Origin of the sequence: Halodurantibacterium daqingense, from assembly GCF_042666235.1 — a bacterium.
Classification (GTDB): Bacteria; Pseudomonadota; Alphaproteobacteria; order Rhodobacterales; family Rhodobacteraceae; genus Halodurantibacterium; species Halodurantibacterium daqingensis.
Genome location: NZ_JBHTFQ010000015.1, coordinates 1 through 49,612, shown reverse-complemented (window position 1 = coordinate 49,612; position 49,612 = coordinate 1). Strand labels below are relative to the sequence as shown.

Annotated in this window: 48 protein-coding genes, 1 tRNA gene, 11 pseudogenes and 1 other annotated feature; of the genes and pseudogenes, 26 read left to right on the top strand and 34 right to left on the bottom strand. The window is 63.8% G+C overall.

The genetic code is table 11. From position 1 onward, the window contains the following. Nucleotides 1-94: 94 nt before the first annotated feature. The 15 genes from ACFQXB_RS18860 to ACFQXB_RS18790 all read right to left on the bottom strand — a co-directional run bounded on the left by ACFQXB_RS18860 (nucleotide 95) and on the right by ACFQXB_RS18790 (nucleotide 12,647). The gene (locus tag ACFQXB_RS18860) at nucleotides 95-1,081 is read right to left on the bottom strand and encodes a hypothetical protein (RefSeq protein ID WP_377406772.1); all 987 of its coding nucleotides are present in this window, start codon (nucleotides 1,079-1,081) and stop codon (nucleotides 95-97) included. A 51-nt stretch (nucleotides 1,082-1,132) separates the two neighbouring features. After that, the gene (locus ACFQXB_RS18855) at nucleotides 1,133-2,449 is read right to left on the bottom strand and encodes a site-specific DNA-methyltransferase (protein ID WP_377406771.1); all 1,317 of its coding nucleotides are present in this window, start codon (nucleotides 2,447-2,449) and stop codon (nucleotides 1,133-1,135) included. Nucleotides 2,450-2,854: 405 nt separating this feature from the next. Beyond that, nucleotides 2,855-3,301: a DUF6362 family protein gene (locus tag ACFQXB_RS18850; RefSeq protein ID WP_023851473.1), complete on the bottom strand. Its 447-nt coding sequence runs from the start codon at nucleotides 3,299-3,301 to the stop codon at nucleotides 2,855-2,857. Continuing rightward, the gene (locus tag ACFQXB_RS18845; RefSeq protein WP_449301254.1) at nucleotides 3,294-3,497 is read right to left on the bottom strand and encodes a hypothetical protein; all 204 of its coding nucleotides are present in this window, start codon (nucleotides 3,495-3,497) and stop codon (nucleotides 3,294-3,296) included. The genes ACFQXB_RS18850 and ACFQXB_RS18845 overlap by 8 nt, the downstream gene beginning before the upstream one ends. Then, on the bottom strand, nucleotides 3,494-4,030 hold the full coding sequence (locus ACFQXB_RS18840) for a hypothetical protein (protein WP_449301253.1): 537 nt from the start codon (nucleotides 4,028-4,030) through the stop codon (nucleotides 3,494-3,496). The genes ACFQXB_RS18845 and ACFQXB_RS18840 overlap by 4 nt, the downstream gene beginning before the upstream one ends. Beyond that, nucleotides 4,023-4,403, bottom strand: a complete 381-nt coding sequence (locus tag ACFQXB_RS18835) for a hypothetical protein (protein ID WP_377406770.1) — start codon at nucleotides 4,401-4,403, stop codon at nucleotides 4,023-4,025. Before ACFQXB_RS18835 ends, ACFQXB_RS18840 begins: the two co-directional genes overlap by 8 nt. Further along, complete coding sequence (locus ACFQXB_RS18830) at nucleotides 4,396-6,762, bottom strand: AAA family ATPase (protein WP_377406769.1); 2,367 nt, start codon at nucleotides 6,760-6,762, stop codon at nucleotides 4,396-4,398. The genes ACFQXB_RS18835 and ACFQXB_RS18830 overlap by 8 nt, the downstream gene beginning before the upstream one ends. Then, nucleotides 6,759-7,526, bottom strand: coding sequence for a hypothetical protein (locus ACFQXB_RS18825; RefSeq protein WP_377406768.1), 768 nt, complete (start codon nucleotides 7,524-7,526; stop codon nucleotides 6,759-6,761). The genes ACFQXB_RS18830 and ACFQXB_RS18825 overlap by 4 nt, the downstream gene beginning before the upstream one ends. Next, nucleotides 7,526-7,726: a DUF6511 domain-containing protein gene (locus tag ACFQXB_RS18820; protein WP_377406767.1), complete on the bottom strand. Its 201-nt coding sequence runs from the start codon at nucleotides 7,724-7,726 to the stop codon at nucleotides 7,526-7,528. The genes ACFQXB_RS18825 and ACFQXB_RS18820 overlap by 1 nt, the downstream gene beginning before the upstream one ends. A gap of 221 nt (nucleotides 7,727-7,947) precedes the next feature. Further along, the gene (locus ACFQXB_RS18815) at nucleotides 7,948-9,612 is read right to left on the bottom strand and encodes a DEAD/DEAH box helicase (protein WP_377406766.1); all 1,665 of its coding nucleotides are present in this window, start codon (nucleotides 9,610-9,612) and stop codon (nucleotides 7,948-7,950) included. Nucleotides 9,613-9,626: 14 nt separating this feature from the next. Continuing rightward, the gene (locus tag ACFQXB_RS18810; RefSeq protein ID WP_377406765.1) at nucleotides 9,627-10,256 is read right to left on the bottom strand and encodes a hypothetical protein; all 630 of its coding nucleotides are present in this window, start codon (nucleotides 10,254-10,256) and stop codon (nucleotides 9,627-9,629) included. Nucleotides 10,257-10,275: 19 nt separating this feature from the next. After that, entirely contained in the window at nucleotides 10,276-11,148 is an 873-nt protein-coding gene (locus ACFQXB_RS18805; protein ID WP_377406764.1) for an ATP-binding protein, read from the bottom strand. Next, on the bottom strand, nucleotides 11,145-11,678 hold the full coding sequence (locus tag ACFQXB_RS18800) for a hypothetical protein (RefSeq protein ID WP_211657875.1): 534 nt from the start codon (nucleotides 11,676-11,678) through the stop codon (nucleotides 11,145-11,147). The genes ACFQXB_RS18805 and ACFQXB_RS18800 overlap by 4 nt, the downstream gene beginning before the upstream one ends. Continuing rightward, nucleotides 11,678-12,031: a hypothetical protein gene (locus tag ACFQXB_RS18795; protein ID WP_377406763.1), complete on the bottom strand. Its 354-nt coding sequence runs from the start codon at nucleotides 12,029-12,031 to the stop codon at nucleotides 11,678-11,680. Before ACFQXB_RS18795 ends, ACFQXB_RS18800 begins: the two co-directional genes overlap by 1 nt. 22 nt (nucleotides 12,032-12,053) lie before the next feature. Further along, the gene (locus tag ACFQXB_RS18790; protein WP_310459188.1) at nucleotides 12,054-12,647 is read right to left on the bottom strand and encodes a hypothetical protein; all 594 of its coding nucleotides are present in this window, start codon (nucleotides 12,645-12,647) and stop codon (nucleotides 12,054-12,056) included. A gap of 265 nt (nucleotides 12,648-12,912) precedes the next feature. Between ACFQXB_RS18790 and ACFQXB_RS18785 the strand changes: the two genes are divergently transcribed. Beyond that, nucleotides 12,913-14,514, top strand: coding sequence for a hypothetical protein (locus tag ACFQXB_RS18785; protein ID WP_377406762.1), 1,602 nt, complete (start codon nucleotides 12,913-12,915; stop codon nucleotides 14,512-14,514). A gap of 14 nt (nucleotides 14,515-14,528) precedes the next feature. Here ACFQXB_RS18785 and ACFQXB_RS18780 read toward each other — a convergent pair whose 3' ends face one another. Together ACFQXB_RS18780 and ACFQXB_RS18775 are read right to left on the bottom strand one after the other, a co-directional pair. Next, nucleotides 14,529-15,479 (bottom strand): hypothetical protein, encoded by a 951-nt coding sequence (locus tag ACFQXB_RS18780; RefSeq protein ID WP_377406761.1) that lies wholly within the window; start codon nucleotides 15,477-15,479, stop codon nucleotides 14,529-14,531. After that, nucleotides 15,439-16,680, bottom strand: a complete 1,242-nt coding sequence (locus ACFQXB_RS18775) for a hypothetical protein (protein WP_377406760.1) — start codon at nucleotides 16,678-16,680, stop codon at nucleotides 15,439-15,441. Before ACFQXB_RS18775 ends, ACFQXB_RS18780 begins: the two co-directional genes overlap by 41 nt. 337 nt (nucleotides 16,681-17,017) lie before the next feature. Here ACFQXB_RS18775 and ACFQXB_RS18770 point away from each other — a divergent pair, with 337 nt between their 5' ends. From ACFQXB_RS18770 to ACFQXB_RS18745, 6 genes are all read left to right on the top strand, one after another. Beyond that, complete coding sequence (locus tag ACFQXB_RS18770) at nucleotides 17,018-17,473, top strand: DUF2924 domain-containing protein (protein ID WP_377406759.1); 456 nt, start codon at nucleotides 17,018-17,020, stop codon at nucleotides 17,471-17,473. Then, complete coding sequence (locus ACFQXB_RS18765; protein ID WP_377406758.1) at nucleotides 17,470-18,795, top strand: recombinase family protein; 1,326 nt, start codon at nucleotides 17,470-17,472, stop codon at nucleotides 18,793-18,795. The genes ACFQXB_RS18770 and ACFQXB_RS18765 overlap by 4 nt, the downstream gene beginning before the upstream one ends. Further along, on the top strand, nucleotides 18,792-19,238 hold the full coding sequence (locus ACFQXB_RS18760) for a hypothetical protein (RefSeq protein ID WP_377406757.1): 447 nt from the start codon (nucleotides 18,792-18,794) through the stop codon (nucleotides 19,236-19,238). The genes ACFQXB_RS18765 and ACFQXB_RS18760 overlap by 4 nt, the downstream gene beginning before the upstream one ends. Before the next feature lie 91 nt (nucleotides 19,239-19,329). After that, nucleotides 19,330-20,958, top strand: a complete 1,629-nt coding sequence (locus ACFQXB_RS18755) for an N-6 DNA methylase (RefSeq protein WP_377406756.1) — start codon at nucleotides 19,330-19,332, stop codon at nucleotides 20,956-20,958. Between the two features lie 19 nt (nucleotides 20,959-20,977). After that, nucleotides 20,978-21,682, top strand: coding sequence for a hypothetical protein (locus ACFQXB_RS18750; RefSeq protein WP_377406755.1), 705 nt, complete (start codon nucleotides 20,978-20,980; stop codon nucleotides 21,680-21,682). A gap of 211 nt (nucleotides 21,683-21,893) precedes the next feature. Then, nucleotides 21,894-23,090, top strand: a complete 1,197-nt coding sequence (locus tag ACFQXB_RS18745) for an IS256 family transposase (RefSeq protein ID WP_377406754.1) — start codon at nucleotides 21,894-21,896, stop codon at nucleotides 23,088-23,090. 337 nt (nucleotides 23,091-23,427) lie between these two features. On the opposite strand, the gene ACFQXB_RS18740 is transcribed toward ACFQXB_RS18745, so the two are convergent. From ACFQXB_RS18740 to ACFQXB_RS18720, 5 genes and pseudogenes are all read right to left on the bottom strand, one after another. After that, nucleotides 23,428-23,517: transfer RNA gene (locus ACFQXB_RS18740), tRNA-Ser, on the bottom strand. Nucleotides 23,518-23,642: 125 nt separating this feature from the next. Continuing rightward, on the bottom strand, nucleotides 23,643-24,026 hold the full coding sequence (locus ACFQXB_RS18735; protein WP_377406753.1) for a serine hydrolase: 384 nt from the start codon (nucleotides 24,024-24,026) through the stop codon (nucleotides 23,643-23,645). Between the two features lie 309 nt (nucleotides 24,027-24,335). Further along, nucleotides 24,336-24,440, bottom strand: a complete 105-nt coding sequence (locus ACFQXB_RS18730) for a hypothetical protein (RefSeq protein WP_377406774.1) — start codon at nucleotides 24,438-24,440, stop codon at nucleotides 24,336-24,338. A 143-nt stretch (nucleotides 24,441-24,583) separates the two neighbouring features. After that, a pseudogene (locus ACFQXB_RS18725) lies at nucleotides 24,584-24,822 on the bottom strand (IS3 family transposase); the annotation flags it as partial. Nucleotides 24,823-25,016: 194 nt separating this feature from the next. Then, nucleotides 25,017-25,793: a SapC family protein gene (locus ACFQXB_RS18720; RefSeq protein ID WP_377406752.1), complete on the bottom strand. Its 777-nt coding sequence runs from the start codon at nucleotides 25,791-25,793 to the stop codon at nucleotides 25,017-25,019. Nucleotides 25,794-26,044: 251 nt separating this feature from the next. Here ACFQXB_RS18720 and tnpB point away from each other — a divergent pair, with 251 nt between their 5' ends. Beyond that, the gene (gene tnpB / locus ACFQXB_RS18715; RefSeq protein ID WP_377406773.1) at nucleotides 26,045-26,239 is read left to right on the top strand and encodes an IS66 family insertion sequence element accessory protein TnpB; all 195 of its coding nucleotides are present in this window, start codon (nucleotides 26,045-26,047) and stop codon (nucleotides 26,237-26,239) included. Nucleotides 26,240-26,297: 58 nt separating this feature from the next. Next, nucleotides 26,298-27,834 (top strand): annotated as a pseudogene (gene tnpC / locus ACFQXB_RS18710) (IS66 family transposase); the annotation flags it as partial. 207 nt (nucleotides 27,835-28,041) lie between these two features. Here tnpC and ACFQXB_RS18705 read toward each other — a convergent pair. Then, on the bottom strand, nucleotides 28,042-29,394 hold the full coding sequence (locus tag ACFQXB_RS18705) for a TolC family protein (protein ID WP_377406751.1): 1,353 nt from the start codon (nucleotides 29,392-29,394) through the stop codon (nucleotides 28,042-28,044). 680 nt (nucleotides 29,395-30,074) lie between these two features. Between ACFQXB_RS18705 and ACFQXB_RS18700 the strand changes: the two genes are divergently transcribed. After that, the gene (locus ACFQXB_RS18700) at nucleotides 30,075-30,284 is read left to right on the top strand and encodes a hypothetical protein (protein ID WP_377406750.1); all 210 of its coding nucleotides are present in this window, start codon (nucleotides 30,075-30,077) and stop codon (nucleotides 30,282-30,284) included. A 76-nt stretch (nucleotides 30,285-30,360) separates the two neighbouring features. Here ACFQXB_RS18700 and ACFQXB_RS18695 read toward each other — a convergent pair whose 3' ends face one another. The 7 genes and pseudogenes from ACFQXB_RS18695 to ACFQXB_RS18665 all read right to left on the bottom strand — a co-directional run bounded on the left by ACFQXB_RS18695 (nucleotide 30,361) and on the right by ACFQXB_RS18665 (nucleotide 33,902). Continuing rightward, complete coding sequence (locus tag ACFQXB_RS18695) at nucleotides 30,361-30,942, bottom strand: hypothetical protein (RefSeq protein WP_377406749.1); 582 nt, start codon at nucleotides 30,940-30,942, stop codon at nucleotides 30,361-30,363. 520 nt (nucleotides 30,943-31,462) lie between these two features. Further along, nucleotides 31,463-31,969: a ClbS/DfsB family four-helix bundle protein gene (locus ACFQXB_RS18690; protein ID WP_377406748.1), complete on the bottom strand. Its 507-nt coding sequence runs from the start codon at nucleotides 31,967-31,969 to the stop codon at nucleotides 31,463-31,465. Between the two features lie 110 nt (nucleotides 31,970-32,079). Continuing rightward, nucleotides 32,080-32,217, bottom strand: a pseudogene (locus ACFQXB_RS18685) (phage tail tape measure protein); the annotation flags it as partial. Next, nucleotides 32,166-32,571, bottom strand: a pseudogene (locus tag ACFQXB_RS18680) (phage tail tube protein); the annotation flags it as partial. The pseudogenes ACFQXB_RS18680 and ACFQXB_RS18685, both read right to left, overlap by 52 nt. Nucleotides 32,572-32,635: 64 nt before the next feature. Next, on the bottom strand, nucleotides 32,636-32,911 hold the full coding sequence (locus tag ACFQXB_RS18675) for a hypothetical protein (protein ID WP_377406747.1): 276 nt from the start codon (nucleotides 32,909-32,911) through the stop codon (nucleotides 32,636-32,638). A gap of 21 nt (nucleotides 32,912-32,932) precedes the next feature. Further along, complete coding sequence (locus tag ACFQXB_RS18670) at nucleotides 32,933-33,097, bottom strand: hypothetical protein (RefSeq protein WP_377406746.1); 165 nt, start codon at nucleotides 33,095-33,097, stop codon at nucleotides 32,933-32,935. Between the two features lie 61 nt (nucleotides 33,098-33,158). Continuing rightward, nucleotides 33,159-33,902, bottom strand: a complete 744-nt coding sequence (locus tag ACFQXB_RS18665; protein ID WP_377406745.1) for an SDR family NAD(P)-dependent oxidoreductase — start codon at nucleotides 33,900-33,902, stop codon at nucleotides 33,159-33,161. Between the two features lie 81 nt (nucleotides 33,903-33,983). On the opposite strand from ACFQXB_RS18665, the gene ACFQXB_RS18660 reads away from it, so the two are divergent. Both ACFQXB_RS18660 and ACFQXB_RS18655 read left to right on the top strand, forming a co-directional pair. Then, nucleotides 33,984-34,544, top strand: a complete 561-nt coding sequence (locus ACFQXB_RS18660) for a TetR/AcrR family transcriptional regulator (RefSeq protein WP_377406744.1) — start codon at nucleotides 33,984-33,986, stop codon at nucleotides 34,542-34,544. Between the two features lie 181 nt (nucleotides 34,545-34,725). Then, nucleotides 34,726-35,151 (top strand): annotated as a pseudogene (locus ACFQXB_RS18655) (IS21 family transposase); the annotation flags it as partial. Between the two features lies 1 nt (nucleotide 35,152). On the opposite strand, the pseudogene ACFQXB_RS18650 reads toward ACFQXB_RS18655, so the two are convergent. The 3 pseudogenes from ACFQXB_RS18650 to ACFQXB_RS18640 form a co-directional block, all read right to left on the bottom strand. Continuing rightward, a pseudogene (locus ACFQXB_RS18650) lies at nucleotides 35,153-35,326 on the bottom strand (IS3 family transposase); the annotation flags it as partial. Next, a pseudogene (locus ACFQXB_RS18645) lies at nucleotides 35,319-36,164 on the bottom strand (DEAD/DEAH box helicase family protein); the annotation flags it as partial. The pseudogenes ACFQXB_RS18650 and ACFQXB_RS18645, both read right to left, overlap by 8 nt. A 160-nt stretch (nucleotides 36,165-36,324) precedes the next feature. Beyond that, a pseudogene (locus tag ACFQXB_RS18640) lies at nucleotides 36,325-37,203 on the bottom strand (tyrosine-type recombinase/integrase); the annotation flags it as partial. Between ACFQXB_RS18640 and ACFQXB_RS18635 the strand changes: the two are divergent. Then, a pseudogene (locus tag ACFQXB_RS18635) lies at nucleotides 37,180-38,184 on the top strand (terminase gpA endonuclease subunit); the annotation flags it as partial. The pseudogenes ACFQXB_RS18640 and ACFQXB_RS18635 overlap by 24 nt on opposite strands. Nucleotides 38,185-38,247: 63 nt before the next feature. After that, nucleotides 38,248-38,643 (top strand): hypothetical protein, encoded by a 396-nt coding sequence (locus ACFQXB_RS18630; protein WP_377406743.1) that lies wholly within the window; start codon nucleotides 38,248-38,250, stop codon nucleotides 38,641-38,643. Nucleotides 38,644-38,662: 19 nt separating this feature from the next. Here the strand turns inward: ACFQXB_RS18630 and ACFQXB_RS18625 are convergent. Continuing rightward, nucleotides 38,663-39,421: pseudogene (locus ACFQXB_RS18625) on the bottom strand (IS5 family transposase). Nucleotides 39,422-39,778: 357 nt separating this feature from the next. On the opposite strand from ACFQXB_RS18625, the gene ACFQXB_RS18620 reads away from it, so the two are divergent. The 12 genes and pseudogenes from ACFQXB_RS18620 to ACFQXB_RS18565 all read left to right on the top strand — a co-directional run bounded on the left by ACFQXB_RS18620 (nucleotide 39,779) and on the right by ACFQXB_RS18565 (nucleotide 49,523). After that, nucleotides 39,779-40,813 carry a hypothetical protein gene (locus tag ACFQXB_RS18620; RefSeq protein ID WP_377406742.1) on the top strand — a complete coding sequence of 345 codons (1,035 nt, stop codon included), beginning with the start codon at nucleotides 39,779-39,781 and terminating at the stop codon, nucleotides 40,811-40,813. A 440-nt stretch (nucleotides 40,814-41,253) separates the two neighbouring features. Then, nucleotides 41,254-42,207, top strand: coding sequence for an ArdC family protein (locus tag ACFQXB_RS18615; RefSeq protein WP_377406741.1), 954 nt, complete (start codon nucleotides 41,254-41,256; stop codon nucleotides 42,205-42,207). Beyond that, nucleotides 42,207-43,154 (top strand): hypothetical protein, encoded by a 948-nt coding sequence (locus ACFQXB_RS18610; protein WP_377406740.1) that lies wholly within the window; start codon nucleotides 42,207-42,209, stop codon nucleotides 43,152-43,154. Before ACFQXB_RS18615 ends, ACFQXB_RS18610 begins: the two co-directional genes overlap by 1 nt. Before the next feature lie 172 nt (nucleotides 43,155-43,326). Next, entirely contained in the window at nucleotides 43,327-43,716 is a 390-nt protein-coding gene (locus ACFQXB_RS18605; RefSeq protein ID WP_377406739.1) for a hypothetical protein, read from the top strand. A gap of 144 nt (nucleotides 43,717-43,860) precedes the next feature. Further along, nucleotides 43,861-45,984 carry a ParB/RepB/Spo0J family partition protein gene (locus ACFQXB_RS18600; RefSeq protein ID WP_377406738.1) on the top strand — a complete coding sequence of 708 codons (2,124 nt, stop codon included), beginning with the start codon at nucleotides 43,861-43,863 and terminating at the stop codon, nucleotides 45,982-45,984. Between the two features lie 100 nt (nucleotides 45,985-46,084). Then, nucleotides 46,085-46,351 carry a DUF6117 family protein gene (locus tag ACFQXB_RS18595; protein WP_377406737.1) on the top strand — a complete coding sequence of 89 codons (267 nt, stop codon included), beginning with the start codon at nucleotides 46,085-46,087 and terminating at the stop codon, nucleotides 46,349-46,351. 116 nt (nucleotides 46,352-46,467) lie between these two features. Next, nucleotides 46,468-46,887 carry a hypothetical protein gene (locus tag ACFQXB_RS18590; protein WP_377406736.1) on the top strand — a complete coding sequence of 140 codons (420 nt, stop codon included), beginning with the start codon at nucleotides 46,468-46,470 and terminating at the stop codon, nucleotides 46,885-46,887. Continuing rightward, nucleotides 46,856-48,084 (top strand): IS3 family transposase gene (locus ACFQXB_RS18585; protein ID WP_377406735.1). Its coding sequence is split into 2 segments (ribosomal slippage): nucleotides 46,856-47,144 and nucleotides 47,144-48,084, totalling 1,230 coding nucleotides; the frame shifts between segments, so codons are not numbered across the junction. Before ACFQXB_RS18590 ends, ACFQXB_RS18585 begins: the two co-directional genes overlap by 32 nt. Then, nucleotides 47,137-47,253, top strand: a sequence feature (AL1L pseudoknot). It overlaps the preceding gene by 117 nt. Before the next feature lie 73 nt (nucleotides 48,085-48,157). Then, nucleotides 48,158-48,346 (top strand): annotated as a pseudogene (locus ACFQXB_RS18580) (hypothetical protein); the annotation flags it as partial. A 30-nt stretch (nucleotides 48,347-48,376) separates the two neighbouring features. After that, a complete protein-coding gene (locus tag ACFQXB_RS18575; protein WP_377406734.1) occupies nucleotides 48,377-48,556 on the top strand; it encodes a hypothetical protein in 180 nt (59 codons plus the stop codon). 117 nt (nucleotides 48,557-48,673) lie between these two features. Beyond that, a complete protein-coding gene (locus tag ACFQXB_RS18570; RefSeq protein WP_377406733.1) occupies nucleotides 48,674-49,165 on the top strand; it encodes a DUF6878 family protein in 492 nt (163 codons plus the stop codon). A gap of 10 nt (nucleotides 49,166-49,175) precedes the next feature. Further along, entirely contained in the window at nucleotides 49,176-49,523 is a 348-nt protein-coding gene (locus ACFQXB_RS18565) for a DUF6915 family protein (RefSeq protein ID WP_377406732.1), read from the top strand. The last annotated feature ends 89 nt before the right edge of the window (nucleotides 49,524-49,612 follow it).

The following is a 49,612-nucleotide window of genomic DNA, read 5'->3' as shown; positions in this document are numbered from 1 at the left end:
AGCCGAAGCCGAGGCAAACTTCTACGCCGCTCTGGAAACTGAAGCCATGGCCGCGTAACTAAAATCAACCAGCCTCCGGCAAACCCGGCGCGGTTCAAGCCTCATCCTCCCGACCGGTGTGTAGAAGACATCCACAGATCCAATGCCGCAGCTGTAGTCGCGCATAGCTCGTTGGAGAGAATTCGGAATCGCTCGACGCTTCCATTATGCGCTCCAACTCTTCGAAATGAAGAAGTGCGGACTTATAAAATCCTGAAATAAACAGTTCTGCACTATAGTTTTTCACCAAGTGAATTAGGAAGTTTTCGCCTTCTCCAAAATGTTGTTTAGCGATAAACACCGCTCGAGCAAGTAAACGGTGCGCAGCATGATTTTCGCCAGTTTGAGAAAAGAACTTTGCACGGTTGCTCAGTCTTGTAGCCAGCCTAGACGCACCCTCTTTGTCTAGACCGGCCGGGGCCAGTTCGAAACTTTTCCATTCTGGTGCCTCCGGATCATATGCTCCTTGCTCACGCGCATCTGCCGCTGCGCTTTCCTTTAAAAGATCGTGGAGGTATTGCGTGTCATCGCCACTTCGCAATGCCGTTGCAAGGTTGGCAAAATACTGTGCGCGCGGACCCGAGTCAGGGTCGAAAGCGGCTTCGGCATCATAGTAAATGGCCAGTTCAAAAGCTGCCGAGCGCAGATCTTCGCGGATTGCGTCGAAACCAAGCGCCATCGTCTTTAGCTGGCGTGAACGACCATCAACGTCATCGATCCCTGAGTCAAATTGCTGGCTCTCTCTCCATGCTATTGGAGATTCTTTGGAATGCCTTTCCTCAAGGCTCTCAGCGCGATTTCGGAAAGCAGCTCCATCAGCCTTTTCAACATCAAGCTTCTGCTTTAGCGCTGATAATTCCGCATCAAGAGCGTCAATGCGCGCTCTCGCCCGAGCCAGATCTCGAAGTGGAACCCGTTTTGCAAGCTTAGCAGTCAGCCCATTGAGAACACCCAAAACGCCAAGCAATGCTGCCACTGCTCCGAGTTGCTCAAGAAAACTTGCGCCTGAAAACTCTAGCCAGATTGCCTTTAACAATTCCATGGGGAAGGTCTGCCCGTAAAGAGTGCCTTCATTCCATTATACAGGCCAGTCCTACTCGAAGCCAGTTTTGTTGCCCAGCCGCTCGGCCTTCACCTCGGTGAAGGTGTGGCCATCGCCGTCGAGGATCGCATCCTTGCCGGTTTCGGCCTGCCAGCGTTCGACGGCGACATCGACATAGGCCGCGCTGATCTCCATCGCGAAGACGCGACGGCCGTTGGCCTCGCCCGCCATGATCTGCGAGCCCGAGCCGGAGAACGGCTCGTAGCAGAGCCCGCCGCGCGCCACGTGCTGGCGCATCGGGATCCCGAAGGCGTCGAGCGGTTTCGGCGTCGGGTGGTCGGGCCGGTCGTCCTTGGCGAAACTCGGCAGCGCCCATGTCGATGGCAGGGTCTGCTCGGCGACCTTCGGGGGGCGGTTCGGGCGGCGCCAGCCCATGAAGCAGGGCTCGTGCTTCCAGAGGTAGTGGGACCGGGTCAGGACGCCGCGGTCCTTCACCCAGATAATCTGCTGGTGCACGAAGGCGCCCGCCTTCTCCCAGCAGGCTTCGAGCATCGCCTGGCGGCGCGAGGCGTGCCAGCAGTACCAGGCGGCATCCTCGGCGATGGCTTCCGCCACGGCTGCAGCGATGAACCCGTCATAGAGTTCCGCGCCCTGCGAACTGTCGTCCCAGGTCGTGCCGTAGGACGCCGACCAGTCCTTGTTGCGGGTCGGATGGTTCGAGCCGTCGTAGTCGACGAGATACGGCGGATCGGTCGCGAACAGGATCGCCCGCTCGCCGTTCATCAGGCGGCGCACATCGGCAGCGCTGGTGCTGTCACCGCAGAGCAGCCGGTGATCGCCGAGGATCCACAGATCGCCCGTCTGCGATGCAGGGTTGCGCGGCGGTTCGGGGATGGTCACCGGCGGCACGGAGCCTCCGGCGCCACCTTCTTCACCTTCGTCTTCCGCGACGTAGGCCAGCAGCTTGTCCAACTCGCCGTCGGAGAAGCCGACCAGCGACAGGTCGAAGTCGTCCGCCAGCAGCTCCTGCAGCTCGGCTGACAGCAGCGCCTCGTCCCAGGCGCCGAGCTCCGTTAACTTGTTGTCCGCGATGCGGTAGGCCCGCCGCTGCGCCTCGGTCAGATGCCCCAGCACGATCACCGGCGCCTCGGTCAGCCCCAGCTGCGTCGCGGCCAGCACGCGCCCGTGCCCCGCGATCAGCTCGCCGTCCTCGGCCACGAGGCAGGGCACGGTCCAGCCGAACTCGGCCATGCTGGCGGCGATCTTGGCAACCTGGTCCGGCCCGTGCGCCTTCGCGTTCTTCGCGTAGGGCTGCAGGCGCGACAGCGGCCACGTCTCGATCGCGTCCGGTGCGAAGCTCAACGTCATGATGGGCACGGTTCCTCGGTCGGGTGGATACCGGTGGCTTCCGGACTCCGGATGCCGGGCCGGACTCCACACGGGGTCCAGCGGCCACCAGCGGTGTCCAGGCGGAAGGCCAGCGTTCATTGGTGTTTGCGCGGGGCGCGCGTGGCTCCGGCTTCCGGGTGGCTTCCCAAAAAACCAGCCCTGTCGCTGGCGATGTCCCGCGCTTCGCCCGCCAGCATACGAACATCGCCAGGAAGGAACCAAGAACTCAATGGGTTAGCCCATCGGACCCCGGCTGGACCCTTCGCTGGACCCCGGAAGCCAGCGGCGCGGCGTCTGCCTGCGCGCTCCTCTCCCGAGCATATTGGTTTTCTAACGGCCTCGACGAAATGTGTAAGGCCCTGCGATGTACACCCGAAAATTTCCTCAGAGGACGATTTTTCTTGACAGCCGATTGGCGTTTTCGATGACGAACTGCTGTGACCGCCGGGGCGACGGCACGCGACCGTTCAGCCGCCAGGTGATCACCGCCAGACCGTATTGCCAGCGCTTGGTCGCGGCCGTGCGCGACAGGCCGAACTGCCAGCAGATCGGCTTCCACGCCATGCCGTCGGCGCGAGCCCAGACCAGGCGCCCATCCTCGGGCTCGAGCCAGCGCAGCCAGAGCATCGCCTCCTCGGCCTGCGTGATCTGACGCGGGCTGGGCCTCGGGCGACGCATCTGCGGTTCCTGACCGACCTTGTCGGCGAAGCTGTGGAAATACTCCGGCCATGCGTTGAAGAAGCCCTGCGGCATCACGCCCGGCATCTGCCGCATCACGCCGGCCGCAAGTTCCAGCCGATCCTGCACCTGCGCTGTGGTCCACTCACCCATGACGCGCCTCCCTTTGCCGCTTGCCGTAGAGCCGCTCGCCGAGTTGGCGCACCAGCTCGCGCTCCGGCCAGGTCAGGCGGTCGTCGTCGACGGCGACAGCCAGCAGGCCCAGTTCCTTCCAGCCGTCGCGCTTGACCTCGTCGGGGTTGCGGCGGTGACCGCCATAGCCCTTTGGCGTGAACCGCATGCCGCTCATTGCACACCTCCCCGGGTCTCCAGCGCCCAGAGCAGGATCGCAATGGCGTCGGCCTCGTTGTCGTCGGCGGGCGAGAAACCCCGCGCACGGGCCGCCGCCATCATGGCGTCCTTGTTCGCGTTGCCCTTGCCGGTGGCGTGGCGTTTGATGGTGCCGACGGGAACGCCCTCGTAGGGCACGCCGCGCAGCTCCGACCATGCAGTCAGCGTGGCCATGAGCCCGCCATAGACGTGGGCGGCGTCGGTGCCGACATGACGGCGAACCTCCTCGAACCAGATCGCGGCGATCGGCCCGGACAGCCGGTCGATCTCGGTAAGCCAGTTGGTGAACCGCAGATACCGCATGCCGCCACCATCAAACCGGCCGGGGCGGAAGGACGCCGTGCCGGAGGTGATCAGCCCATCGATGCCGTGCAGCGCCCATCCCGTCGTGGTGCCGAGGTCGAGCGCCAGCATCACCCGGTTGGCGCGGACGACGGGCCGCAGATCGGGGATTGCCTCACGGGCGGAGGTGGCGAGAGTCAGGTCAGCCATGGGTGGTCTCCTCTTCTGCTTGGCTGCTCGGGTGGAAGACGACGGTGGCCTGGTGCCTGGGCAGGTCGGGGCCGCCGTCGTCGGATCGGAGTCTGCAAAGAGCGTCGGAGCCCGCGCGCGGATACCCTCGACGTATGGGAGGCGAGGCCAAACCTGCCGGTTGGCCTCCCCATACGTAGTATGGGGGCTTGCCCACTCGTCTCATGCTTTGGCCGCAAGTCTCTGTTCCCGTTGATTTTTCAAGGCTCAAGGGATGAGGCGGTTCGATGAGGAAGACCTTTCTCATCCTCATCACCAACCCATTGATTTCATTGAACCATGAGGAAGGGATGAGAATGAGGAAGGCCGCGCTCATGATGAGGAAGTCAGTCATGGGCCTCCTCCGGATAGACCCAGACGGAGGGGTTTTCGACCTCACGCGCGCGGCCGGAATGGGGGCATTTGTAGTGGGTCGGCAGCACCGCGACGCCTTCGGCAAGGACCTCTCCGGTGTCCGTGTCGATCACGGGATCGCGGCCGAAGCGCATGTCCCTGATCACGAGATATCCGAAATGCGATTGCGTCCCGGCGTACCCGTGCTCCGTGAAGCTTCGGCGGAACTTGATCAGGCCCTTGGTGGCGAGCACCGACAGCCGCTCACGGATGCTGTAGCGCCCGCCGAGATCGTGCTGGTTCTCGAACGCCTCCGCGAACTGCGTGGTGGTGTAGAGCCGACCCTCGGCCGCCTCGTCGAAGATCATCCCCAGGACGATCTGGTTTTTCCGATCCCGCTCGGCATCGTGCCTGGCGCCGATGTCCTGGCGCACGAGGCGCTCGTTTATCGGGTTGATCTCGACCCATTGGCCGCGCACCTTGTCGATCAGCTTCGAGGGCAGCGCGGGGCCGTTGCGCAGCTCGATCTCCAGCTTGCGCTCTGACGCGTCCTCGTCGGGGCGGTGCAGGATGAGGCCGGAGGTGTAGAAGCCCCGCAGGGCGCTGGCGCCCGAAAGCGCGAGAAACGGATCCTCCTTCACCTGGTGCTTGCTGAGCTTCTTGGTGTGGTGGATCAGGATTACCCCGCAGTCCGGGTCGATGTGGTCGCGTAGAACCTCGACCCGTTCCTTGAGGAAGAACATCATGGCGGTGTTGTCGTTCTCGCCGCCGCCATCCGGCCCGCCATCGAAGAGGTTCCGGATCGGGTCGACGCAGAGGATGTCAGGCGGCGCATCCGGGAATGCCGTCCGGATCGCACGGGCAACCCGCACGCTGCCCTCGTTGTCGAGCAGCATTTTCAGCTTGGGTGTGGCGACGAAGGTGTCGCGCGCGGCGGCCAGCACGTCGGGCGGCAGGGCGATCTGCTTCAGCCGCTCGCGCAGATAGTGATACTGGATCTCGGCCTGCAGGTAGAAGATCCGCAGCGGCCGTGGCGGCGTGAAGCCGAGGAACGGCACACCGGCAGCCATGTGGACAAGCCAGGAGATCAGCAGGTCGCTCTTGCCGACCTTGGGCGCTCCGCCCAGCACCAGCAGTCCGCCCGGCGTCAGCACCCGGGGCGCGATGATGTCCTCGGGCATCGGGCTCTGATCGTCCAGCAGCGCGCCCAACGTGAAGGCGGGCATCTCGACCGGTCCCGGTGCGCCGGAGTCCAGCCGGATCAGCGGCGGGCCATATTTCTCGACATGCCGTTCCCAGAGCCGCTCGGATTCCCGCTTCAGCCGCTCGACCGGCCACTGGGGTCGCAGCATCGCGGCGTTGTAGCCGCAGATGCCGATCCAGCCCTCGTCCTTTGTCATCCGGCCCTCGTGGACCATGCGGATGAAATGACCGATCGCGGCGGACGCACCTTCGAAGCGGGACCAGTCATCCTGCGCCCCCTCCCGAACCGGCGTGACCAGCACTTCGTCCATGGCGGGCTTGTCGGGATGGGTGAACGCAGGCTGCAGGGACACGCCCGGCGCGGGCGGCATGTCGGTCACGGCTTCGATGAATTCGGCCAGATCGCGTTCGCGGTCGGCGCTCAGTTCGACGATCCGCACCTGCGTCTTGAGGTTGTTCTTGTAATAGACCGAGCCCGCCACTCGGATCGGCTGATGGGCGGAGCGGAAATGCATGTCGCCGCCGACCTTTGCGGCGATGTCGCCGCGCAGACGGCAGACGCGCGCTATATCGTCACCCTCGGCGGGTTCAGTCAGCGCCCACCAGACGTGGCACTTGCGCTGCCCTTCGGCCGTCACGCCGCCGCTTTCCACCACCATGCTGGCTGCGCCGAGGTGGCGCTCGAGGTGCGCGCGCTTGGCGGCGATGTCACCGGTGTCGAGATCGACGACCACCGTCTGCATCTGCAGGATATCGGTGGCCTTGGCCTGGCCGGGCGCGGCGACGGTGCCGGGGATCACATAGACTGCCGCGCCCTCGCGCGAGGCCCATGTCGCGAAGGTCGCCATCTTTTCGGGGGCGGACTGATTCGCTTCCAGCCAGATGTTGTGCGGGCGGCCATCGATGCCCTGACCCTTGTCGATGAAGCTGCGGACAGGGATCAGACCGTCGCAATACCCGAAGACGACCTGCATGAATTGCGCAATCTGCGCAGGGTCGGGCTCGTCGCCGAAGACGTCGATCTGCGGCGCGGCATCGTTGAAGTCGCGCCATGGGTTGAAATGGACGATGTTTGCCTTGGGCTCATCGGGCGTGGTGTCGTCGCGCATGGCTAGCTCCTGGTCGGGATCGGATGGCTCGGTGGGCTCGTCGGTCATGTAGCCAGGCTCCAGCACCGCTCGGCATGGGCGCAGAACCGGCATTCGAAGAAGTCGCGGCTGGCGGCGATGCGGGGCAGCAGCTCGCCGGCGTCGGTGGCCTGCAGGATCCGCACCGCGCGGTCGGACATGCGCTGCGCCAGATCGGCATCGAAGGGCACCAGCTCGTGATGCAGTTCGGCCGTGTCCTTGTTGATCGCCGTGAACAGTGCCGGGGCTGAGGAAATGCCCGGCACCGAAGGCTCCATGTACGCCTGGTAGATCGCGATCTGGGCGGCATAGACGGGCTTTGAGACGGCGACCCCGTCCTTGACGCAGGCCCGCCAGTTCTTCGCGTTCATCGTCTTGCATTCCCAGAGCGCCGGGGTGCGGAGGCCGAGCGCGGCCGGTGCCGCCGCGATGACCCCGTCGACATGGCCACGGATGCGGCCGCCCGCGACGGAGAAGCCGAACTGTTCGCCATCGGGGCGGTTGCCCTTGCGGGTGTAGAGGTCCAGCCCGGCCGCCCGCAGCCAGCGGATCGCTAGATCCTCGAGCTGGTGACCGATCTCGAAGATCCGCAGAGTCTGCCCGCCGAAGTCCGCGTCCTCGTCCTTGGGCGCGCCTGCGAACTCGAACTGCAACGCGCGTTCGCAGGCATGTCCCAGACGGGACGCGCCGAGATAGGTCCGGGGCGGCGTGGCCTCCCGCTCGGCGATCAGCGCGGCGTCGACCAGCGCGTTGATCCGCTCGGCCATGGAGGGGCGCGGGTTGAAATCCAGCATCAGAACGGCACCTCGCTCCTGGCGGCGATGCGCGACATCTCGGCGCCGTAACCTTCCAGAACCTCCTCGATCAGCGCGGTGACCTCTGTCGCATCGAGATCCCGCAGCCGCTTGTCCCAGCCGATCAGGTCCATCGTCTGGCCCAGCCGCTTCATCACCAGTGCAATGGCGAGGCGTTCTTCATCGGTCGTTCCCTGCATGGTCAGTCCTTTCCGGTGGCGGGCCGCGAAGAACGCCTGGCAGTGCATCGAGCAGAACCAGCGGTGTTCGCGGGGGCGGGGTTTGTTGGGGTTGAAGAAACCGAAGCCGCGCGCGGGGCGCAGACAGACGGCGCAAGGCTTGAGGCGCGGGTGCCAGAGCCGAATACGCTCCGGGCAATCCGCAGGCGCTGCGGGCGGGGATGGGACTTGCGCGACATGGTTCACGCCGCCCTCCGCTCGGGCTCGGCCGCCGTGACGAGGCGCCGGATGTCGCGCTTGTTGAACTGGAACGAGATCAGCGCGGAGGCGCGATATCTGGTCAGGCCGTAGTCGCGCCGGAACTCGGGCGGCAGGCAGTTCAGCTGCTTTTCCGTCGCGTCCTGCTTCAGCCAGCCCTTCGACTTGAAGGCGCTCTCGTCGGTCTCATGCTCGTTCAGCCAGTCGTCGGCCTGCGCGAGACAGACGATGCGCTCGCCCACGCTCAGGAGCCGCGTCGCCTTGCCCTTGGCGCCCCCGACCGCGTGCCAGCGGCCCTCGAGGAAGAACACGCCACCCCAGGCGTGAAAGCCGTTGGCCATCAGCGCGGCGTCGTCGCCGAACAGGTCCACCCACGCGAAACTCGATCGCTCGAGAAGATCGAGCTCGGTCATGACGAAGCTGTCGATTGGCTCCGCGCCTTCGCGCGGCAGCTCGCACCCGCAGATCGGGCATTCGGTGACGGCGATCGGGATCTCGGCCTTGCATTCGGGGCAGAGCTTCGTGGGGGCTTCCCCCGGCGTCGGAACGCGCCCGTCGAGATCGACATCCTGTTCCAGCGTGCCGTGCGTGAGGCTCGACATCCCGAAATCCAGCACGATGCAGTCGGTCTTCACGATGCCGGGATGTTCCTCGGGGTCGACGGTGCGCAGGCCGCGCCCGACCATCTGGATCATCGTGGACTTGTAGGAACTCGGCCGAAGCAGCACGACGCAGGAGGTGGGCGGATGGTCCCAGCCCTCGGTCAGCACCGCCACGTTGACCACGACGCGGATGTCGCCCGCCGCGTAATCGGCGAGGATCGCCTTGCGGGTCTCGGCCGCCAGATCGCCGTGGATCAGCGCGGCGGAAACGTCCGCCGCCCTGAAGGCGTCGGTGACGTGTTCGGCATGCGCGACGGTGGAGCAGAACACCACAGTCTGCCGGTCGCCCGCCTTTTCCTTCCAGTGGCGGATCACCTCGTCGGTGACGGGGGCGCGGTCCATGATGCCCGCCACCTCCGCCATGTCGAAATCCGACATGGTCTTGCGGACCGCGCGCAACTCGTCCTGCACGCCCACGTCGATCACGAAGGTGCGGGGCGGCACCAGGTGGCCCGAGGCGATCAGCTCGCCCAGCCGCACCTGATCGGCGACATTGTCGAAGACCTCGCGCAGGCCCTTCTTGTCGCCCCGGTTCGGCGTCGCCGTGACCCCGAAGATCCGGGCGTCGGGATTGGCCTCGCGCACCCGGTCGATGATGCGGCGGTAGCTGTCGGCGACGGCATGGTGCGCCTCGTCGACAACCAGCAGGTCGAGGCGCGGCATGTCGGCGAGGTTCGAGGCGCGCGCCAGCGTCGGCACCATGGCGAAGGCGACCTGGCCGCTCCAGGACTTCTCCGTGGCGTCGATGACCGAGGTGGCGACGCCCGGCACCACGCGCTGGAACTTGGCGCGGTTCTGCGCCGTCAGCTCGTCGCGATGCGCAAGAACGCAGGCCTTGGCGCCGTCACCGATCATCTCGCCGGTGACCGCCGAGAGCATGATGGTCTTGCCCGCACCGGTGGGCGCCACGCCCAGCGTGTTGCCGCGGGAAGCGAGCGCAGCCACGCTGCGCTCGACGAAGGTCTTCTGGCGGGGGCGCAGGCGCATGGCCGGTCTCCCGCTTACTGCGCCCAGCTCGGCCGACCGGCGAACCCGGGGGCGGACGAGGGCTGGCTGGGCTGATGTGCCGCTGCCGCAGGGGTGGTCTGCTGTGGTGCATGTCCGGCTGCACCCTGTCCGCCGAACTGCAGCGCCGCAGTCCCCATGACCTGCGCGTAATCGCGATGATCCGGCGTGACCGCGCTGCGGATCTCGTTCTTGTCGTCGCCGCTGGCGTCGGTGCCGATGTCGATGCGGGCGATGAACTCGATCCCGTCGAGATCGGCGAAGCCGTTGATCCGCCGCGCCGCCTGCGCCTCGGCCGACATGTCCTTGTCGGAAATCCCGCGGGCCGAGTTCAGCATGCCGCGCACGAGGCTGCGGCCCATGTTCGCCCAGTCCGGCCCCTTGGGGCTGTAGAGCCCGATCAGGGTGAAGATCTTGCGCCGGGCGTACTGCCCCTCGGTCACCGTGAACTCGCCGTTGAGATAGACCGCGCCGGTCGAGCCGCGGGTGGCATAGCCGCCGGTCCAGCCCTGCGACGCGTCGTCGAACCCGCCCGGGCGGATGGTCAGGCGCACCTTGGCCAGCGTGCCCTTGGGGATCAGGTTGGTGTTGCTCTGCGCGTCGTTGAAATCGTTCCAGGAACCCATGGGGAACCTCCTTTGCTGATCAGGATTGCGGTTGGGATTGGGCGTCAGCCGCCGGATCGGCGGGCGGCGGGGTGTAGGTCAGGCGCTTGGGCGCTGGCGCGACGGGGGCGCGGATCTTCGTCATCAGGCGGCCGAGGTGAGGCTCCTCGACCTGATCCAGCCGGCCCGAGCGGTCCTTGGCCGGAAAGCCCCAGGGGTTGATCGTCTGGCAGACGAAGGCGCGATACGGATCGCCCTCGGCCTTCAGCTCCGCCATGGTGATCACCTCGTCGACGATCCCTGGCAGTTCGAGCCCGGTCTTCGAGCCGTCGATCTGCGGCTGGAACACCTTGCGATTGAAGTCGTCGAGCTTCTCGTCGAGGATCCCGACAAACCAGACGTTCTTGGCCCGTGTGTGCTGGAGATGCGTAAGCCAGCCGATCATCTCGCGGCCGTGCAGCCCGTAAGTCCCGCGCACATCCGGCTTGCCGGTCTTCTCCGACAGCGCCTCGGGCTGCCCCTTGCACCAACCGAAGCACAGCCGCCCCGCTACGGTGATCGAGTCCACGAAGATCGTGTCGTAGCGGTCGAGCGCGGCCGGATCGCCGAAGCGGTCGCAGACCGCCTTGTAGTGCGCGGGGCTGTAGGGCTGCTCGTCGCGGAGCGCCGGATTCGGCCCGCCGATGAACACCGCGAAATCCCGGCATTCCGTCCAGGTCCGCGGCCGGATGCTGTCGCCCTCCCAACCCTCGATGGCGAGGTCGCCCGCCTCGAGATCCATGAACAGCGTCGTCGATGCGTTCAGCGTCCAGAGGAGCGAGGTCTTCCCGATGCCGGACTTGCCGAAGATGCAACCCTTGATCCCACGCGGCTCGGCCAGCCGCTGGTCGGCGCTGATGATCGGGAGGCTCATTGATCGCCCCCCTGCGGGACGATCTCGATCTTCAGTGTGCCGGGCCGGACGGTGCGCGCGGGTTCGAAACCGGCACGGATGGCGTCGGGCCAGGCTGCGTATTTGCGCTCGGGCACCTTGAAGGCGATGTCCACGTACTGCGCGGGATCGTCCCCGGCGGCGCGGATGCGCTCGACCATGGCGGCGAGGCGATCCTGATCCCAATCGACCCGTTTCGGCAGATCGGCGACCACGGTGAAATCACCGTCGTCGAAGCGGATCGTGCCGGTGTCCTTGCCCGCCGCCTGCCGTTCCTCGGCGGCGCGGGTGGCGTAGCGGACGGTCAGCGCGCCATCGAGGCGGGCCTTCGCGGCCTTGTCGCGCTTGATGCGCTCGTCGACGTCGCGCTGCAGGATGGCCAGCAGTTCGACGGGCAGCTGGGCGATGTCCTGCAAGCCGAGGCCCGGCAGGTCGTCGACGGTGGGGGTGTTCGCGGGGAATGGCATGTAAGGGTCTCCATGATCGGCAAAAAGGAATTGGAAGGCGGTCATCACGCGGCCTCCCGCTCGGCGAGCAGAAGCGCGGACAGCGAGACGGCTGCGGCCTTCGGTTTGGGGCGGGCGACGGCGATGTAGGCGAACTGGTCGGGGCCCGTGCGCTCCTGCACCAGGTGCACGAGGCCCTGTTCGGCGGCCCAGAAGGCGCGCGACCCGAGTCGGGCCAATTCCGCGCGCTGTTGATCCGGGAGCCCGGCGAACATCGGGAAGATGTCGAGGACCAGAAAGCCGCGATGGTATTCCAGCCGGTCGCCCGGCACGGCCTGCGCCACCCAGGCGCAGAACTCGATCTCGGTGAGCGGTCGGCGGGCGCGGACCGTGATGAAGGGGGTGGTGCCCATGAACATGATCTCCTCCTTTCGCCTCTACTCAAGCCGCCGCGAGATCGTCCCAGGCGGGACCGAGACCGTGGGCAGTGAGGACGTGACGGAGATCGGCGAGGCGGCGGTAGAGCGCGGACCGGCTGCCGAAACCCTCGGCCGCCAGCGCGGTCACGGGGCGATGCGCCAGCGCCGCGCAGAACCGGCGATCCTCGGCCGGGAGCCGCGCGAGGGCGGCCTGCAGGGCGTGGTGAAGTTCGGTTACAGCGGCGACGCAACAGGTCTGGCCGTGCCAGGCGGCAAGCCCGTCGTCCTCGGCCAGCGTGTCGCCGGCCGGCTCGCGGGCTCCGGCCAGCGGAACCTCGAGCGAGAGCAGCGACCCACCCTGCGCGCGACGCTGGCGGTGGTGGCGCATCGCGATCCGCGAGGACTGGTTGCGCAGCACGATGTTGGCGAAAGCGCCGATGGTGCCACGCGAGGGATCGTAGGCGGGCAAGCGGCGCAGCAGATCGACCAGGAGATCCTGGCCCAGATCCTCGCGCTCGCAGAGCGGCAGGCACAGCTTGCGCCGCAGCCGTTGCGCCGCCGCATCGGCTTCGCGGATGATGGTTTCAATGTCGTCGGGGGAAAGTTCGATCTGCATCGCTGTGCGCCTCGGTCATCGTTTCTGATGAGCCCAAGGTGCCGGATGCGGTCGGCGCGCAGGTGGGAACGGGGTGGGAATAAGGTGGGGGTTTGGTGGGGCTTGCGGACCTGAGCGTCAATTTCTCGTGCAGGTCTCCGTAAAAGCCCACAGCCGTCAGCCGAAGGGCAGCACGCTTGGAGCGCATGTGCCTTCGGGGCCTACCTGTCGACAGTGCCATGCAGGTGATGCAACATCGGCTTGCGCTGAACTGGAAATCGAACGCATGAACTTGAAGCCTCCGCCGGTCGACAAGGGACAACTCGGCCTCGACGAATTCCGCAGGAATGCGAAACTATACGAGCTCTCGATCACAAACCGGATGAGCCGAGAGTTCTATCGAGCGGATCTATCGAAGTGGAAAAAGCTCTACGCGAGCTTGGCTGCAAAACGAGAGCCGGGAAGCAACGCTGCGATTCACTTCGCATCGCTGTCATCTCTTTGCGGCGATCTGTTGGATCAATATGGGCCCGAGCCACCTCCAAAGAAGCGAGCACCAAAGACGACTACGTCGATCCGGCTGGTGTATCCCGATTTTCCGGATGAAGTAACTCACAGGCTCCATTTTCTGGAAGGGCCTGGGGCGCGACGCCAGCGCGCCAATGACCTCGCGTCGCACGCAGCCTTCGTTTTTCGACAAACCTCCGGCACCGGTCGCGTTCTCGTCTCGGTTGGAACCCGGCAAGATGATACCAGACTGTTCGAGCGGCTGGTCGAGGCAATTGGAGCGGGTCTGTTTGGTGATCCGGCGAAGTCCGGTTTTGATGCGGAGCGCAAAAACCCCCAGTGCGCCAGCAATGCGGTAACCCCGCTGGAAAGGGTCTGGCAGGACAACAACCAGGCGCGCGGATATAGCTGGCAGGCGCGTGCTTTGGGCGATCAGTTCCGTGGCATCGACGGCAAGGGGCTTCCACAAGACCTTCCGGACGTGAAGGACGCGCCCCCATGGGATCCGGACCCCAAGTGGCAACAAATTCTGAACTTGACGGAAGCGAACCGACTCTCCGACGCCATGGATCTGGTGGAGGCCATCCCAGGGCGTGATCGTGAGGCGCTTTTGGACGAGGTCATATATCTGAAATTCCTGACAGATCGCGAAATCCGAGCTGATGACTTGAGGCTGATCGCTCGCAAGTATGCAGCGACGTCGCTCATCGCGGGTCGCCTGCATGACGAGTTCGAGGCATTTGTGGCCTACTTGGATCAGGAGTTACAGGACGATCCGCCTGTGCTTTCCAAACTGCTTCGATTTGACCCTGACTTTGGCCAAGGGATGATCCCGGTGCCGCCTCCCGCGTCAGACTGGCCAGCATACCGTGCATATCAGGCTCAGTTCATCAACTCGACGGCGCCTCGCGGCCGCATCTTCTCAGTAAACATCGACGTTGGCTTCGCCAATGTTGAGAGCCTGCTCGCCGGGCATATGGCGCTGGCAGAGGACGCGTTTCGCCGAGACCGATCTATACCGGGGATCGGTGCGAGCGGGTGGATTTCCGAACTCGCACTTCTTGACCTTTTCCGTGCGATTTGGCCCAACGCCAAGCACCAATGGCGCCCTTGGTTTCTTGGCCGTCAGTCGATCGACATATACATTCCCGAGATAAACTTGGCAGTAGAGTATCAGGGCCAGCAGCATTACCAGCCGGTCGCACTGTTTGGCGGCGAGGAAGGCTTCAAGAACGCACAGATTCGGGATGAGCGAAAGCGACTGCTACTGGAGGCGAACCGCATCCGCCACCTTGAGTGGCGATATGATGCGCCGATATCGAGAAAAGCGCTGATGCTAAAGCTGGCTGAGATTGGGATATCTTTGCCACTCAAAGAGTGAAGCGGGCTGGCATCTCAGTCGTCAACCACGATATCCGAAGCGGGGACGCCAAGCCGATAACCACGGTTGCGCACCGTCATGATCAGGGTCTTGCTCTCGGCATCGGTGAACCCGGCAGCCTTGAACGCGTCGCGCAGCTCGCGGATCAGATCCTTGGCCTCGCGCGCCGTCGTGCCTTCGACATGGGATAAGGAGGCGATCTGATCGCGCGACAGCGCCTTTTCCAGCAGGCGCTCGAACACGGGGAAAACCTGACGCGACAGGATGACGGAGCGACCATCCCATTGAACCTCGGCCGTTGCCCTTCGCACGCGAAGCACGGGCGCCAGCGGGACCGGCGCCAGAGCCGCGACGTCGACTGTGCCGCCGAGGCCATTTGTGGCGGGCGTCAGCACCTCAAGGGTTTCGATGAGATGAAAGCCCGCATCCTGATGTCGCCGGGCAGTCTCCGCTGGCAACGCCGGTGCGAGGATCGTGATGGCTGAGCCCTGCGCCGCCTGGCGCAACGACGCGATGATGCCGTCGCTGGTCAGGGCTGCAGGCTCCAGCGCCAGAAACACCGCCCGACCCGATGGCGTGTCGCCCAGCCGCCAGACCTTCTCCGCGGCGAGCTTCGGGGCTGTGCCGAACCCTGCCGCGGTGCCGATCACGGATGCCAGCGCCCCGTCGCCGATGCGGAACACGCGCAAATCGTCCTCGGTGAGATCGACGTCGTGTCGGCGGTCGAGCGGGCACTCAGCACGATACCCTTCGCCCGCTTTCCGGATCGGCCGACAGGGGAGCCCGCATTCACACGCATCGCAGACGTCCCAATCGGCGAGCGGCGCCTGTTCGACGAGGACACGTTTCGCCAGCAGCCGGTCGAAGACCGGACCAAAGAACGGCGCGGCAAGCTCGCCGGGCAGGATTGCGTCGTCGCCAGCCTCACTCAGCCGCGTCAACAACCTCAGAATCGTCTCGGTCATTCATCAGCCCGTTCCGTTCGATCAGCTTCATTACCCGCGCCTCATGCTGGGTGCGGCGAAACTGCACGACGCCCGGGGGCCGCAGCTTGACCGTGACCTGCGGCTGGCGCCTGCCGTCGCCCTTGAACAGGATCCGGAATACGAGTTCGCCCAGCCGCCAGGCGCCGCCGAACGAGACCGGAGTGCTGCCGAAATGCTGGAGCGCGTCACCGCCGAGGTCCCGCGACCGCAGTGTGCGCACCACGCGGGGATACCCCTTCTTGCCGGGCGCCATCAGGTCCGCCGCCGCCTCGATGATCAGCACCTTGTCGATCAGCGGATCGTAGGCAGTATCGAAGGCGAAGCCCGGTCCGGCCAGTTCGACCGGGCGCAGGGTATAGAGGTCCTGCGCATCGTCGCCGTCGAAGAAGCCGGGCCTGTCGAGGATGATCGAGGCGAAGAGTTCCGCGATCTCGGGCTGATGCGCCTTCCGGATGCGGGCCAGTCGCAGCATGCCGGTGTTCTCGGAGTATCGAAGCACGGCGTGGGAAATCTGGCGCACGCTGATGACCCGTTCGACCTGGCCCTCGACGACCGGCATGGTCGAGACCATGGAGCCGTGGCTGACCACGAGGTTGATCTCGTCATCGTCGTCGTAGTCGCCCACCCGGCAGTAGTCCCCGAGAAACGCGTCACGGAAGAGCGCGGCGACGGCCGTCCGGAACGCTTCGACCTTCTCCTCTGTCAGATCGATCGCGACGCCACGTTCCCGCCCGGCATATTCATGCAGGCGGTCGGCGGTGAGCATCGCCATGTGATCGGCGGCCGCGTCGAACAGATCGGGATGCTCCAGAAATACCCGGACGGCGATGTGCTTGGGATCATGCGCCTTGTTCGGCGCGTCTTCGTCGCCGGTCTTCATATCCGGGAACAGATCGACGCCCTGTCGGGCGGCCTGCGCCTGGATGATCTCGAGGCCGCGGGCATCGCCCAATTCCGCGATGCGGTGCAGATCGCCGCGCAGCCCCTCGGGATAGCTGTCCTCGGCGCCAGTCAGCAGTTTCTCCAGCGCCTCGCGGGCGGCATCCTCCTCCTGGTCCAGAAGGTCGACGGAAAAGCCTTTGTACTTGCCCTCGTGCCGCGCCAGCAGCGGCTTCATCAGGGCGAGATCGATGGACTTGATGAACCGGGGGTTCACGAACTTCTTCAAATTGCCGGCCACGACGAATCCCCTTTCCTGCAAAACCAGTGTTCTTGATACGTTCTTTCGCGTGATTCATCAACCTGCGCGGGATCGGCTGGGACGGTTTCCGACATCGACGAGTAGAGGCCAGAGGAGACGACTGCTCCGAGGCCCGCATGAAACGCCCCAATCCGCTCCCGCCCGACAAGATGACGCCCGCAGAACGCCGCGCCGAGTTGTGCGGCCTGCTGGCGCTCGGGCTGGTTCGGTTGCAGATGCGGGAGACGGGCGAAGTATCTGACAATACTGGAGAAAGTTGCCTACACTATCCGCCCGACCAATGCCGTCATGCAACTCCAACTCACCGGAGAAATGCATGAACAAGCCCGATCCCATCCCCGCGCGCCTGGCCGCGCTAAAGACCGCGACGACGCCGGACCTGAAGGCGCAGTGGCGCGACCTGTTCGACGGCGAACCGCCACCGTTCAACCGCCGCTACCTGGAGAGCCGGCTGGCATACCGAATCCAGGAACTCGCCTATGGCGGGCTGAAGCCCGAGACAATCCGGCGGCTGGAACGGCTTGGCGAGGAACTGGACGGCGGCGACCGATCCAAGCGCGGCATCCGCGCAGATCGCGACCGCCCGATCACCGGCACACGCCTCCTGCGCGAATGGCAGGGCGTCGAGCAGATCGTCACCGTCACCGCCGATGGCTTCGAATGGCAGGGGCGACCCTACAAATCGCTGTCCGCCATCGCCCGCGCGATCACCGGCACGCGCTGGAACGGCTGGGTCTTCTTCGGGCTCAAGAACCACAGGGGGCGGAAGTGACGAAGCCGCCGGATAAATCGAAGGTCGTCCCCAAGCTGCGGTGTGCCGTCTACACCCGGAAATCCTCCGAGGAAGGGCTGGAGCAGGAGTTCAACTCGCTCCACGCTCAGCGGGAGGCATGCGAAGCCTACATCGCCAGCCAGCGCTCCGAGGGCTGGGTGCTGGTCCGCGATCAGTATGACGACGGCGGCATCTCAGGCGGAACGCTGGAACGGCCCGGCCTGAAGCGGCTGCTGGAGGACATCGAGGATGGGCTGGTCGATGTTGTGGTGGTCTACAAGATCGACCGCCTCAGCCGCTCGCTGGCGGATTTCGCCAAGCTGGTCGAGGTGTTCGACAGGAACGGCGTGACCTTCGTCTCGGTCACGCAATCCTTCAACACGACCACGTCCATGGGCCGGTTGACGCTCAACATCCTGCTCTCGTTTGCCCAGTTCGAGCGCGAGGTGACGGCCGAGCGCATTCGCGACAAGGTCGCCGCCAGCCGCAAGAAGGGCATGTGGATGGGCGGAGTGCCGCCCTACGGCTACCGCGTCGAGAACCGCAAGCTGCTGGTAGACGAGGAAACCGCCGTGCATGTGCGCTGGATCTTCGACCGCTTCCTCGAGATCGGGTCCTGCACGGAACTGGCGCGGGAGGTTGGCACGCGCGGCATCCGGACGCCGCGCGGCAACCGGATCGACAAGAAATACATCTACCGGATGCTCAGCAACCGCGTCTACATCGGCGAGGCGGTCCACAAGGGCGACAGCTACCCCGGCGAGCACGACGCGATCATCGACCGCGAGACGTGGGACAAGGTTCACACCATCCTGCAGGAGAGCCCTCGGAAACGCGCTGCCCGCACCCGCGCCGACACGCCCGCGCTGCTGAAGGGGCTGCTGTTCGGGCCGGACGGCGCGGCCTTCTCGCCGACCCACACCCGCAAGGGCGGGCGGCTTTACCGCTACTACGTCAGTCAGACTGTACTGAAGCATGGTGCTGGTGCGTGTCCAGTCGGCCGCGTGCCAGCGGGCGAGATTGAAGCCGCCGTGATCGACCAGCTCCGCGCCGTGTTCCGCCAACCGGAGATCGTTGCGGGGACGTGGAAAGCGGCGCGCGTCCATACTGACGACATTACCGAAGCCGACGCGCGTGCGGCCCTGCAGCAGCTCGATCCGCTTTGGGACGAGCTTTTCCCCGCCGAGCAGGCGCGCATCGTGGCGCTGCTGGTCGAGCGTGTGGACATCGACACTGAGGAGCTCAACGTCCGCCTGCGCGTCGACGGACTCAGCGGTCTGGCCCGCGAGATGCTGGCCGGGAACATCGGAGAAGCTGCATGACCCGCAGTGCGCTGATCCCCGACACGGTGACGCTCCACGTCCCGTTCCGCATCGTCAAGCGCGGCGGGCGGAAGGAGATGCAGATGCCCGAAGGCGCCACGCACTCGCAGCGGACCGACAACACGCTGGTCAAGGCGCTGGCGCGCGCATTCCGGTGGAAGCGGATGCTCGAGTCGGGTGAGTTCGCCACCATCGCCGAACTGGCCGAGCGCGAGGGGATCGCGGCGTCCTACATGACGCGCGTTCTGCGCCTGACACTGCTTGCGCCGGACATCGTCGAGACGGTCCTGCACGGGCGCCATCCTCCGGAACTGACTATTGCAAGGCTACTGGAGCCGTTTGGGCTCCATTGGCACGAGCAGGCTGGCGAATTGTTGAACCTCCGTCGGGATGAGCGGCGAGCCAAGGAGATTTCGAATGCCACAGGAAGCTTGAGAACGTAGAGTGAACATCGTACTATTTGGTTGGCCGCATTCGGAGAGTCTGTCAGGGTGCGGATCAACCGGCACGGAAGAACCGGCAAGGAGGGATTGAGTGGACAACATTGAGAAACGAAAGGCGCGAGGCGCGTTCTTCACGCCGCCGGAGATCGCGCGCTATCTTTGCGATTGGGCTGTCCGCGAACCCACCGACACCGTGTTCGAGCCTTCGTGCGGCGAAGCCAGTTTCCTCATGGCAGCGGGAGAGCGACTGCGGGCCCTCGGGGCTGCCCCTCTGTTCTGGAGCGAGCAATTGCAGGGCGTGGAGATATTCGACACCTCCGCCCGCAATGCCGAGGCTCTTCTGCAGGGCGCTGGCTTCGACGCCCGCGTGTCTGTGGGAGACTTTTTCGAGCATGATCCGCCGACTACCTATGACGCCATCGTGGGCAACCCGCCCTTCGTCCGCTATCAGAACTTCACCGGCGCAGCCCGGTCCCGAAGCCTGGAAGCCGCCCTTGCTCAGGGTGTCCGGTTGTCGGGGCTCGCCAGTTCATGGGCGGCATTCGTAGTAAAGGCGGCGCTTCACGTCGCTCCCGGGGGACGGCTCGCACTCGTGCTGCCTGCCGAACTGCTGAGCGTCAACTATGCGCAGGAGGTCCGGCGTTTCCTGCTGCGCCGCTTCGGGCGCGTCCGCCTCATCATGTTTGAGGATCGAGTGTTCCCCGGCGTCCTTGAAGAGGTGGTCTTGCTGCTCGCAGACGGGACGGGCGGGGCGTCCTGCCTTGAAGTCCACCAGACAAAGGACGTTCGCTCGCTGGCGTCCGTCGACGTGGCCGAATGGATCCAGCACACGCCCAGCGGGGACAAGTGGACGAATGCCCTTGTCGCTGAAGAAGCCTTCGCCACTTACCAAGGCTTGATCGATGAGCGCTTCGAGCTGATGCGCGAATGGGGTCGCCCCTACTTGGGTGCCGTGACCGGCAACAACAAATACTTCTCGCTGTCACGCGCCGACGCCGTCGCCCATGGACTGACCGATGCGGACCTTGTCCGCATATCGCCGCCAGGCGCGCGACACCTGCGAGGGCTCACCTTCACTGATGCAGTTTGGAAGCAACTGGCGAACGAGGGCTCTCGCTGCTTGCTCCTGTACCCGGGCGACAACCCGTCTGCAGCGGCGCTGCGCTATATCGAGGCCGGGGCGGATGCGGGTGTGTCTGGAGCCTACAAGTGCCGGGTTCGCAGCCCTTGGTGGCGGGTTCCCCTTGTCGAGGCACCAGACCTGTTCCTGACCTACATGAACCACGATAGGCCGCGCCTCGTGACGAACGCGGCGGGGGCGCACATCCTAAACTCTGTCTATGGAGTTCGCCTTGCGAACGGCAGGCGCGAGGTCGGACGCGACCTTCTGCCCATCGCCAGCCTGAACAGCATCACGCTGCTTGGTACGGAAGTAGTCGGGCGCGCCTACGGGGGCGGGCTCTTGAAGATGGAGCCGAGAGAGGCGGACAACCTGCCGCTGCCATCACTGGCGCGCATCCGGGCTTCCGAACAGCAACTCCGAAATGCCAGGCCGCAACTTGCAAGCGCGCTGCGCCGGGGGGACGTAGCTTCGGCGGTTGAAACGGTGGACCGCATCATCTTGGCGGATGTACCTGAAGATGATCTAAAGGCACTGAGGCTGGCTCGCGAGATGCTGTTCCAGCGCCGACGCGCACGGGGGAAGGGTGTCGAGAGTTGATGGGCTCATAGAAGCAGCATTGAAGTCCGCCGGAAACAAACCGGCGGACACCGCCAACGCACCCGTGAAGAAGGCATACAGCGAGAAGATATCGAACGTCGTCGCCCTCGCCATTGCCGAAGAGCTGAGGTCACGGGGCTTGAAGGGTGCCCGTCCGGCGCCGCCAGGGGAGCTGGACACGTCCGGAGCTGAGCGGCGGATGGCAGGGGGGATCGGCGCTAAGAAGGTCGACGTGACATGGGCGACGGAAGAGGCGGGTCTGATCCTCGGCATCTCGATCAAGACCATTAACTTCCGCGACAGCCGCACCAAAAACTTCCAGAAGAACCTGACCAACCGGCGTGGCGACATGCTGTTCGAGGCGGTCACCCTACACCGCCGCTTTCCCTATGCAGTATTGGGCGGGCTCTTCTTCCTTGACCAAGGCGCCGCCACCGACGGCACCGATCGGCGCCGATCCACATTCTTGAATGCTCACACGAGGCTCCGCCTGTTCACTGGGCGGGATGACCCCGGGGGGCGGGATGAGCAGTATGAGCGGCTATACATCGTTCTGCTGGACGCTTCCTCCGGCCATGCCAACTTCACTGCCTACCTCGTCGGAGAGCCCGACAAACCTGTGCCAATTTCCGATGCGCTGGACGATCTGTTGCAGGTGACGGCCATCCGCAATCCGGACTTCTATGACTATGCGAACGGCGAGCTTGGCCCCCTCAGTGGCTAGTGGACTGAGCGAGCGCTTTCGACACGGAGTGCCCGCAAGCAGAGACTGGAGCAGGCTGTGAGCAGTTCACTGGTAGTGTCCCACGGGATGGTGTAGGAGGCCGCGCGCGGAGCCAATTGGCGTAGCGCAGCGCGCGGCCGGGGCTGGCGGCCACCGCGCTTCTTCGTAGCCTGGGGTTGTTCAACGACCGATGACAACGAAGGAGAGCACGATGACCGATACCATAATCGACGTTCCAGGCGTGATCGCCAGGAGCGACGACGCGGATTTTCTGCGTGAGCTGATCCAGGATGCCGCACAGCGGCTGATGAACATCGAGGTGGCTGCCGTGTGTGGCGCCGGGCATGGCGAGCGCAGCCCGGACCGCGAGAACCAGCGCAACGGCTACCGGCCACGCCAGTGGGACACTCGCGCTGGCACGATAGGGTTGAACATCCCGAAGCTGCGCAAGGGCAGCTACTTCCCGACCTTCCTGGAGCCGCGCCGCACGGCCGAGAAGGCGCTGATGGCGGTCATCCAGGAGGCCTACATCCACGGGGTCTCGACCCGCGCCGTGGACGATCTGGTGCGCGCGATGGGGCTGACGGGGACCTCGAAGAGCCAAGTTTCGCGGCTGTGCGAGGAGATCGACGAGCGGGTGCAGGTGTTCCTGAACCGGCCTCTCGAAGGGGACTGGCCCTTTCTGTGGCTCGACGCCACCTACGTGAAGCTGCGCGAGGGCGGGCGGATCGTCTCGATGGCGGTGATAGTGGCCGTGGCAGTGAACAGTGACGGCCGCCGCGAGATCCTCGGGATCACGGTCATGCCATCGGAAGCCGAGACCTTCTGGGCCGACTTCCTGCGGTCTCTCACGCGCCGTGGCCTGCGCGGCGTGCAGATGGTCATCAGCGATGCCCACGAGGGCCTGAAAGCCGCTGCGCGCAAGGTCTTGGGCGCCGGATGGCAGCGTTGCCGCGTGCATTTCCAGCGCAACCTGCTGGCCCGCGTGGGCAAGACAAACAAGCCGGTGGTCAGCGCCGTGGTGAAGACCGTCTTCGCCGAGAAGAACCGCGACCAGGCCCATGTTCGCTGGCGCGAGGTCGCAGACAACCTTCGTGACCGGTTCAGGGACGTCGCTGAGCTCATGGACGAGGCCGAGCACGATGTCCTCGCCTACATGGCCTTCGACGAAAGCCTGCGATCGAAGCTGCACAGCACCAACCCCCTGGAGCGCGTGAACAAGGAGATCAAGCGGCGCACCAACGTCGTCGGGATCTTCCCGAACCGTGAGGCCGTCATCCGGCTCGTAGGGGCGCTGATGCTGGAGCAGAATGACGAGTGGGCCGTCTCCCGCCGCTACATGCCGGTGGAAAAGCTGACGAGCGTATGCGACGGTGCCGACGCGGCGACGATGATCGCCGCACAGTGAACGAGCGACACCAGCTATGAAGAAGCAGGTGGACGCCAGTCCCTACACCACGTCACGGGACACTACCAGTTCACTTCCGATCCCAGTCGCATTTGGTCCGATTGACACTGGGATCTAACTCAATTGTTTAGCGCGACAAAAATGCTGAAAAATCATGGGCTTGGAGGAAATTCACCAAAACAGCGCAGTCATCAGGTCCGGAGAATATCGGCCCGGAGAGACCACTTCGGGGCCTCCTGGCAGCAGGGCCAGTGCTCAGCCCCTCCGGCATAACCCTCGAAAACAACGGAAAAATCCGGCCGCAGCCGGATCGGGAGAACGCTTTCGTGGGGGCAAGTGGCGGAGACGAAGGGATTCGAACCCTCGAGACGGTTTCCCGTCTGCACCCTTAGCAGGGGTGTGCCTTCGACCACTCGGCCACGTCTCCGCCGACTCGTATATGCAGTAAGGACAAGGAGAACAAGTGCTTTTGAGGTGGACGGCGAGCTGTTGTGGCTTACCCAGCTCGCGGTTTGACGAACGGAAACACTCCGGCGACTGCGAATTGCGTCTCTACCACCCGAAGATTGATGGCTCGATCACGTGGCCCAGCAGGACATAGCCCATATCGCTGCAGGCCCAGATCTGTCCGGCCTCGAACAGCGGCTCGCGTCCGGCCACGAAGGTGACGAACCGCTCGGGTTCGAAGTCCCCTGCGTCCGTCGTCAGTCGGGTCCACTCCGCCTGGAACCTTGGCAGATGCACATGGTCCGGCAGCCCGGAGGTGTGGTGCAGGAGGTGATCGATGGTGATCGTGCCTGCATCGGGTAGCGCGTCGAACCACGGTCGATCCCCGAGATGGACGGAGAGCAGATCGCCGCGCGCGAGCCACCCCTCGCTTTCCAGAGCCAGCACCATGGCGGCGACCAAGCTCTTGCCGATGTTCGCGGCGAGCATTGGCGTCTGGCGCCATGGCGCGCCCGGCCTCCACATCGGCCAGGCCGGTGGCCGCCGTCATCACCGTGCCGTCCGGCAGAGCGATTGCCGCTGCGGCGCGCGGAAAGCCGTGGCGCTCACGGAGCTCGCCCAGCTTGTCCCATCGTCTCGGAGAAACCTGCACGGATCGCGCGTTGCCTCTCCTTCAAGGCGCTGTACGTCAGGCTGTTCGTCATCAAATTCCTCCGTTGGAAATACTCGTTCACGGCATCGCGCCGAAATCGGACCGGCGGTATACGTCCACCATCGCCCGGAGCGCTTCCGGGGCAATCACCTCGACCTTGTCCCCCACTGGTAGAGGTGCCAGGTCATCTCCAGCCAGCCTGCTGCCTCGAAACGCACGACAAGGCTGCCGTCGTCTTGCGGCTCAAGCACTTGCCGAGGATGAAAACGAAAGCCAGCGGCGCGTTCGGCTGCCTCGGGCGTGAAGCGCTCTTCGCGGACGCCAACATATCCCGGTACGCCGTCTACATCGCCGAGGGCGGCAGCCCCAGGCTCGTCGGCTTCGGCGAGCACGGCTCTCCGATCTTCGCATGCAGGGTCTTCACGTCGATCCTCGGCTCCGGATCAGCCTTCGGGCCCTCGTCGAACACCCCCGGTCGCGCCTTCCAGAAGCGATCGCGCACTGCTTGATCTGGTTCGTATGGACGTCCATCTCCTGCGCCAGCTCGATCAAGGTCTTCTCGCTCTTGACCGCGACTACCGCCACTTTCGCCTTGAATGCCGGACTGTGGTTCCGGTGCGGTCGTCTTGCAATGGTCTTCTCCGCGCTTGCAGCATCATGCCGCTGGTGCGCGGAAAATCCACTTATCCCGGCTGTTCAGATTCCTGCAGCCAGGTCTTGCTATGAACGAGGAAACGATCGGGGCGCAGGTCAGCTCCTTGCCTCAAGGTAAGCTGCGAAAGCGTCTACAAAGCAAGGGGCTACTTACATGTGGGCGGAGCACGCGGTCAGTTCATGAAAGCGCCCGGCGCGCCCGTCCCGGCTCCGGGCTTCGGTTGCATATGTGACTTTCCGATAGGTCCTTGGCGGAAATTCGCCCAAGACAGAAGTGAGGCATAGACAAGCGGGAGCGCCCCTGTGGAGCGGAGCTTGTTGAATGCGGCATCATCGAGCTTGTTCATCGCGGCCTCGTCGATCACACGCAGGCCCGTCACCTGACGATCCTCTTCGCCCTCAATCGTGATGCGGATAGAACGCTCGATCAGCAAGCCGGCAGCTTCAATCGCCGCGACTAGGCGCTGTGTAATCCCCGCGCGCGACTGCAACGTATTCAGCAGTTGCATTTTCTGCTGCGCGATTGCGCTCGGCGAACCGTCGTCCTCGAATACCGGATCCCCCTCAAGGCGGCTGATCAATGGGGAATCGACATCGATCAGCACCGCGAACCGTACCGCCTCGTCACTTGACGCGGCGCCCCCTTCCTCACCGGCGGGAATGCGTGTGACGGCGAGGGGATAGTGCCGGATATGCGCCGGGATATAAGCCGCCCGCCACCCCCCGGTCGGCCCGATATATGCGTTCGAATCGCGTTGCACGCCCAACAGCGCCACGGGCAGCGCGCTACCTTTGGGGAAGATGATCGGATATTCACGTGCGACATCCGCAATTTCGTCAATCACGATAGGGGTAATCAACTCTGAACGGGCGAAAGAATAATCCTGCCTCTGCAGAAAGCGAAGATCCGAATGGTCAGAGAACTTCAGTGGGGCAAGGCTTTTGAACATCAGTCTTCTCCTGTCATGTCGCCACTAACTGCATCGATCATCTATCATCGATCCTTCTGGTATCAGCCAGATATTTAGCGCTCTGTTAAGCCATCTTCCTGAGAGCGTTTGGCGCGCAAACGAGAGGGGCGAGCATCTTCTGAATATGTGACCAATACCTGGCACCTGTATCTACCAAGTCGTTGAGGGCGGCCATTTATGACGGATCTTGCACAACGCTTTCACGACGGTGACCAGTTTTCTAGGACGACCTGATCAAGATCCTCTGGCACGATGGCGTCGGCATGTCGCTGTATCTGAAGCAGCTGGAGGCCGGGAAGTTCATCTGGCCGGTGAGCCAGAACGGGGCGGCCGTTCCGGTTTCGGCGGCGCAGCTCGGCTATCTTCTGGAGGGCATCGACTGGCGCAATCCGCGCTGGACACAGCGGCCAGCCTCGGCGGGTTGATCGATAGAGTTCCCTTGTTTTATTGGACTATTTTGAAGTTCCGTGGTAGGTCTTCGGCATGTCGGAGACCGCATCTGAGATCGCTGTTTTGCGCGCCCCACTCGCCGCGGCGGAGGCCCGTGCGTCTGCCGCAGAGGAAGAACTGAAGCAGACCCGCGCCGTTGTCTCGGCCTCCGAAGACATGATCCGGCACCTCCGGCTCCAGGTCGCCAGACTCCGCCGGGAGCAATATGGCCATAGCGCCGTACGCCATGCCCGGCTGATCGAACAACTCGAGATGCAGCTCGAGGACATCGAGACCGACATTGCCGATGACCGGGCCAAGGCCGAGGTGACGGCCCCGAAGGCGGTGGTCGCGGCCTTCGAACGCCGCCGCCCCGCCCGCAAGCCGTTCCCAGAGCATCTGCCCCCCGAGCGCGTCGTGGTCGAGGCGCCGACTTCCTGCACCTGCTGTGGATCAGCGCGCATCGTGACGATGGGCGAGGACATTCCCGAGACGCTGGAGGTGATCGCGCGGCAGTGGAAGGTGATCCAGACCGTCCGCGAGAAGTTCACCTGCCGCGATTGCGAGAAGATCAGTCAGCCGCCGGCGCCGTTCCATCCGACGCCCCGGGGTTGGGCAGGACCGAACCTGCTGGCGATGATCCTGTTCGAGAAGTTCGGTCAGCATCAGCCCTGAACCGGCAGGCAGAGCGCTACGCGAAGGAAGGGGTTGAGATCAGCCTTTCCACCCTGGCCGACCAGGTCGGGGCCTGCGCCGTCGCCTTGCAGCCTGTCCACGATCTGATCCGCACCCATGTCCTCGGCGCTGAAGGTTTTGCACGCGGATGACACGACCATGCCGCTGCTGGCCAAAGGCGGCACGCAAACCGCCCGGCTCTGGACCTATCTGCGGGATGACCGGCCGTTCGCGGGCGGCGCACCCCCGGCGACGCTCTATCACTTCTCGACAGACCGCAGGAAGGAACATCCTACCCGGCATCTGACGGGCTGGACCGGCATCCTGCAAGCTGACGCCTATGGCGGTTACAACGACCTCTACAGCGCCCAGCATAAGCCGGCCCCGGTGCTCAGCGCGCTTTGCTGGTCGCATGCCCGGCGCAAGTTCTTCGAACTGGCCGACATCAAGGCAACAGCCCGAAAGAGCAAGAAAGTCGCCGGGGAGATCTCGCCCATCGCGCTGGAAGCTGTCGAATGCTTCGGCGCCATCTTCGACATCGAGCGCGGGATCACTGGCCCGACCGCCGGGGCCCGCCATGACGCCCGTCAGCGGCTGGTGCGCCCAATGGTCCAGGATCTGCACGACTGGCTGCGATCCGAGGGCGCCCGGATGTCGAAGCACAACCCCGTCGCCAAGGCGATTCAACGACATGTTCGAGGATGACGGCCGTTGGGAAGCCTTTACCCGCTTCCTTGATGACGGCCGCCTCTGCCTTACGAACAACGCAGCAGAACGCGCGCTGCGCGGCGTCGCCCTCGGGCGGAAAGCCTGGCTCTTCGCCGGATCGCCCCGCGGTGGCGATCGCGCTGCTTTCATGTGTTCCCTGATCGTCACGGCCAGGATGAACGACGTCGACCCTCACCCGACCTTGGCCTACGCCGGATGGTTACGATCCAGCCGCCCCCATCGCTCTGGCTCTGAACCTGTCACCGCCACCATGTTTGACGCCTAACCGGCAGTGCATGCCCCTGCCCGTCTAGCTTGCTTTTGCTCGACGGTCGGTTCACCAAGGGGAGGGGTACCCCTCCCCTTGTTTCTTCAAGGTCCCTGAAGACCATCCGGCCCACGTCGGGCCATCACCTCAAAATCCCGAGGTCGACGCCTGGAGGACCTCCTGCTCGATTTCTGCCTCGACCAGCTGCCGCAGGGTCGACTGCCCGGTGGCGATCTGTGATCGCGCCGTCTGCCCCTCCGAGGCGCTGAGCCGTATCTGCTCTGCGACCAGCGGCATCGCCCGCTCGATCCCCGCCAGCCGCGAAAGCGCCGCCTGAAGCTCGGCCTCAAGCGTCGACTGCGCATCGCGCAACTCTTCCTGAAGCGCCTCGGCCCGGGACTCGCTTGCCTCCAGAAGTCTCTGGCGGCGCCCGCCGTCACTGAAACTGTATTCGACGCCGATGCCCAGAATCAGATCCGTGGAATCGTTCTGGCTCATCGGCGCGCGGGCGCTGGCTTGCAGCCGGGCACGCGGGCGAAAGGCGGATTGTGCCTCAGCCACGGCATTGCGTGCGGCGATCACGGCTGCGGCCCGCGCCTCAAGGGTTGGCGCCTGTTGCGCGCGCTGCGCCTGCGCGCGGGCCACGGCGAGGGGTATCAGTTCCTCCGGCCGCTCAAGCGTGCCGGGATCTCGCCCAAAGAACCGGTTGAACCTGACCCGGGCCTCGGCCCGATCTGTCTGCAACCGGCTCTCTTCCAGCGTGATATCGATGATCTGGCGGCGTGCACTGTCCAGCGCGGCGCGATCAAGCATGCCGGTGCTGGCCATCCGCTCGATCTGGGTCACGAGAGTGTCCATCTCTGAACTGCGCGCGCGAAGCAGATCAAGCCGCTGATCATATTGCCAGACATCGATCCAGGCGCGCGCGGCTTCAAGGGCAAGCTCATTGCCCCGCGCCGCACGTTCGGCACGGGCGCCCAAGGCTTCCGCCGTGCTTCGGTTCACGGCGGCGACACTTTCGCCGCCATCATAAACCAGCTGCGAGAGGTTGACCCCCCCTGCAACACCGACATCGGTTGACCCGTCCGACCCAGTTTCGCGGATCCCCCCAACCGTGCCGCTCGCGGCTAGCTGGGGACGGCGCGCACTTTGCGCCACGCCGATGCGGCTCATCGCTTCGCGCTCCAGCGCCAGGGCGGCGCGGTAGCCCTCATGCCCCGTGACCGCTCGGGCAACCGCTGCGCCAAACGCGCCTTCCAGGCTCACGGCGCCGCCCTCCACGGGCACGGGGAGGGGTGCGAGTTCCATCCGCAACCGCTCCGACATGTCCTCCATGTCAAGCGGCTGTTCGCTGCACGAGGCCAGTGCGACAAGCGCTGTCGAAAGCAGGAGGATCTTGGAATAGGTCACGCTGATAGGGCCTTGTATGGTGTCGATACGGGGCGCACGGGACGTCTGGCAAGCCGCGCGGCGGTTCGTCATGGACAGGGATCGCGACACTCATTCTCCGGCACCCGGTCAAGGCAGAGGGAGCAAAGGCCCCCTGCCCCCGGCACCCGGGCCGGCAGGCATCGGGGCCGCGCCACACCGGACACCGAGATCCCGGGAGCCTGTGAGCTGTCCCTCCACGCTCGCCCGGTAACCCGCTGCGTCTTGCGATCGCACTCAGGCCCTCGCCGGAAAACGCAGATCCGGGCAGGACGAGAGCAGGCGCCGCAGTTGCGAAAAGTCCCGTTCTCCGGGCGGAGACGGGCAGTGCCCCTGACAGGTCTTTGTGGCTGTGATGCCGGACCCGCTCCCGCGGCACGGATCGTGCCGGCTGCCGAAGGCCCGCAGCTGCCGTGGCAGTTCCAGTGCCGCTGATCCTGACCCTGACCGCGCCCGAGTTTCTGGCCGATTCACTCATGCGGTTTCCGCCAGTTCCGCATACCATCACAACCTCATGTCTCTGCGTCCGAAGCAGACCCCACGCGCCTTCATGTCCCTTTCGGATCTTCGATATCTGCCGCTGGCCGATTGCTCAAATGAGCAAAAGAACCAAGGCGATACTTTCGAATACCGGGCCCGGCGCGCGAGGATCGGTCGCCCGCGCACGAGGTGCTTTCGAAAAGCCGCACCCTGCGCCGCAGCGGTGTGACAGGCCGTGCGACAAATCTCCTGATGGCCCTCACTCGCGCAGCTTGGGCCTTCAACTGGACTATGCGCGCAGGCCATGCCTGATTTCGTGGTGCTGCCTCAATGGAGCCGCACGGAATGACCCCGAACGCCCCGTCATCATCGTCACGCTCACCGGCCAGGACGACAATGTCTTTGCCGTGCTCAGCCGATACAGCGAAGCCGCTCGCGATGCCGGGCTCTCGGACGACGAGATCGCCGCCTTCATGGAATAGGCCATGGCCGGCGATTACGACCACTTGCTACAAACCTCGCTGCACTGGTTCGAGATCAGGTGATGCGCGGTGGTCATCACTGGTCAATCCCTGGTTCAGCGAACTGGGCGAAGATGACCTCGCCGACCTGCTGAGCTCGTGACACGTTGATGCCTTCCGCCGACCAGGCCTGCGATGGCTCGGGCGCACCGAACTCCGAACCATGCTCCAGCTGTGGCTGTCGCCCAAGCTGATGGTGGAAACGGAAGGGTGGCGAGACCTGCTCGCCAAAGCACTTTCGGATGTCCAGACGAGCCGAGCCGTTCGCTATGTCGCCCTTCGACGCAAGCTCGCGCTCGGAGATCTGAGGGACGACGGGGGACAATTGATGGACCAGTCCCTCCGGTTCGTGAATGGCGTTCAGGCACTGCGGAGACGTGTCTCTGCGCTTGATATCGGGTTGGTTGGCGCTCTCGGAGTTGCCGCTGATCCATTGCCGCACTGGCAAGATCCCAAGCACAGAACGCTCGTCATTGCCCCGGACAACCTGTTGTCGCAATGGCAGGATGGGCCAGCGCAGTCGGGCGAGCGCGACCTCGATGAAGGCGGGGCCGAAGACGCCGAGGAGATAGGCGGCCGAGCCCGCGGCCCCGCCCGCCGCCACCGTCTCGGGCGGCAATTCGAGCTAGCGGGCGAGGATGGCCATAGAGAGACTGCCCATGCCGGCCGCGATGATCCCGCCCAGGAGGATGCGCCGGACCGCGTCCCAGAGACGCATCCTCGTGGTCAGCGCGTTGGTCACCCTGCCGAGCGCACCTCAGGCGGCGAGGAGCACTGCCGCTGATGCAACGACATCGCGCAGCACGGTGATAAAAAGGCTGCCGCTGTCGTTCATCTGCGGATCCTCATGTCAGGAGTTGGGAGATTGCGCGGGAGCCTGGTCGGTCTGTCACTGCGCCCGCGTCATGGATCGGGGACAGCCGCAAGAGGCCTGCCAAAAGACCGCACCGCGATCGAACCTATCCCTGCGCTCTTGCTGTTCCGCGCATCGCTTGCCGGCAGCCCCGACCCCGGTAACCCGGTAACATGGTCTTCGCCGTGATCGGTCGACGCTTTATCCTGCAGCTGGCATGAGAGGATTGTTGCCGCGTGTCGGCATGAAAGTGATGGGCCGACATACGGGAAAAACCGTCGGTCGCCTAGCGGATAGCCTTCAGCCATTTCCTGATACGCGAGCGGGCATTCGCGTAGGGCGACGAGGTGTTGAACTGGATCATCCGACCCTTCGTCCACTTGCCATACCAAGGGCTGCCATACAGTTCTTCGTTTGATCTCACTGAAATGGTATCGACCAGTTTGAGGTTGGCCGCCGTGAGACGGGCCAGGAGCTCCTGCCAGGCAAGATTCCGATAATCCTCGTAAAACTTCTGGGCCAGCAGGCCGAGTTGATTCCAATTGAATCCCACCTCGGGAAACTCCACGACTTCGCCTCGATCATCCCGATCCAGCCAGCGTAAAACAAGTTCGTTCCAGCCGAGCAAATAGGCGACCAGATCGGCGGGGCTCATCATTGTCCCGGCGGCATGGCCCTCCAGAGAGGCCGTGCGTGCAAGCTCCGGCGGCACGCGCTCAAGATCGCATATCAGCTCGCCGAACGTCTTTGAGATTGCGTCCAGAAGTTCAGTTTTCGACGCTGGCACGGCCATAGTGTTCCTCACGCATTTTGATCCGAGGATAGGCCATATGCGCATCGTCGCCAATGACCGCCAAGAGCCCCGGGCGGCATCAGCCCGCCTTCTCCGACCTCCACAACCGACAACCCCCTCCGACCCCTCGACACCGCGCGGGCTATGTCGGCGGCAACTTGCGTGCCCGACTGCCGGAAGCACTCGGCATCGCGGGTCATGATGGTGACGTTGACAGAGGGCGCGCTGCCGCGCCCGGCATATCCCGCGTCCGCCCCAGCGCGAGATCGACTGCCGCCCACCAGTCGAAGGTGGCCCGGATGCCCTGCGGCCCCGGCACCTCGATGCGCGGGCGCGGCAGGTAGACGGCGTGGATGGCGAAGGTCAGGCTCTCGCCCGATGGCAGTGACCAGCCGAGTTCGATCTCGCAGGCGTCCCCGGCGATGCCTGGTTCGCCAGCACCTGATCGACGAAGCGCACTTCGATCGAGCAGTGAGCACGGCCATGCCGGGGTCGGCACCGCCGATCCGCCCGTCGGCGCGGATGGTCTCGATCCGGTCGAGATTGTTGGCATAGGCCACCTCGGCGGTGACCAGGTTGCCGAGCGCCGTGGCGTTGCGGGTGCACGTGATCATTTGCGGAACGGGCGGTCGAGCTCCGCCGCCGGGAAATACGCGCTCGCCTTCTTCAGGGTTTCGTCGGCCCGGGCAGTTCACGGACCTCGCGCTCAAGTTCCTTGATCCGGTCCTTCTCCGCGCGCGTCAGACCGCCGCGCCGACCGGCATCACGTTCGGCCTGCTGGCACCAGACACGCAGACTGTCAGGCGAACAGCCAAGCTTGGGCGCGATCGCCTTGCGGGCAGCCCTGTCACTGGCATGGTCGCCGCGGTTCTCCCGGGAAAGCCGAACGCCGCCTTCGCGCAACTCGGCCGGACAGGCGGGGGTGGATCCCTCCCTTGTCACAGGGCTTATCCTTTGAGTGTTTTACGCCCCGGGAAACCGGGGGCGGTTCACATCGTCGAGACCAAGGTCCAGCTGGTCCCCTCCAAGCGTCGGGCTCGACAGTTCGACGATGCGATCATCCTCGGCAATGCTGTCGTCGAAGTCGACTGAGACTTCGGTGGAGGTGCTGGCGTCAGCTTCCAGCACGTTCTCGACCTCTCCGATTTTCCGACCGTCGGCGCTGCAGACGGGCCTCCAGCGAGCGTGGTCAGACAGCTACAAAGCCACCATCGACCATCAACTCTGCGCCACCAACGAAGCTGCTCTCGTCCGATGCCAGGAACATGACTGCCTTTGCCACCTCGTCGGCCTCGGCCAGCCTCCCGAACGGGATGGCCCCCTTCATCCACTCCTCGGCGCCACTGTTGTTCTGCAAGTAGGTCCTCATGGCCGGGGTCAAGACCATGCCCGGGGAAACCACATTCACTCGAATGCCTCTGTCTTTCAGGTCAGTTGTCCATGTCCGGGCGAACGACCGGATAGCGGCCTTCGTGGCGCTGTAAACCGACAGGTTGGCAAAGCCCTTGCTTCCAGCTCCCGACCCCGCCAAGACGATAGAGCCCCCGGCCGACATCAATGGCAGGGCCTTCTGCACGGTGTAGACGGTGCCCTTGACGTTGATGTCGAACAAACGGTCGAAATGGTCGTCCTCGATCTCGTCCACCGGGGCAGACTCGGACACACCGGCATTGGCATAGACCACGTCCACGCGACCGTGATCGCCCCTGATCCTGGAATACAAGCGGTCGAGATGGGCACGATTACTGACATCCCCTTGGATGCCGACCGCGCCATTACCGATTTCTGCGACTGCGGCGTCGAGGCGCATTTCGTTGCGGCCGGTAATGTAGACCAGCGCACCTGCGCTCGCGAAGGCCTTTGCTGTCGCCAGACCTATGCCATCTGTGCCGCCCGTGATCACAACGACCTTGTCATCAAACCGATTCGCCATCATTTCTCCTTTAAGTGAAGTGTTGCTCCACTTACCATATGGAGTTATCCTCCACTTAGCAAGATCGGGAAGGAGAAAGCGTTGAATGACAACACCTCATTGAGAGCCGACGCTCTGAGAAACCGGGAACGCATCATCGCAGCGGCGGAGGAAGTGTTTCTGGAGCGAGGGGCCAACGTCAATCTTGACGAGGTGGCGAGACGTGCTGGGGTCGGGGTCGCGACGCTTTATCGACGGTTTTCGACCCGCGAAGAACTTCTTGCAGCCACCTATAGCGCCCGCTTCGTGACTTTTGCGGAGACCAGCCGGTCCCGTGATGCCGATCTCGATCCACTGAGTGCGCTGCGTCTGTATCTGGAAGAGCTGGTGCAATACAGCAATGTCTATCGCGGCCTTGCGGCCTCGCTCGGAACGGTGTTGCAGGTCGGGACGCCGGGCTGCCTCGCAACCAGCGAAGAGGGTAATCGTCTGTTGCGTCGCGCGCAAAAGGCGGGGGTGGTTCGGCATGATATCAGCTTTAACGACATCGTTTGTGTAGCAACAGCAGTGTCGCTTGCGACCGAAAAACACGCCGCTCCTAATCCGCACATCACTCGCTTGGTTGATGTGTTTATCGAAGGGATTGCGAATTCCTCTCGGTAACAAGCCGCTTCACTCAGGCGCGGGGATGATCAAGGGGTAGGAAGCCGGCATGGCGACGGCGGAGGTCTGTCGCCGGCATGTGCCCGATCGGCACGCAGATTCGGATCATCTGAGCTCTTGCAGGATAATCCTGCCTGCCTTGGCCTGATACTGCGGCTGCACTGCCGCAGCGCAACAAGGAATGTGTCCGCTCTTCTCATTGATCTTTTACGTTCAAGGCTGGTCTATGAAGAAGACTGTGCGTGAACTGCACGTGTCGCGCAACACCGTGCGCAAGATCCTGCGGACGGACGAGGTGGATTTCGGCTATGAACGGACCCGCCGCCGGCCGCAGCCGCGGATCGGCCCGTGGCAAGGCCAGCTCGAGCAGTTCCTGGCGACCAATGCGGGCAAGCCGTCGCGGGAGCGACTGACGCTGATCCGCATCTTCGAGAAGCTACGCGGTCTCCGCTACGATGCCGTGCGCCGGTTTGCCAAGTCATGGTCGCAGAACCGCCGCGCGGTCACCGCTGAGGCCTATGTCCCGCTCTACTATGCGCCCGGCGAAGCCTATCAGTTCGACTGGAGCCATGAGGTCGCGGTGATCTCGGGCGTCACGGTGACGGTCATTTCAGGATGGCCTTGCTGGTGAACTCGGTGCCATTGTCCGAGACGATGCAGGCCGGTTTTCCGTAGATCCTGATCAAGGCGTCCAGTTCACGCGCCACCCTGGTCCCAGAGATGCTGGTGTCGGCGATCAGCGCCAAGTTCTCGCGGCAGCAATCATCGTTCACGGCCCAGATAGATTTCATAGGACGTGTCGATCCGGCGTTTTTTATCCAGGGCCAGCGTCAGATGAGTGAGGGTGCCATCGGCCCGCTCAATGGTCTTCGACTGGGTCGAGAGCTTTGCCATGCTGCCTGCAAACGGCCGAAAATCGTTAACCATCGTCTGGTCGATCAGCACGTTTCGATCCGCCAGAAACAGGATGCGCTTCTTCTGACCCGCCTTCCAAAGTCGCCAGATAATCTGAAAGGCCGTGTAGGTTTTGCCTGTCCCTGTCGCCATCACCAACAGGACTCGATCTTGTCCTTTGGCAATGGCTTCGATCGCCGCATTCACAGCGTTGACCTGATAATAGCGTGGCGACTTCCCGCTACCGTCGTCAAAGTAATCCTGCAATGTAACCGTGGCGGCTTTGTCGGATAGCCCTTTCCAAGCCCGGTAGCGCCCCCAAAGGTCAGCAGGTGAAGGGAATTCATCCAGCGCGAGCGCCGTTTCGGGCGCAGGGCTCAGCCCCGTGCAGTCATGAAATACGAAGCCGTCACCGTTCGATGAGAACACAAACGGAATCCCCAAAGCCTCAGCATACTCAAGCCCTTGTTGCATACCCGCGGCAACTGGCAGGGAGTTTTCCTTGGCTTCAATGATCGCAATCGGAATATTCGGCTTCACCGACAGAATGTAATCGGCGCGCTTTCCCTTTCCGCGGCTCACCAGTTTACCCCGAACAATAATGCGCCCCTTGGTAAAGCTGACCTCTTCTCGGATTTGCGTGATTTCATCCCAGCCAGCTTTGCGCAGGGCGGGCGTAATAAACTTGGTGCAAATGTCACGCTCACTGAGCGATCGCTTCTCCATGCGGTCCTGTCCTCGCAGCGCGACGCACCGTTACAGCGGTAAATTGGATAAGTGCCTTGATACGCTAGCATAGGCGGATTTCAGACCGCGCCGCAACGCTCAAAGGCGTCGCCCGTCGCGTTACGGTGGTATGTTTGCCGTGCTATGACGGTGGCGCTCCTTACTCCCCCACCACCCGCAACCGCGGCTTCAGCATCTCGCCCACCGCATTGACCCCCGCCCGCAACGGCGCGTCGATCAGATGGGCATAGCGCTGGGTCGTGCCGATTTGGGTGTGCCCGAGGAGGCGGCCGATCATTTCCAGCGATGCACCGCCGGAGACCAGCAGAGAGGCGAAGGTGTGGCGCAGGTCGTGGATGCGGACGTCTGGGATCTGCGCGACCTTCTGCATCTTGGGCCAGAAGCGCTTGGGATCGCCCACCGGTTGGTCGGGCACATCCCCCGGGAAGAGGAAGGGGCAGTCCTTCGGCACGATTTCCCGGCGCAGGCGGATCAGGGCTACGGCCTCGTGCGAGATCGGCACCCTGTGGATGCGGCGCTGCTTGGTGTAGGCGGCCTGCTTGGTCCAGATGGCCAGATCGAGGTTGAACTGGTCGAAGGTGGCCGTGCGCACCTCGCCTAGCCGGGCGCCGGTCAGCATGCAGAGGCGAATGATGCTGGCGGCGCGCTGATCTTCATCGACCGCCAGGGCGTTGGCCAGGCGTTCGATCTCCTCGAAGGACAGGAACCGGTCGCGGGCGACCTCTGGGCGGCGGCGGAACCCGAAGGTCGGGTTGTCGGGGCGCATCTTCCACAGCATGGCCAGATTGAACATCTTGCGCAGCATTTCGCCCGCGCGGTTGGCCCGCACCGGTGTGGGCTTGGGCGGGGCCAGTTTCTCGCGCCGCTTCTGGGTAGGTTTCTTCTTCGATGGCCGGGCACGACCCGCGGCGATCTTGGTCAGCAAGCGATCGACGTCGGTGGGCGTGATGTCGGCCACCTTCCGGTTCTTCCATTCCGGCAAAACCAGCTTTTCCAGCATGGGGCGACGGAAGCCGGAAACAACTGGATCGGTTTCTGCATCCATCGCGCCCCTGGGCCAATCCTGGCGGTGCAGCCGACAACCGATCTCGCCAAGCGCCTCAGCCAGCAGCGGATCGAACCGCTGATCGAGGAAAGCCCCGATCTGCGGGCTTTGGTGTTGCCCGCCCGATCGCGCGACGCCGGGAATACGGTGCTGGCGAAGCGTTTCCCCGGCGGCCAGCTCGTGCTGACCGGCGCAAACTCGGCCGTGGGCTTGCGATCCATGCCCGCGCGCTGGCTGTTTCTGGACGAGGTCGACGCCTATCCGGGCGACCTTGAGGGCGAGGGCGATCCGGTGGCGCTGGCAGAGGCCCGCACCGACAGCTTCGGCCACCGCAAGAAAATCTTCCTGGCCTCGACGCCCACGATCAAGGGCCTCAGCCGGATCGAGCGGGAGTTCGAATTGACCGACCAGCGCCGCTATCACGTCCCCTGCCCGCATTGCGGCGGGCTGCAATGGCTGAAGTTCGAACGGCTGCGCTGGGAAAAGTGGCGGCCAGAGACGGCCGCCTATCTCTGCGAGCATTGCGAGGCGCCGATCGCGGAACGGCACAAGACGTGGATGATGGACGAGGCGAACGGGGCCGATTGGCTGCCGACCGCGGCCCCCGATGTTCAAGCCTCGGCAGAAACTGCGGGCGTGATCGGGTTCCACATCTCGGGGCTCTACTCCCCTCTCGGGTGGTTGTCCTGGGAAGAAATCGCCCGGCGCTGAGATCAGGCGCAGGGCAACGATTCCGCCCTGAAAACCGTGAAAAACACCGTCCTCGGCGAAACCTAGGCGGAACGGGGCGAGGCGCCGGATTGGCAGCGGCTTTATGAACGCCGCGAGGATTGGCAATTGGGCCGGGCCCCTGCCGGTGTGCTGATCCTGACCGCCGGGATCGACGTCCAGCGCGACCGGATCGAGATCGACGTCTGGGGCTGGGGGCGAAACCTGCGCTCGTGGCTTGTCGATCCAAACGCGGCAATTCTTTGGAAGAATGATTGCAGCGCACTGTGCTGATGAAGGGGAGAAGAAATGAAGTTCATCTGTCTAAATGATGGTGCTGTTGCTGAGATGATCTCAGGGCGAGAGTTTCAGAGCGTCGATTTTGACGCTGGGCAGAAACTCATTCAAGCCATGCGGGAAGGGACCGAACTGATCCGTCGAACGGGAAAAGTCGTCTTGTCGCTCAGCAAGGAGGGAATATTCTTCGCAACAGCTGGGTCGTGGAAATCAAAGCGATATCTAGTCATTGACTGCGAAGCGTCCGGCTTGTTCGGATCAATCAACGAAAGTGATGGACTCACGAGCTTTCAAAAGCTTCTCCGTTTCTGCGCTAAGATCTGGAGCAACAGCATCGCTATGTGCGAAGGCACTGAACCAAGCGATCAGCCCAACGGAACTCGTGGATCGCGACGCTCAGGACTCTAGGGTCCAGACTCATTGAATTTCACAGCCAGAACAAGACGGTTGCGGCGAGCATGATCGCGGAGAAGAAGGTTTCCGGGCAGCGGTCGTATCGGGTGGCGACGCGCCGCCAATCCCTTCAGACGGCCGAACATGATCTCGATGCGGTTGCGCCGTTTGTAGCGCCGCTTGTCGTATTTGACGGCCTTCCTGCGGGACTTTCGACCGGGGATGCAGACCTTTATCCCCCTGTCTTTCAACGCTTCTCTGAACCAATCAGCGTCGTAGCCCCTGTCAGCCAGCAGCCAACCCGCCTTCGGCAGACTGCCCAGAAGAGCCGCTGCGCCTGTGTAGTCGCTGACCTGGCCGGCCGACATGAAGAACCCGATCGGCCGCCCCGTGGCATCGGCAACGGCGTGCAGTTTGGTGTTCATGCCGCCTTTTGTCCGCCCGATCTGGCGTGCGCGCCCCCCTTTTTCACGCACAGGCTCGACGCCGTGCGGTGTGCCTTGAGATAGGTCGCATCGATCATGATCGTCTTGTGATCGGCGCTCTCAGCGGCCAGGCCGACCATGATCCGGGCGAAGACCCCGTTGTCACTCCAGCGCTTCCAACGGTTGTAGAGGGTCTTGGCGGGCCCGTATTCCTTCGGCGCATCACACCACCGCAACCCATTGCGGTTGATGAAGATTATGCCGCTGAGAACGCGGCGATCATCGACGCGGGGCTTGCCATGACTCTTGGGAAAGAACGGCTTCAGGCGTTCCATCTGGGCATCGCTCAGCCAGTAAAGATTGCTCATCGATCAGGTCTCCTTGCGGAGCCTGAATCATGCCAAACGCCTGAAATCAATGGGTCTGGAGCCTAAGCTCCTCCAGGAACTCTACATTCAGCAAGCAATTGAGTCAGTCCGACTGACCGACCTCAAATCATATGCGCCGCACATGACCGTCGATTTTCGTAAGTTTATTGAGGAGCAAGAAACAGCTGATCTAGCTCCGATTTTTCAGCATGAGATCAGCGTCCAGATCAAGGGCGCGCAGGGGAGTCGTTTGACGTTTACAAGAAGTGCCCACCCCTCAAGTACGGGTTGCCGGTTGGGAACGACGCAGATCGCGGCTATTCGTTTGAGGTATTTAGAAACTATTGTAGTCAGCTCGTGTCCACCAATCAGTTTGACACAGATGATGTGGTTCTAACTGCTATTGGGCAGCTTGATACGCCCATTTGGCGACGGAGAAGGACACGCGACGGATATGACTTTATCGCGATCGACGAAGCCCATCTGTTCAATATCAATGAACTTCATGTTTATTACTTCTTCACCCGACAAATTGGCGAGTTTCCGATTTCTTTCGCCATCGATAGGCCACAGGCGGCTGGAGATCGAGGATGGGAGAGCGACTCTTCGCTGTCTGACACCCTAACACCTGATGGAAAGTCTGAGAGCACTGTTTACTCCACAGCGTTTCGAAGTGCTCCTGACATTCTATACTTCGCAGGATCGATCTTGGCATCCGGCGCGACGATGTTCACAAACTTCGACAATCGGCTGCTAGAAACACAAAGCGGGTTCACGGTCGACGAAAAACGACGAGCGCAGCCCGTTTACTTCCGTCTATACTCTAATGATGAGGAGATGATTAGCGCTGCCTTTGATCGGGCAGCTGAACTTGCTATGCTCACTTCCTCACGACCTTGGGAAATTTTGATAACCACTCTCTCAAGGGACCTTGCCGAGGCACTGAAGACTTTCGCTGCCGAACGCAATAAGCCAGTGACGTACTTGGATAAGCGCGGAGATTTTTTGCGGGTTTCGCAGGCTAAGAAGTCAGGACACTTTGTTGTTGGCCATGCCGACTATGTTGGCGGTCTTGAGTTCAACGTGGTGATTATTGTCGGAGTTGATAAGGGTCGTGTTCCGAACGAGGGAGTTTCTGAGGATGCCGGCTCTCGGAGCTTCGCGAAGTATGTAGCTCACAATCGGCTATATGTGGCTGTATCGCGAGCGAAGTTCGCGCTTGAGTTTTCAGGAAAAGGGCGAGAGGGTCGAGCGATCTTCTTGATAACGCTTCCTCGAGAGGGATTATCAAGATTGAGTAGTTGTTCAGGTCAGTTGGCGACTACACCGTCGCGATCAAGGCCGAAGCGCGGCTGGGTCACTCGGTCCCAGGACGTGGCAGTGCTGCTGTAGAGCTGGGCAATGCTCGGGTCCGACCAGAGGTCAAGTTGCTCAAATGGACACCTTTTCCTGCCAAGCGCGCTCCGTTGCGGCTTTCGCGCGGTCTGGGTCCTGCCGGGCTACTATCCCACTGGAATCGCACACAGTTTTGGCCCATTTGTTGACCTATTGTCGACCCGCCGTTGGGAACGCAAAAAGCTGCCCCCAAGAGCGGCTGGTAACGCCTGATCTGTATCGATAATTTTGGTTGCGGGGGCTCGCAACCACCGATACCAACACTCACTAGAAGTCGCTGTATAATAAACATAAAATCACCATTCAGGCTAAAGTCAATACCCTTCTTTTCCACCTCATCGCGAATGCCCACCCATAGAGGTAGAGTGCGGCCGGGTTTGCCGTGACGGGTTGGTGGCTGGAGAGAGGGTCTCCGGCGCCCGTCGCGGAGACCCGCGATGTCGAGACATGACCGCACCCCACGCGCCGGCTCAGACCGGACGAACCTCTACGACGAAATCACCGGCAAGATCATCGCCGAACTTGAGGTCGGGCGCTTTCCCTGGGTTCAGCCCTGGGGCAAGTCCACGGCAGCGGCGCCCCTCGGTTTGCCGCAGAACGCCAGCACCGGCCGAGCCTATAGCGGGATCAACATCCTGATTCTCTGGGGGGCCGTGGTCCAGCATGGTTTCCCCGGTCAGGGCTGGCTCACCTTCCGCCAGGCGCTGTCGCTCGGCGGCAATGTCCGCAAGGGTGAGCGCGGCACCACCGTAGTCTATGCTGACCGCTTCACGCCCGAGGACGAGAAGCGGCGCGCGAGAGAGACCGGCGAGGAGCCCGGGAAGATTGCCTTCCTGAAGCGCTTCACCGTGTTCAACACCGCGCAATGCGAGGGCCTGCCCGAGGACACTGCCGTCGCCGCTCCACCCCCACCACCTGGCCTGATCGAGCCGAGGGTCGAGGCGCTGATCAAGGCCACCGGCGTGGACTTCCGCATCGGCGGGGATCGCGCATACTACGTCCCGGCGCTCGACCATGTGGTCGTTCCACCACCGCAAGCCTATCCGGAGCCTATCAACTGGCACAGGACGGCCCTCCACGAAATGGGTCATGCCGTTGGCCATGTGTCCAGGTTGAACCGCGATCTTACCGGCAGCTTCGGCACGAAGAAATATGCCTTCGAGGAACTGGTCGCCGAGATGACCGCAGCCTTCTGCTGCGCCTCGCTTGGTATCGTGCCGACTGTTCGTCATGCCGATTACATTGCTTCCTGGCTGAAGGTGCTGCGCGAGGACAACCGGGCCATCGTCCGTGCTGCCTCGCAGGCCAGCAAGGCTGCTGACTGGATCCTGTCCTTCCTGCCGGACGCGGGCGGCGCCTGCGATGCCGATGACGCGCCGGAGGCTGCGTGATGGGCGCGCTCGCCTTCCCCGGCTCCGCGCCGGACCCTGCCCAGGCGGCCGGGGTTCGGCTGCGTGTCCTCAGCCTCGGCGCCGGCGTCCAGTCCACGACCCTCGCGCTGATGGCCGCGCATGGCGAGATCGGCCCGATGCCCGATTGCGCGATCTTCGCAGACACCGGCTGGGAGCCGAAAGCGGTCTACGAGCATCTCGCCTGGCTGAGATCGCCCAATGTCCTGCCTTTCCCGGTGCATGTCGTCTCGGCCGGGGACATTCGCGCCGATCTACTCTCCGGCGCGCGCGGCGAGCGATGGGCCTCGATCCCAGCCTTCACGCGCACCGTCGCCCCTGCTGGGACCGAGTTGCCCGTCTACGACGAGGACGAGACCGGCGAACCCGTAGTCGTCGGGTTTCGCGCCCTGGCGCGGGGACACAGCGGGATCGGCATGATCCGCCGCCAATGCACCAAGGACTACAAGATCGTGCCGATCCGGCGAAAGGTGCGCGAACTGCTCGGCATTGCCGGTCGGCGCTCGCCGAGATCGCCGGTCGCCGAGCAATGGATCGGCATATCGCTCGACGAGGCGCTCCGCATGAAGCCCTCGTTCGAGGCCTGGCAGGTCAACCGCTGGCCCCTGATCGAGCGGGCCATGACCCGCCGCGACTGCCTGCGTTGGCTGGAGCGCCACGGCTATCCCCTGCCACCCAAGAGCGCCTGCATCGGCTGCCCATTCCATTCCGACGATCGTTGGCGGCAGATGCGCGATCACGATCCCGAGGCATGGGCCGACGCCGTGGCGGTCGATACCGCGATCCGCACCGGCTTCCGGGGCATCCGAGGCGAGGTCTATCTCCACCGTTCCGCCGTACCGCTCGACCAGGCCGATCTCTCCACGGCGGCGGACCGTGGCCAGCTCGACCTCTGGCCGAATGAATGTGAGGGTATCTGCGGCGTGTGATCCCCCTGAAATCCGCAGAGGCGCAATGCCGCTTCTCCGGGTTTCAGGGTTTCCGGTTCTGCGGTTCTGCGGTTCTGCGGCGCTGCCCTCCCAGAGTGAAAGGTCGGCGTCGCGGCTCATGACGGGTGGGAGGTCGAGAGAGATTCACGGCCGCCCGTCGCGGAGAAACCCGATGACCAGCATACCGGCACCACGCCCCCTTAAAATGTACCTCGTCTGCTACGGCTCGGAAAACGAGTTCTGGGTCTGCGATGCGGAGGATCGCGATCACGCCGTCGAGCAGTTCGAGAACGCCGACGTGGAGGGCGAGATCAACGACGTGTTCGAGTGCGTCTCCGCTACGAACCGCTATTTCGTCCGGCAGCGCCAGGCGATGTGGGTCTGCTTCGTCCAAGAGGTCGAAGCCGAAAGCCGCGAGGCAGCCCTCGACATCTTCCATGATGATTTCATGCCGCAACATTCCTTTGTCGAAGACCGGGTTGCGCATGGCGGCGAGGGCCCCGTGGCTGTCTTTGACCGCCGGGACTTCCCCACGGCGGCGGAAGTTGCCGATGTCGACTGACCGGAGCGGCTCGGCGGTTTTACGACTTTCCGGTTCTCCGGCTTTACAGCGCTGCCCTCCCAGAGTGCGAGGGCGGCGCTTCGCTTCGTGACGGGTCGGAGGTCGAGAGAGAGGCTCCCGACCGCCCGTCGCGGAGCTACCACGATGGCCACTGCTGCCCAGAAGATCACCCTGTCGCCCTCGCGCGACATCCCTTTCAACAAGCTGGTTCTCAGCCAATCGAATGTCAGGCGCATCCAGGCCGGCATTTCGGTCGAGGAACTGGCCGAGGACATCGCCCGCCGCGGGCTGTTGCAAAGCCTCAACGTCCGTCCGGTCCTCGATGCCGAAGGCGCCGAGACCGGCATGTTCGAGGTTCCCGCCGGCGGCCGGCGCTATCAGGCCCTCGCGCTCCTGGTGAAGCAGAAGCGCCTCGCCAAGACCGCGCCGGTGCCCTGCGTGGTCCGCGATCCGGCGTCCTCGATCCTCGCCGAGGACGACAGCCTGGCGGAGAACACCCAGCGGGTGCCGCTGCATGCGCTCGACCAGTTCCGCGCCTTCCTGGACATGCGCACCAAGGGCATGACCGAGGAAGAGATCGCCTCGGCCTTCTTCACGACGGCGCAGGTAGTGAAGCAGCGCCTGCGCCTGGCCTCGGTCTCGCCCATTCTCCTCGACATCTACGCCGAGGATGGCATGAGACTCGAAGAGTTGATGGCCTTCACCGTCAACCCCGATCATGCCCGCCAGGAACAGGTCTGGGAGGCGATCCAGCAATCCTCCTTCAGTCGCCAGCCCTGGCAGATCCGGCGACTGCTCACCGAAACCACCGTTCGGGCGGATGACAAGCGGGCACTGTTCGTCGGCGTTGATGTCTATCAGCAGGCTGGCGGCATCATCTTGCGGGATTTGTTCGACGATGACGAAGGCGGCTGGCTGCAAGACCCGGCGCTCCTCGACCGGCTGGTGTCCGAGAAGCTCAAGGCCTTGACTGACGAGGTCGCCGCCGAGGGCTGGAAGTGGATCGCCGCCGATACCGATCTGCCCTATGGCTATGACCGCAGCCTTCGTGCCCTCGACGTCACCTATGTCGATCTGACCGACGAGGAACGCGCCGCGCGCGAGGTGCTGCGCGAGGAATACGACCGGATCGAAGCCGAAAATGAAGGCGTGGACGAACTGCCCGACGAGATCGACCAGCGCCTCGCCGAGATCGAGGAGGCGCTCGACACCTTCGAGCAGCGCGCCGTCATCTACGATCCCGCCGAGATCGGTCGCGCCGGCGTCTTCATCGGCATCGATGCCGACGGCAAGGCCATCGTCGATCGCGGATATGTCCGGCCTGAGGACGAGGCGCCGATCGAAGCCGGTGACGAAGAGGGCGATGCCGAAGCTCGACCCGACACCGGGATGACCGGCGCGGCCATCACCATCGGCGGCCAGCCCGCTGAGCCGGAGGACGACGATGAGGGCGATACCATCAAGCCCTTGCCCGAGCGGCTCGTCATCGAGTTGACGGCGTTTCGGACCCTGGCCCTTCGCGATGCAGTGGCCTCCGATCCGCATGTGGCGATCACCGCGCTTCTGCATACGCTGGTGCGCGACTGCTTCGGCATCCGGACGCACGGGACGGCACTGCAGGCCTCGGTGCGGGAAGTCTTCCTGGGGGCGCAGTCCCCGGACCTGGCCGATAGCCCGGTGGCGAAATCCATCGACGCGCGCCACGCGGCCTGGAAGGCCGACATGCCGCTCGACGACGACGGCGCGCTCTGGGACTGGCTCGACAACCTCGACCAGGCCAGCCGTCTGGCGCTGCTTGCCCACTGCGCGAGCTTCGGGGTGAACGCACTCTACGAGCGACCCAACCCCTATTCGGGCAGCGGTGTCTCGCAGCATGGGCTCGACCGCCGCATGGCCGAGGCTGACCGGATGGCCCTGGCTACCGGCCTCGATCTTGTCGAGGCGGGCTGGAAGCCCACGGCCCAGAACTACTTCAGCCGGGTCACCAAGGCTCGCATTGTCCAGGCGGTGCGCGAAGGGGCGGGTGATCGCGACGCCGATCTCATGGCGCATCTGCCGAAGGGCGAAATGGTGAAGGAGGCCGAGCGGCTTCTGGCCGATACCGGCTGGCTGCCCGAGCCGCTGCGGCGCCCCATGGACGTGGCTGCAGCGGAGCCGAGCGGGCAGGAGGACGACACCGTGGCGCTGCCCGACTTCCTCGCCGGTGACGAGGAAGGCGCCACCCCCGATGCCGCCGACGATCCGGCGGCTCGCGTCGCCGCCGAGTGACCCATCCCGGGCGGGACGGGCACGGTCGTCCCGCCATCTATCCCTTCCGCTTCACGGCCCGGCCACCAAGCCGGGCCGTTTTTCGTTTCAGGAGGACGCCATGGCCATTCCCGATCCCGTCCGCGCGAACTTCGACACCCTGCTGCGCGCCGCTGGTGACGGCAACCTGGCGCTCATCGAATGCCTCGACTCCGGGAAGCGCGAGGTTCGCTATGTCCTGTGCGCGGTCGACCGCGCCGGCGGCGACTACGTTTTCACCCCCTTCGGCCATCTCGCCGACGGCAATCCGTATGAGGCCTATCTGCCGCCCGACCCGGACGACCCTACGGGCTTAATCGAGAGCGCGGGGGACGGGGGTGCATCATGAAGACCGTCTCGCCGTGGAACAGCGAGAGGAAGAGGGCGGCCGGAAACGGGCGGTCCGGGTGAGGCAGAGAGCGCCGCGCGCCCGGACGTCCAACCCCGGCGCTCGGGAGATACATCATGCCCAACCATGTCACCAACCGGCTCACCGTCACCGGCCCCGCCACCTCGATCAAGGCCTTCCGCCAGGCATTTCTTCCCGCGTCCAGCGAGACCGACGAGGACGGCGTCGAGCAAAGCTTCATCCATTTCGACTTCAACCGCCTCACCCCGATGCCGGAGATCCTGCGTCGGACCGAAAACGGCAGCTCCGTCGCCACTGGACTGCTGGTTCTGGGCCGGCCCGAGATCATGAAAGACGGCTTCGGGGGCGGTTCGCTGGAGGCCGAGGTCGCGCGCTATCTTACCTATGCCTGGGTGGGAAAAGCGGGCGTAACCGACTACGACAGCCTCAATGAACCGCACCGGGTTTGCCGGAGGCTCCAACTCCTGAGTAGGGTGAAGCCCCATGAGCAAGACGACGAACAAGTTTTCCCATGAAGTGCGCGAGCGTGCCGTGCGGCTGGTTCTCGACAATGAGGGTCAGCATGAATCGCGCTGGCAGGCGGTCGTGTCGATTTCCGCAAAGATCGGTTGCGCACCCCAGACCCTGAACGAGTGGGTCAAGCGGTCCGAGGTCGATACCGGCCGGCGCGCCGGCATCCCGACGGAGATGGCGGATCGGCTCAAGGCCTTGGAGCGCGAGAACCGGGAGCTGCGCCAAGCCAACGAGATCCTGCGCAAGGCGTCAGCGTATTTTGCGATGGCGGAGCTCGACCGCCGGTCGAAGTGATGGTGTCGTTCATCGACGCACATCGGGGAACACATGGGGTCGAGCCGATCTGCAGCGTGCTGCCGATTGCCCCATCTACCTATTACGCTCACCTGGTGAGGCGGGCCGACCCGGCGCGGCTGTCGGATCGGGCACGCCGGGACGCGGCCCTGCGCCCCGAGATCCTGCGCGTGTTCGAAAAGAACTGGCGGGTCTACGGCGTCCGGAAGGTCTGGCGACAACTGCGCCGCGAGGGCTTCGATATCGCCCGTTGCACAGTGGCACGGCTGATGAGGAGCATGGGCATTCAAGGCATTATCAGGGGCAAGCCGCACAAGACGACGATCCCGGACAGATCGGCACCGTGCCCGCTGGACAAGGTGAACCGGCAGTTCCGTGTGCCCGGGCCGAACATGCTCTGGGTCAGCGACTTCACCTACGTCGCGACCTGGAAAGGCTTCGTCTATGTGGCTTTCGTCATTGATGCCTTTGCACGTCGGATCGTCGGCTGGCGGGTCAGCACATCGGCGCACGCGGGCTTCGTCCTTGATGCCCTGGAGCAGGCCGTCCATGAACGCCGGCCCGCCAAAGGCATGGGGCTCGTCCATCACAGCGACAGGGGCAGCCAATACCTGTCCATCCGCTATACCGAGCGCCTCGCCGAGGCGGGCATCGAGCCATCCGTGGGCAGCGTGGGAGACAGCTACGACAACGCCCTGGCCGAGACGATCAACGGGCTCTTCAAGGCCGAGGTGATCCACCGACGTGGACCCTGGCGCAGCTTCGAGGCCGTCGAATATGCCACACTCGAATGGGTCGAATGGTTCAACAACCGCCGCCTCCTCGAGCCAATCGGGAATATCCCGCCGGCCGAAGCGGAGGCCAACTTCTACGCTGCTCTGGAAGCCGAACCCATGGCGGCGTAACTAAACGAAATCAGCCTCCGGCAAACCCGGTGCGGTTCACAAAGCCTTCCTCGCCGAACGCGATCCGTCCTGCATCGCAAAGGCCGAGGTCGCGATCCGCGCCCATGAGGAATGCGGTCACGCCTCTTGGTATTCCTGGTCGATCGACAGCTGGGGCACCAAGTGGAACGCCTACTCATTCGAACTCATCGAGGAGGTTGAGGGTCTGCTCGAGTTCCGGTTCGACACTGCGTGGTCGCCGCCGGAGCCGATCTTCGCGGCACTGGCCGAGCGTCCGGAATGCGCAGATCTGGTGATCGAAATCCGCGGCTTCGATGAAGGCTGGCTCTTCGCCTACAGGGCGCGCATTTCCGGTGGCTGCTACGATTCCGAGGATGTCGAGCCGACTCCGGAATTCTACGCGGAGGTCTATGGCGAAGCCTGTCCGACCGCGGCCGACGAGGAGGAAGACGAAGCAACCGGCCCGGCATGACCTGGTAGCGGCGCCTCACGGCCGCGAGAGCGAGAGGTGGGCGAGGAGGGTTGAACCGGGATGGCCGAGAGAGAGCGCCGCCCGGTTCGTTCCCTTCCGCTCTCAGGAGACAGTCCCATGACCGAGAACGATCCGAATGCCGGTGCGCCCGTCGCGCCGGCCAGTTTCGACTTTGCCGACCATATGGCCCAGCAGACCGAGTATGAGCGCCGCAAAGCCGAACTGCTTCCCGCCAACAAGGATGCGCTTTTCGATGCGCTTGCGACCGCGGGCGTCACGTCGGTGATCGTCACCTTTGACGGCAGTGGCGATTCCGGCCAGATCGAGGACATCCAGGCCTATGCCGGAGATGAGGGCGCCGACTTGCCGGAGGTCGAGATCATCATCGCCTCGCCGGCCTGGGGCGATCCCGGCTTTGCCGCCGCTACCATGACCGTCGAGCAGGCCATCGAGCAACTCGCCTACGATTTCCTGTCGTCGACCCACGGCGGTTGGGAAATCAACGACGGCGCCTATGGCGAGTTTGTATTCGACGTAGCGAAGCGGACGATCTCGCTCGACTTCAACGAGCGCTACACCGCCAGCGCATACTATGGTCACGAGTTCTGAGGAGGCGATCATGGCACATCCCTATCATCACGCACTGTCGTCGGTTCGAAAATGGGGCGGATCGGTCCACGATTTTATAGCTGTGCACGACTGGTTCGACGCCTCGAAGCTCATCCTGGCGGATTTCAGACATCGCGCGCTACGTCATCATGCGGAGGGAATCTTCGCAGCCGAGGCGGTTTTCGGAAGCACTCTGACCCTCGCTTCCGGCCGGATCATCCCCACCCGCTGGGTGGGTGAGCAGCACGTGCGGGAAGACTTGGGGCATATTCCGTCCTTCGCCGACTGGGCCCGGTCGATCCAGGCGGCGCCGTGGATGGGGCGGACCCAATGCATCGAGGCCGAAGTCGGGCTCTGATGCTGTGACCGCCCCCCGACGGCATCTCTGTGCCAAGGTGGGTCTGGGACGATCCACAAGAGGGGAGCGGTCATGTCGGAGATTAGCAC

Coding starts and splice junctions, on each gene's coding strand:
- ACFQXB_RS18860 (WP_377406772.1), bottom strand. CDS start 1,081: ATGGAATTGTTAAAGGCAATCTGGCTAGAGTTTTCAGGCGCAAGTTTT.
- ACFQXB_RS18855 (WP_377406771.1), bottom strand. CDS start 2,449: ATGACGTTGAGCTTCGCACCGGACGCGATCGAGACGTGGCCGCTGTCG.
- ACFQXB_RS18850 (WP_023851473.1), bottom strand. CDS start 3,301: ATGGGTGAGTGGACCACAGCGCAGGTGCAGGATCGGCTGGAACTTGCG.
- ACFQXB_RS18845 (WP_449301254.1), bottom strand. CDS start 3,497: ATGAGCGGCATGCGGTTCACGCCAAAGGGCTATGGCGGTCACCGCCGC.
- ACFQXB_RS18840 (WP_449301253.1), bottom strand. CDS start 4,030: ATGGCTGACCTGACTCTCGCCACCTCCGCCCGTGAGGCAATCCCCGAT.
- ACFQXB_RS18835 (WP_377406770.1), bottom strand. CDS start 4,403: ATGACTGACTTCCTCATCATGAGCGCGGCCTTCCTCATTCTCATCCCT.
- ACFQXB_RS18830 (WP_377406769.1), bottom strand. CDS start 6,762: ATGACCGACGAGCCCACCGAGCCATCCGATCCCGACCAGGAGCTAGCC.
- ACFQXB_RS18825 (WP_377406768.1), bottom strand. CDS start 7,526: ATGCTGGATTTCAACCCGCGCCCCTCCATGGCCGAGCGGATCAACGCG.
- ACFQXB_RS18820 (WP_377406767.1), bottom strand. CDS start 7,726: ATGCAGGGAACGACCGATGAAGAACGCCTCGCCATTGCACTGGTGATG.
- ACFQXB_RS18815 (WP_377406766.1), bottom strand. CDS start 9,612: ATGCGCCTGCGCCCCCGCCAGAAGACCTTCGTCGAGCGCAGCGTGGCT.
- ACFQXB_RS18810 (WP_377406765.1), bottom strand. CDS start 10,256: ATGGGTTCCTGGAACGATTTCAACGACGCGCAGAGCAACACCAACCTG.
- ACFQXB_RS18805 (WP_377406764.1), bottom strand. CDS start 11,148: ATGAGCCTCCCGATCATCAGCGCCGACCAGCGGCTGGCCGAGCCGCGT.
- ACFQXB_RS18800 (WP_211657875.1), bottom strand. CDS start 11,678: ATGACCGCCTTCCAATTCCTTTTTGCCGATCATGGAGACCCTTACATG.
- ACFQXB_RS18795 (WP_377406763.1), bottom strand. CDS start 12,031: ATGTTCATGGGCACCACCCCCTTCATCACGGTCCGCGCCCGCCGACCG.
- ACFQXB_RS18790 (WP_310459188.1), bottom strand. CDS start 12,647: ATGCAGATCGAACTTTCCCCCGACGACATTGAAACCATCATCCGCGAA.
- ACFQXB_RS18785 (WP_377406762.1), top strand. CDS start 12,913: ATGAACTTGAAGCCTCCGCCGGTCGACAAGGGACAACTCGGCCTCGAC.
- ACFQXB_RS18780 (WP_377406761.1), bottom strand. CDS start 15,479: ATGACCGAGACGATTCTGAGGTTGTTGACGCGGCTGAGTGAGGCTGGC.
- ACFQXB_RS18770 (WP_377406759.1), top strand. CDS start 17,018: ATGAACAAGCCCGATCCCATCCCCGCGCGCCTGGCCGCGCTAAAGACC.
- ACFQXB_RS18760 (WP_377406757.1), top strand. CDS start 18,792: ATGACCCGCAGTGCGCTGATCCCCGACACGGTGACGCTCCACGTCCCG.
- ACFQXB_RS18745 (WP_377406754.1), top strand. CDS start 21,894: ATGACCGATACCATAATCGACGTTCCAGGCGTGATCGCCAGGAGCGAC.
- ACFQXB_RS18735 (WP_377406753.1), bottom strand. CDS start 24,026: ATGCTCGCCGCGAACATCGGCAAGAGCTTGGTCGCCGCCATGGTGCTG.
- ACFQXB_RS18720 (WP_377406752.1), bottom strand. CDS start 25,793: ATGTTCAAAAGCCTTGCCCCACTGAAGTTCTCTGACCATTCGGATCTT.
- ACFQXB_RS18690 (WP_377406748.1), bottom strand. CDS start 31,969: ATGGCCGTGCCAGCGTCGAAAACTGAACTTCTGGACGCAATCTCAAAG.
- ACFQXB_RS18665 (WP_377406745.1), bottom strand. CDS start 33,902: ATGGCGAATCGGTTTGATGACAAGGTCGTTGTGATCACGGGCGGCACA.
- ACFQXB_RS18630 (WP_377406743.1), top strand. CDS start 38,248: ATGAAGTTCATCTGTCTAAATGATGGTGCTGTTGCTGAGATGATCTCA.
- ACFQXB_RS18615 (WP_377406741.1), top strand. CDS start 41,254: ATGTCGAGACATGACCGCACCCCACGCGCCGGCTCAGACCGGACGAAC.
- ACFQXB_RS18610 (WP_377406740.1), top strand. CDS start 42,207: ATGGGCGCGCTCGCCTTCCCCGGCTCCGCGCCGGACCCTGCCCAGGCG.
- ACFQXB_RS18605 (WP_377406739.1), top strand. CDS start 43,327: ATGACCAGCATACCGGCACCACGCCCCCTTAAAATGTACCTCGTCTGC.
- ACFQXB_RS18600 (WP_377406738.1), top strand. CDS start 43,861: ATGGCCACTGCTGCCCAGAAGATCACCCTGTCGCCCTCGCGCGACATC.
- ACFQXB_RS18595 (WP_377406737.1), top strand. CDS start 46,085: ATGGCCATTCCCGATCCCGTCCGCGCGAACTTCGACACCCTGCTGCGC.
- ACFQXB_RS18590 (WP_377406736.1), top strand. CDS start 46,468: ATGCCCAACCATGTCACCAACCGGCTCACCGTCACCGGCCCCGCCACC.
- ACFQXB_RS18570 (WP_377406733.1), top strand. CDS start 48,674: ATGACCGAGAACGATCCGAATGCCGGTGCGCCCGTCGCGCCGGCCAGT.
- ACFQXB_RS18565 (WP_377406732.1), top strand. CDS start 49,176: ATGGCACATCCCTATCATCACGCACTGTCGTCGGTTCGAAAATGGGGC.